Genomic DNA, 57,671 nt, shown 5'->3' on the forward strand with positions numbered 1-57,671 from the left:
TGTTTCTATTAGCTCTGACTGGATGCTCAGCTACATTTACCTACAATAATATAGGCTGGTTATCGGCGTTTTGGATTGATGACTACGTTGATTTATCGAAGCAGCAAAGCAAACAAGCTAAAGACTTAATTAAGAAAAGTCGGGATTGGCATCGTAAGACGCAATTACCTTTGTATCGACAGGATCTGTTGGCATTACAAAAGCTACTTGATGAAGACCCTTCAGAGCAAGCATTATTAACGTATTTTCAAGGCTTTAAAACACATTGGCAATCGTTAGTTATGTATGTAAGAGACGATCTTATTGAACTTGCTATTGGTTTATCCACGGAGCAAAGAGAAGAATTTGTTGCTGCCATTGCAGAGGATATAACAACAGAAAGTGACGAGTATAATGAACAAACCCCAACACAGCGTGAGCAAGATCGCCTTGAACGTCAGTTAGATACTTATAAACAGTGGCTTGGTAAACTGAGTGAACAACAAGTGTCTTTGATCACCCAAGCGAACAGCGAATTTCAAGCAACATTTTTATTAAGGCAAGCTTACAAGCAAACTCGGCTGGATAAACTCAAACAGGTATTTTTTGATAGCCAACTTAGCCGCGATCAGTTTATTAGCCAATTATCAGCTGTCATTACTGAGCGAGAGGTGTTTATGAGTGACGAATTAATTCGCTTAGATGCTGAAAATTCAAAGCGCTATGCGCGTTTACTTGTGAGTTTAAGAGCCACGTTGACAGCAAAACAGCGCCAGCATGCTAATGCTGAGTTCTCCGATATGTTAGAAGATATAGAACAATTAATTAATGATGAATAGGCTGTTAGTTGCTAAGATCTTAATTTTAAAAATTTTTTATAAAAATGAATATATCAAAAACAAATAGAGCTTGTACTCTTTCAATTAACCGTTAGACTGACTTTTTTTCGTTCGAATTAAAGTTAATCAATGGATATCGCAGCCTTAGATAGCGCTCAAGTATTACGTGAAAATTTACTGAAATGGATTTGTTTCTGTTTCGGAATTTTAGCGAGTGTTTTTACCTATTTTAATCTTTTTATTAATGACTTTTACTCATTAGGGATTTTAGAAGGGGTTTTTGCTATTTATTGTTTTTATACTTTTAACTATGCTCGGACACGAAAATTTCAGACTTGGCAGCCGTTATTATTGTGCCTTTGTATTATGCTATTAGTAATCTTGGGCACTTACCTTGCTGTTGTTAAGAGTGGCCTGTTCGTCTGGACTTTTACTTTACCTATATTATTTTATTTATTGTTAGGTTGTAAGTGTGGTTTTTACCTATCGTTGTTATTAGTGTGTGTACAAACGACTGTGTTTATTAGTAAACCCTCCTTAGCACCATTTTCAGAGCTTAACCTGTACCTAAATATGAGTTTTAGCTATGTGATAGTTTGGGTTACTGCGCATATTTTTGAAGCGAGCCGAGCACAATTTTCAGAGCGACTAGAAAACCTTGCCTTGTTAGATCCGCTGACAAACACCGGCAACCGTTTAGCAATGAACCATTACTTTGAAGTTGAGTTGGTAGACAAAATTAATTTATTTATTATGGTGCTAGATCTTGATTACTTTAAAAAAGTAAATGACGAATTTGGTCATGATGTGGGCGATCAAGTTCTGGTTGAAATTGCCACTATATTAAGAGAAACACTTAACAAGGGGCGAGTTTTTCGTACTGGCGGCGAAGAGTTTGCACTGTTCATTCCTGATTCAAATCAACAAGAGTCTTATCAAATTGCTGAAAATATCAGAGTCGGTTTGCAAAGTACGGCTATCAATGTTGGTGCGCGTGAAATAAGTTTAACAGCAAGTATCGGTTTAGCTGCTTATCGTGATGGCGATAGCCTAAAACAAGCGATTAAAGCAGCAGATGAGCAACTTTATTATGCAAAAAAACATGGTCGAAACAATGTTTATTTTGACTCGCAGAAATACTCAGCAAAACTAGAACAGGTTTCTTAACCTAGATACATGTGCTCGAAACCGGGAATGTTACTTTCCCAAAGTGGTGTTTCTTTACCTAAGTGATCACGTATCGCATCAAAAAATAACCGTGTTCTTACAGGTAAATCACGGTGTGGATATACCGCGTACATCGCACTGTATTCTTGTAATTTGATGTCTGTTAATAAGGGCACTAAACGTCCTTGCTTTATTTCATCATTAATAATAAATGCTGGCGCGAGCACATAGGTTGTTCCAGAAAGCGTTTTATCGAGCAGTACCTCGGCATCATTGGCTCTAAACACACTCTTAATTTTTTGCTCTTGCGGTAGACCATATTGATCTACATAACGAATACCCTCAACGCGCAACGAAGTGCTGGAATAACTGGCTGCGGGTAAATCAATTAAGTCCTCTATTTTACTTGGCAATCCATACGTTTGAATAAACTCAGGTGCGGCTAATATTAGTAATCTATTGCGCGCAATTTTACGTGCGATCAGTGATGAGTCTTTTGGCTCACCGACCCGAAAAGCAAGATCAAAGCCTTCAGATACCAGATCAACTAACTTATCATCGAGTCTTAGTTCAACTTCTACTTGCGGGAAGCGTTTTTGAAAATCATTAATTACAGGTTGTAGATAACGCCTGCCGATAATGGTTGATGAAGTGATTTTTAATACACCGCGTGGCTCTTGGTGATAATTCTCGGCTAAACGTACAGTTTCACCTAGTAGTTGCCTCAACTCACTGGCCTTTTTAATCATTTCGGCCCCTGCAGCTGTCAGTGAAAATGAGCGGGTGGTGCGGTTCAGTAAACGTACTCCTAAATCATCTTCGAGACGACTTATTTGTTTTGAGATCACTGAACGATCAATATTACGGGTTTCTGCTGCTTTAGCGAATGAGCCTCGCTCAACGACTTCTAACAACATCAATAAGCGACTTGTGGTATCCATTAATTACTCACCAATATTTAATTGATGCCATATTGGCATTAATGAATTTAAAAATCTATGGTTTTTGTCCACAAAAATGTTCCGTAACATAGAAAAATACACTAAATGGAGCGTCGTCATGAACAAACACTTAATAGCTATTGCAGTTTTAGGGGCATCACTTGCCCTCACCGGTTGTGCAGAAGAGCCTGCTCAACAGAGCAATCAACCACATCTTCAACCAATAGATGTTGCCTCAGTGATCATTAAGCCAGTGCAAAACTGGCACACCTACACTACGCGTTTAGAAGCGCCGGAAGAAGTATCACTTATGCCACGTGTTGCCGGAGTTATTGAGCATATTGCGTTTAATGAGGGCGACGAGGTTAAACAGGGTGACTTACTGTTTAAACTTGACGCTCGCCCATATGCTGCGGTTGTAGCAAGTTTAGAGGCACAAGTAGTCAGTGCTGAAGCCGCTTTATCGCAAGCGCAAAGTGAAGCTAAAAGAGCGGTGCGATTAACCGAGCGAAAAGCGATTTCAACAGAGCAAGCGGAATCACGTACCTCAACGTTACGCCAACGTGAAGCACAACTTGCGGCCTTAAAAGCCCAGCTAATTGCAGCTAATTTAGATTTAGAATTTACAGATATACGTTCACCCATTGATGGTGTGATCTCGCGTGCAAATATTACCAAAGGTAATAATGTGCTTGCAGGGCAAAGTGTACTGACTTCAATCGTATCAAATCAAACTATGTATGCTTACTTTGATGTTGATGAACGTACTTGGAATAGTTCATTTGATGAAGTAACCGCCGCTGCTCATCAGCAAGTAGTCATGCAAAAAGTGGGTCAAAATGGCTTTGCACACACCGGTTATATCGACTTTATTGATAATCAAATCAATGCAGCAACAGGTACTTTGCGAGTGCGTGCACGATTTGATGAAAATACCGCCTTACGCGCCGGTTCATTTGCACGTATTAAGTTAGCGGCCAATGACGTTACAGAGCAAGTTATTGTGCCTGATAGAGCAATTGGCACCGATTTAAAAAATCGCTTTGTGCTCACTGTAGGTGAAGGCAATATTCTCGAATATAAACTGGTTACAACCGGTGAGCGCTATGGCAGTTTTCGCGCTATTACCTCGGGCTTAAAAGCTGGCGATGTGATTGCGGTTAATGGTCCTGCGCGTGTTGGACCTGGCATGCCGATTTCACCTAATACAGTGACCCTAGACACAACTGGTGTTGCTTTTACGTTATCGCCAACGGCGCAGCACACACTTATGGCTAAGAAGTAGGACGAATAATGAAATTTTCTCACTTTTTTATTCAACGACCGATATTTGCAGCCATGCTGTCATTGGTGATTTTAATCGCCGGTGGTATTTCGTTGTTTCAACTGCCGGTCAGTGAGTATCCTGAAGTTGTTCCGCCGACAGTTGTGGTAACTGCGAACTACCCAGGAGCAAATCCAACCGTAATAGCACAAACTGTGGCTACTCCATTGGAGCAAGAGATCAATGGTACTGAAAACATGTTGTATATGTTTTCCCAGGCGACCAGTGATGGGCGTATGACACTGACGGTAACGTTTTCATTGGGAACGGATTTAGATCGTGCGCAAGTACAAGTACAAAATCGGGTTAACAGTGCTTTGCCGCGACTACCACAAGAAGTGCAGCGCTTAGGCGTCGTCGCTGAAAAATCATCACCGGATCTAACCATGGTGGTACACTTATTCTCACCGGAAAAAACACATGATACGGCGTATCTATCTAACTACGCTGACTTATATGTGAAAGACCAAATTGCACGTTTGAGTGGCGTAGGCGATGTAAAATTATTTGGTGGTGGTCAATATTCAATGCGAGTGTGGCTTAACCCCGATGCATTAGCGGCACGAGAATTAACCGCAATGGACGTCGTCAACGCATTGCGTGCGCAAAACCAACAAGTTGCAGCGGGTAGCTTAGGCGCACAACCTGCTTCAACAGACAGTCAATTTCAAATATTGTTAAATGTAAAAGGACGCTTAAACAGTATTGAAGAGTTTCAGCAAGTGATCATTAAAGTGGGTGAACAAGGTCAATTAACACGTCTAAGCGATGTTGCACGTGTCGATTTAGGCCAAAATACTTACTCACTTAGAGCTGAACTTGATAATCAACCAGCACTGGCGATGCCGATATTTCAACGTCCTGGCTCTAATGCGATTGAGCTTTCAGATCAAGTACGCGAAACCATGGCGCGTTTATCGAAAGATTTTCCAGCTGGTGTTGAGTACGACATTGTCTACGACCCTACGGTATTTGTTCGCGGTTCGATTGATGCGGTGATCAAAACGTTACTTGAAGCTATCGCGTTAGTGGTAATTGTAGTGGTGTTATTTTTACAAACCTGGCGTGCTTCGATTATTCCACTTATAGCTGTGCCAGTTTCACTGATTGGTACCTTTGCGGTGATGCAGTGGTTAGGGGTCTCGATCAATACGCTGTCGTTATTTGGTTTAGTACTTGCCATAGGTATTGTGGTCGATGATGCTATCGTGGTGGTCGAAAACGTTGAACGTAACATTGAACAAGGTTTATCACCTCTGGAAGCAACGCGCGTGGCGATGACTGAAGTGACAGGGCCTATAATCGCGATTGCGTTAGTGTTGTGTGCAGTGTTTATTCCTACCGCGTTTATTAGTGGTTTATCAGGTCAATTTTATAAACAGTTTGCGTTAACTATCACTATTTCAACGGTTATCTCAGCATTTAACTCATTAACTTTATCACCGGCGTTGGCGGCACTATTACTTAAAAGCCATGATGCTAAACCGGATGCGCTGACGCGTTTATTAAATCGTTTATTTGGTCGCTGGTTATTTGCACCCTTTAATCGAGTATTTGACCGTGGCGCCAAAGGCTATCAAAAGCTGGTACAAAAACTAATGCGCATGAGCGTGGTAGTGGTGATTGCATACGTGGTTTTATTAGGCGGAACAATTAAGCTATTTGATGCCGTGCCGGGTGGTTTTATTCCTGCACAAGATAAGCAGTATTTAGTTGCGATAGCACAATTACCTGATGCAGCGAGTTTAGACCGTACTCAAGATGTGGTTAGGCAAATGCAAGAAATTGCACTGCAAGTACCTGGTGTTGCAAACACAGTTGCCTTTCCTGGCTTGTCGGTAAATGGTTTTACTAACAGCCCTAATAGTGCCATTGTATTTACACCGCTAGAAGCCTTTAGTGAGCGAAGCGATCCGAGTAAATCGGCGATGGCTATTGCGGCACAGTTAAACCAGCGTTTTAGTGCCATTGATGAAGCATTTGTGGCTGTATTTCCACCGCCGCCAATCCAAGGTTTAGGCACCACGGGTGGGTTTAAACTGCAAATTGAAGATCGCGGTAATAAAGGCTTTGAAACACTATTTAACAGTTTGCAAACGGTGATTACTAAAGCTCAGCAAGATCCTGCGTTAATGGGGCTCTATTCAAGTTTTAGAATTCAAGTACCACAAATGGATATTGATATCGACCGAGAGCAAGCGCTTATTCAAGGTATTCCATTGGATGAAGTATTTAATGCGTTGCAAGTGTATTTGGGCTCAATGTACGTTAATGACTTTAATTTATTTGGCCGTACGTACCAAGTTAATGCCCAAGCTGATGCTGATTTCCGCCTTGATCCAGAACAAATATTGAATCTAAAAGTGCGCAATAACCAAGGGAATATGGTGCCATTGGGCTCGGTATTAACGGCAACGCCTACAACAGGCCCTGATCGAGTGATGCATTACAATGGTTACCCAAGTGCAGAGCTTAATGGTAGTCCAGCGCCTGGTTACAGTTCAGATCAAGCACAGCAGGCAATTGAGCTGATCTTGGCTGATAATTTACCTACGGGTATTGAGTACGAATGGACCGAAGTTACTTTTCAGCAAATTCTAGCGGGTAATACCATGGTCTACGTATTCCCATTAGTGGTGTTATTAGTGTTCATGGTATTGGCTGCGCAGTATGAAAGCTTGCGTCTTCCACTGGCTATTATTCTTATTGTACCAATGACAATATTCTCAGCATTAATGGGTGTATGGTTGGTTGGCGCTGATAATAATATTTTCACCCAAATAGCATTGATTGTATTGGTTGCCTTGGCTTCTAAAAATGCCATTTTAATGGTGGAGTTTGCACGCGATAAAAATAATCATGGGTTGAGTCATTTCGACGCTATTTTAGAAGCTTGTCGGATGCGTTTACGACCTATCTTAATGACGTCAATTGCCTTTACTGCGGGTGTTATTCCCTTAGTATTAGCAACGGGAGCTGGAGCAGAAATGCGCCATGCAATGGGCAACGCAGTGTTCTCGGGTATGATTGGTGTAACCGTGTTTGGTTTATTATTTACCCCTGTATTTTATATTTTGGTAACTAAAACCCGTAAAGTGACTACGCAGGAGCAAATTAATGAGTAAGTATAAGTTAACCGCTCTTGTTGTGGCGGGTTTATTAAGTGGCTGCGCCAGTAAAATTGATGAGCAGCAACAGCAAAATCAGCTACAAGAATTTGTTGCAAAAACACAGATCGCTGCACAGTTACAAGGTCAAGACGAACTTAACTGGTGGCAGCAATTAAATTCAACCCAGTTAAATAATCTAGTGCTCAGTGCGCGCGCTAATAATCATGATTTGCACACTAGTCAGTTGCAGTTACAAAGCGCGCTTGCTCGTTTAGGTGGGCAAAAAGCACAGTATCTTCCCCAAGGTGCAGTGGCAGTTGATGCCACTCGCTCAAGTACTGGTAACGTTAACACGCGTCAATCGGAAGCCAATGTTAACCTTGATTGGCAACTTGATTTATTTGGTAAAATAACTGCGCTTGTTGATGCTGCGAATGCAGGGGCAATGAGTCAAGCGGAACAATTACGTGCTTTGCATATTGAAGTTGTTACCTCTGTGGTAAAAGGGTTTGTCAGTTTTCAAGGTAATAAGCAAAAACAGCAGATCATTAACCTACAAATTGAAGCATTAGAGCAAAGTATTGCGGTTCTGCGGGCTCGCGTTGAGGAAGGGGTCGCTAATGAGCTTGATTTAAATCGAACCTTAGCACAATTGAAGCAGCAGCAAGCTTTGTTGCCAGATATTGAATACGCGCAATTTCGTGATCTAGCAACGCTTGCGACATTAACAGGGCAGTTACCTGCTGATCTAACCTTAGTTGATGAGCAAGCGCTGTTTGAGCATGCATTTACTGTAAGTTTAGCCACTCCAAGTGATGCCATTGCACTGCGTCCTGATATTAGCCAAGCATTATTTGAATTTAGCCAAGCTAATTCATTAAGCGTGGCTGCGAGTAAAGCATTATTACCTGATATCAGTTTAACGGCGTTTGCAGGTGTACTGAGCTTAGATAACAACCAGCTTTCTGACACTACGCAGCAATGGCAAGTTGCCCCACGCATTCAGTGGTCATTATTGAGCTACCCTGCGTTATTGGCGCAACGTGATGCTCAGCAATATCTCAGTGAAGCCGCTTACAGCCAATATCAACAAGTGGTGTTGGAGGCATTAGCGCAGAGTGAACTTTCACTGCAGTTATTAGTCAAACAAACTCAACAACTAGGCTATGCCAAAGCACGTTATGAGTTTGCTAATAATGCCTTTTTACAAGCGCAGGCGATGTACCAAGAAGGGCAAATACCTTACTTAGAGTTGTTAGATGCGCGACAGGATGTTTTAATAGCGCAGGAAAATGCAATTGACTCAACGATTTCATCTTTACTTGCTAAAGTAGACACTTACCAAGTATTTAATGGTCGTTGGAGTTATGCGTTAGTTAATTAAGTTAAGTTGAGTTTTTGATGCCACATACTGATCTTTTATCAACAATCCCCGCGACAATGCGTGCGATTGCGTTACTTGAACCTAATGAACAGATTAATTTATCTGAGCTTGAATTGCCGGTGCCTGATGTTGTAGACAACGAATTGTTGATAAAGGTTGAGTATGTTGCGTTGAATCCGGTTGATGCGTATTTTGCTAAACAAGGTTTTTGTAAATGGCACTATCCTCATACCCTAGGCCTTGATGCTGTAGGTGTGGTGGTAAAAGCCACTAAAGGGGTATTTCCAAGTGTCGGTACTCGGGTTATGTGGCATGGTAATGTTGGCGACCAAGGGGTGTTATCACAATACGCTAAAGTGCCTAACTTTGCTGTATCGCAAATTCCTGATAGCGTTACGTTACAGCAAGCCGCGACATTACCCTGCGCAGGGATGTCGGCATTAATAGCTCTTGATAAACTGCAATTAACCGAAGGTGATTCACTTTTAATTGAAGCTGGTGCGGGGGCCGTCGGTCAGTTCGCCATTCAATTTGCCAAACAACGTGGTGCTACGGTATTTACCACCGCGAGCAAACGCAACCATAAGCTTGTTAAACAATTGGGTGCTGATGTGGTGTTTGATTACAACGATAAAAAGCTTAGCGATAAAATTCGTAAAGAACTTGGTCCACAAGGCTTTGATGCGGTGCTCGATTCGATTGGTGGTGAAACCACGGTGCGTAATGTTGAATTAATGCGTTTTTGTGGCCGTATTGCGTGCTTAAATCCACTGCCTAAGTTTGAGCAGGAGCTGATGTTCAGACGTGCGCCAAATATAGGTATTGTTTCTTTAGGTGGAGCGTGGTTAGCAAACAGTTTATGTGCTCAGCAAAAAATGAGTTTTATGGGCAATTTATTGCTAGACAATTTAGCCAGTGGCAGTATCAAAATACCGCAGATCATTGAGGTTGAATTTAACGCCAGTAGTATTTCACAGGCGCTGAATAAACAAATTGCTGGTGGCTTTACCGGAAAGCAGGTAGTGAAAATTAGCCATGATTAATTATTAACCGTGATTCATAATCTTTAAGCCTCGCAATTGCGGGGCTTTTTGTTATTGTTTAAGGTTATCAACTTAGGGGGAAAGATGGCATTTACAGATTTTTATCGACTCAGCGCCCATGGGGTGATCACTAATGCCAGCGGGGAGGTTTTGCTGCTAAAGGCAAGCTATGGCGAGCTAAGCTGGGGATTACCTGGTGGCGCCTTAGATGTCGGTGAAACTGTACATCAAGCACTCATACGCGAATGCCAAGAAGAGCTCGGCTGTGAAGTGAAAATTGAACACTTAACCGGTATTTATTATCACAAAGCGTTTAATTCTCATGCTTTTATTTTTAGAGTTAGTTTGTTAAAAGATGCTGTGATCACGCTCAGCGATGAACACTTAGCACATCGTTATTATAAATTGTCGGAGCTTTCCAAGGTTCAACAACATCGTGTCGCAGCCTGTTTAAATTATACGGGTACAGTTGATAGTGCTGCATTTTAATTTAGCTTAAACGATCACTATCATTAATAGGAAAACGAGATATGAATACGCAACGTTTAATTCTTCGCCATGGCCAGCTTAGTGATGCGTCGTTTATCTTGAGTTTATTAAATCAGCCGAGTTTTTATCGTTATATTGCTGATAAAAGCATTTATACCAAACAACAAGCCGAAGATTATTTACAAAAAACCTTTATTGATGGCCACCAACAGCAAGGTTTTGGACCTTATATTGTGGCAAATAAACAAGGCGTTGCCATGGGCATGGTGGGCTTATTCCAACGAGAAGCATTAGCAGTGCCTATGAAGCGGCTGCAAAACTATTACACGCGTATCAAGGTAAGTTCAGCTACATTGCCGCGATAGCCGACGCTGACAATACCGCTTCGCATGGGTTATTAAATAAACTCGGGTTTAGGTATATAGGCAAAGCAGTGCTTAATAATGATGGCACTGCTTTAGTGGTGTTTATTCTTGAATAAGAACACTCAGGGTAGTTGCTACCTGTTGATTAATATTCTGCCAGTTTTGCTCTAAGGTTTCGACGAGGCCTTCGTAATCATCACCAGTTAAAGGGTTAACCTCACTAAAATAATGAATTGTTTTTAAAGAGCGGCCATTTTCAAACGACGTGTAATATAGGCGCCACAAACCAGAAATATCGGCATTACCTTGGTTATCACCATTGAAATGATGTAGCTCATATTCTAATTCATAATAACTTTGCTGATCTTTATCTGTTATAACAGGTAATCCTTTGACCACCATCCAGTTATCAAGCGTGGTAAATAATGTTTGATGGGCGCTTGCTGTTAGCATTTGATCTGGCGCTTCACTCCATAAGTGATAATTAGCAGCATTGACCTGATTATTATCCATTTTCATTGCAATACCACGGTTATTTAATGCGCCTCGTAAACTTACTGTATTGATCCGTAATTGAGCTGATGTGTTAGTGCTACTGCGCTGCATTGGTTTAATACTTTGCTCAAACTGGTAGTATTTAACGGGGGCATTAAGTGATTGGCTACATCCTGATAATAACACTACGCCGATAACAGTAAAAAATTGTATACGTAAAAATGTCCGCATTATTGTTTCCTCGGCGTTGGATCGGCAGGCAATGATTTATCAAAAATAAACATATTTGGTTGCTCATTTAAGCCACGCGAGAGTGGCTGTAGTTCTTCACTTAAACGCTTAAACTCTGAGAGCGTTTGTTGTAATTGTTGATGTAATGAGGAACCTTGTTGATAACTGGCCATGGTTTTTTCAAACTGTTTCATAGTGACATCAAATTGCTGCATACTTTTGGTCATTTCAGCAAAATTACGATTAATATCACCGGGTAAATCTTGGGTATCTTGTTTACTTAACAATGTGCGCATTTCATTCGCCAGCGCTTGGTAATCAGCAAACGCGGAATCAATTTGCGCTAAGCTGTCTTCAATTTTTAAGTTTTTTACCTTATTTAATACGTCAGACACTTGATCTGCTAATACGGTAATGCCACTGGAAACACTTGGAAATACTTGATATTGAGACAGTGTTTCTAACTTCGCAGCTGGGGCATCGTGGTAGATATCAAAATCGACATACACAGCACCGGTGAGTAAGTTGCCTGGTTTTAAAGAAGCGCGCATGCCATTTTTGATCCAACCATCAACACTGTTTTGCCAAAATTGTTTGGCTGAGGCATTATCGTGGTAAATGCGGCCATACTCTATTTTTATCAGTACTGGCACAGCGGTATTATCAGTTCTAAAGTGAGCGGGTTTGCCATCGATCATCACATTTGCAGGTGCTTTAACAACAGTACCGACGCGCATGCCACGATATTCAACCGGGGCTCCGGCACGTAAACCTCGAATAGACTGTTCAAACTCAATTAGGTAATAGTCGAAATTATAAAAACGCTCCTCAAGAGCATCTTTGTAGCTGTTACTAAGCGAAAAGCTATGGCCTTCTTGGGCTAAATTACCCGGTGACTGTTGTTTAGGCAAGCCAACCGAGATCCCCCCTTTTAATAACCTGCTTAATGAACCTGTCTTTACATTAATTCCATCGGCAGATAAATCAATTTCAACACCCGTATTAACCCAGAAAATAGAATTTAAAGTGATCAGATTTTGATAAGGTTCGTTGATGAAAATACCGTACTTCATAGCTTGGTTTTTCCAATCAAATATAGCAGTTTCAATTTGACCAATTTTATAATTCTTAAAAAAGATACCGGTGCCGACATCCATAACCTCAGCATCATAACTGAGTAACGTAAAGCGACCGCCTTTGACATCTTTATCAATCAGCGCTGGCTCTTCTTGTAATTTAAAATGCTCTTTTGTTTTGCTACTTTCACCTGGCGAAAACTCTAAATACACACCAGAAAGTAACGTGCTCATACCGCTGATACCCGTTTCATCAATACGCGGTTTTACTACCCATATTTTGGCATCTTCGGTGAGTAAGCCATCATAATGTTTATCAATTTGCGCACGAGCAATCACACTGTTTTTAGTATCAGAGAGACGAACATGATCTATTTGGCCTATTTTCACGCTCCGTACTTTTATTTCAGTCTTGCCTGCCACAATACCTTCAGCTTGAGGCATTGAAATATATATGGTTGCGCCTTTATTAGCTTGATATTGGTAAAGCATCCACACACCAACTAGCAAAGCTATAACCGGGATGATCCAAATCGCAGAAATAATAGGTTCTTTTTTTATATTTGCCGTTTCGCTCATGCTGTTTCTCTAATTTATGGTCTTTTTATCATTGTTTGGCGAATCCCATAATAGCCGAGGATCAAACGCGTGTGCTGCCAACATTTGGCAAATCACCATGATAGTAAAAAATACAGTGCCTAAACCTGGTGTTACCGACATTAAATTCCCAAGTTGCACTAAGGCTACTAGAATTGCGACAACAAATACATCGATCATGGACCATTTACCAATAAACTCAGTTAATTGATAAACTTTAGTATAGCCCTTTGTTTGGCCGTTAGCGGGTTTGCTAACCAAAAAGCATAAAAATGTTAAAATGAGCGCTTTAGCTAATGGTACTACTACACTCGCTAAAAAAATGATTAATGCAATAGGGTATGAGCCTGCTTGCCACAGTGTTATTACCCCACCAATTAATGTTGAGGGGGATTCATCCCCCAAACTAGTGGTGTACATTATTGGCAATAAATTTGCCGGAATATAACAGGCAATTGAAGTTATTAACCATGCCGTTGCTTTTTGTACGCTGTGGGGGTTTCTGATATGGGTTTTGCTATTACAGCGAGAACAGTATTCGCTATCACTAAGTTGATGGCAGACATGACAGGCTCGAATGTTACTATCTATGGCACGATAAGAAAGTTTTGCGGCTGCAATTTCAGCCTGAGGCTGTACTTGATCCCATAATCGAGCACGATTTAAGTGTGCTAATGAGCCAATATAGAAGAGTACAAACGCGGCATAGGCCCAAAAACTAACGCCAAAGCTGACTTCCGCTAGCGACATTATTTTTACCATGCTGACCAATACGCCGATTAAAAATATTTCTGACATTATCCATGGCTCTAGCGCTAAGGTGAATTTGAGTAAGCGTCTGGCAATCGTTTGTGGAAGTACTTTAAGCAAGCCTAAATGCAGTGGGATCAAAATAGTGAGTAATGCCATTGGTAAACCAATAATACTAACATCAATAAAAATGCCTAATAAATCGCTGTCGTAATTAAACAAAATACGAGCAGCATCGGGCAAGGTAATCGTTTGTGTAATACCATTACTACTAAATGAGATAAAGGGATAAAACATACTGCTTAGCAGCATGAGTAAAGCACTGATACTGAGAGCAACAATACGACTGTCGTAATTTATATTTGCTGCACAAAGCTTACTGTGGCAATGTGGACAAACAGCCATTTGTTTTGCAACTATGTGCGGAATATCAATAATAAGGTCACAATTAGGGCAGGCAGTTTGCAAAATTAATAACCACGTAGAAGTATTTAAGATCAAGTTTGCATCAATTAACGGTTAAATACAAATGCGAAATTTGTTTAACTAGGCTAGCCTAATAAGAATGTTGTCATGCAATTTTACAGTTGCTAAAAAGCATCTACTCAATGGGGCTCAATGAAGTATTTAACAGCGTTTATTTTAATTTTATACAGTTCTTATGCATTGAGCTTAACTGCGCCTAAAGCTAGCGATAGGATCACTGTTGCGGTCAGCCCTTCTTTACCTCCTTATGTATTTAGTGATGATGATACCGGCTTGCAACTGCAGATTTTGAAATCTGCGTTTAAAGATCAAGGAATAACTAACCTAGATATCGTTTACATGTCTAATAAGCGTGCAGGGCAGTCCTTAGAACAAATGCAGGTCGATATTGCGATGAATTATGCGGGCGTGACGAGCCCTGCTATTTTTTCCAGTCAAAGTCTATTGGCTTATCAAAATGTAGCGGTGAGCCTGCAGAAAAATCATTTTAAAATTAACACTGTGTATGATTTATCGGGTAAGAGTGTTGTCGCCTTTCAAAATGCCACCGAATTTTTGCCGCCACCATTTAAAACATTAACAACTAAACTGAGTTCGTATGAAGAAGTTGTATACCAAGCGGCGCAGGTGGATCATTTAATGAAAGAGTGGGTTGATGTGGTGGTACTAGAGAAACGGGTGTTTTTACATTATTTACAGCAGTATAAAGAATCGCACCCAATTAAGCCTATTACTATACACCCTATATTTCCTGAGGCACCTCGCCCTGCCTACTTTAATAGTAAAGTGCTACAAGAGATTTTTGATACGGGACTTGCCCATATCATTGCAAATGGGCAGTACAGTAAAATTATGGCCTTTGATGGCAGCGATTATGCTCAGGCTGTAGAACCAAACTCAATCAAATAATGCTACTGTTTGGCGGGTAAGCGCAAGCAACTCACCGGATTGTGACCAAATACAGCCATCTTCTAAACCATAACCATCTTTACAGTGGTGAGTTACTGCTTCAAATCCAAGCCACTCGTCGGCTGCCAACTGCGGTGTTTTCACAAACTCTAAATACCACGACATGCTACTGGCGGGCGCTGGTTGGTTAAACATTTGTAATAAAGTAGGCGGCCATGCATCCGTTAAGGCAATAATATGTGCCTCACTTAGTTCTGCTGGCGACTGTTTTAATTTCATCCAGCCGCCTAAATGCGACGTTTGGGCTGCTGTAAACGGCATTGCACCTTGCTGAGGACAAAGCGCGACATGTTGGAAGAATTCCGGCATGGCACCTGACTGAAATGGTAAAGTGTAACGTTCATTAACCGGTTTTAGGCTCATTGTTTTTGTCACTGGTACCTTAATAGCTGAATCTCGCGATTTTGCAAAACACGCTTGTACGACCACGCTTACTTGGCCGTTCTGCAGCGCTTTAGCCAGTACTTGTGTGCTACTTTTTCCTTCCCGTAAAATTTCGACGGAAAGAGAAAAATCAGCATCTGCTAATAAAGGACCTACAAAATTTGTACTAATAGATAACAAACGACGACTTGGTTCTATTTGTTGACGCATTGCCTGATACAGTAATGAGGCTGATAAACCGCCAAAAGCAGTTCGACCTTGGCACCAGTTAGCAGGAAATTGCATTGTTGCGTAAGTTTGCTCTGAAGGGGGAAGCTGACCGATAAGTGCCGCTTGCTGTAGTAGTTGGTCAAAATGCATAGTGATCCTTTGAGACATTTTTTATTTATTAGTGATTTTATAACACAGAAAAACTCATCAGACCAGATTGTGAAATGGCCCCTAATGATGCAAAAAACGTCAATCCACACATTAATTAGGGTTATTTGCAAAATAAATTACAAAAAAGCACTTTTTTTTCATTTTTACAGTTGAATTAAGTTTGTGGCATCCCTATCTACTAGTCATCGAACGTATTAATGAATTTTGAAGTTGGAGATATTTCATGGGTAAAATTATCGGAATCGACTTAGGTACTACTAACTCTTGTGTTGCAGTACTTGATGGTGGCAAAGCACGTGTTATTGAAAACGCGGAAGGCGATCGTACCACTCCGTCTATTATAGCTTATACGCAAGACGGTGAAACTTTAGTAGGTCAATCTGCTAAACGTCAAGCGGTTACTAACCCGACAAACACATTATTTGCAATTAAGCGTTTAATTGGTCGTCGCTTTGAAGACGAAGAAGTACAACGTGATATCGGCATCATGCCTTTTAAAATTATCAAAGCAGATAATGGTGATGCATGGGTTGAAGCGGGCGGCGAAAAACGCGCTGCACCACAAATTTCAGCTGAAGTTTTGAAAAAAATGAAAAAAACAGCTGAAGACTTCTTAGGTGAAGCAGTAACTGAAGCGGTTATTACAGTACCTGCTTACTTTAATGATTCACAACGTCAAGCTACTAAAGATGCTGGGCGTATTGCAGGTCTTGAAGTTAAACGTATCATCAATGAGCCAACTGCTGCTGCCCTTGCTTATGGCATGGACAAAAACAAAGGCGAAAACGTTGTTGCAGTATATGACTTAGGTGGTGGTACTTTCGATTTATCAATCATTGAAATTGATGAAGTTGAAGGTGAGCACACATTTGAAGTACTAGCTACAAATGGCGACACTCACTTAGGTGGTGAAGATTTCGATAACCGCGTAATCAACTATTTAGTTGCTGAATTCAAAAAAGATCAAGGTTTAGACTTAAAAACTGATCCACTTGCAATGCAACGTGTTAAAGAAGCGGCTGAAAAAGCAAAAATTGAATTATCATCTGCACAATCTACAGAAGTAAATCTTCCGTACGTAACTGCTGATGCAACTGGTCCTAAGCACATGAACGTGAAACTAACACGCGCTAAGCTTGAGTCACTAGTTGAAGATTTAGTAATGAAGTCACTAGAGCCATTAAAACGTGCCCTTGCTGATGCTGATTTATCAGTAAGCGACATTGACGACATCATCCTTGTTGGTGGTCAAACACGTATGCCTTTAGTACAAAAAACAGTTGCTGATTTCTTCGGAAAAGAGCCACGTAAAGACGTTAACCCTGATGAAGCAGTAGCCGTGGGCGCAGCGATTCAAGGTGGTGTACTTGCTGGTGATGTGAAAGATGTACTATTACTAGACGTTTCGCCATTATCTCTAGGTATTGAGACTATGGGCTCTGTAATGACTGCGTTAATTGAGAAAAATACGACTATTCCAACGAAGAAATCGCAAACATTCTCAACTGCTGAAGATAATCAAGCCGCAGTAACTATCCATGTCTTACAAGGTGAGCGTAAACGTGCTAGCGACAACAAATCACTAGGTCAATTTAACCTAGAAGGTATTCGTCCAGCACAACGTGGTACACCACAAATCGAAGTTACTTTTGATGTGGACGCTGATGGTATCTTACATGTATCTGCAAAAGATAAAGACACAGGTAAAGAGCAAAAAATCACCATTCAAGCATCTTCAGGCTTAAGCGATGAAGAAGTTGAAAAAATGGTTCGTGATGCCGAAGCACACGCAGAAGACGATAAAAAGTTTGAAGAGTTAGTAGCTGCACGTAACCAAGCTGATGCACTTGTTCACGGTACACGTAAGCAAATTGAAGAAGCGGGTGATGCACTGCCAAGCGAAGACAAAGACGCAATTGAAGCGGCTGTTGTTGACCTTGAAGCTGCGATTAAGAGTGACAAAAAAGACGAGATTGAAGCAAAAACTCAAGCGCTTGCTGAAAAGTCACAAAAGTTAATGGAAATTGCACAAGCTAAAGCACAACAAGGTGGTGACGCCGGTGCCGAGCAGCAACAATCTGCGAAGAAAGATGACGACGTAGTGGATGCTGAGTTCGAAGAAGTTAAAGACGACAAGTAATTGTTGTTAGCGCTTCGCCTAACTGAAAACACGATGACTGATATCGCAATTTAAGTTAGGATGAACAACTAAGGCGCGCGGGCTAAAGCTTGACGCGCCTTTTGCATGTAAATTAGATGATAAATCGATACGATTTATCGATTTATCCGCAGCAATGCTGCAGTAAGAAAAGAGTAGTGTGATAGATATGTCAAAACGCGATTATTATGAAGTCCTTGGAGTGGCAAAAGACGCCAGCGAAAGAGACGTAAAAAAAGCGTATAAACGCTTAGCGATGAAATATCATCCAGATCGTACCGCAGGCGATAAAGAACTTGAAACTAAATTCAAGGAAGTAAAAGAAGCTTACGAGATCCTCACTGACAGTCAAAAACGTCAAATGTATGATCAATACGGCCATGCTGCGTTTGAACAAGGCGGTGGCGGTGGTGGTCATGGCGGCTTTGGTGGCGGCCATGGTGACTTTGGTGATGTATTTGGTGACGTGTTCGGTGATATTTTTGGAGGCGGTGGTGGCCGTCGTCAATCGCGTCAGCAACGAGGTTCAGACCTACGTTACAACATGGACTTAAGCTTAGAAGAAGCGGTTCGTGGTAAAGAAGTAGAAATTAAAGTACCTACGTGGGTGAGCTGTGAGCCATGTGACGGCAGCGGTGCAAAAGCGGGTTCTAAACCGAAAACATGTACGACTTGTCATGGTGCAGGCCAAGTGCAAATGCGCCAAGGTTTTTTTGCTGTGCAACAAACCTGTCCAACCTGTCAGGGCACTGGTCAGATAATTTCTGATCCATGTAATAGCTGTCATGGTCAAGGCCGTGTGGAAAAAACCAAAACATTATCGGTTAAAATCCCAGCCGGGGTTGATACTGGCGACCGCATTCGTTTATCTGGCGAAGGTGAAGCAGGGGTACATGGTGCACCCGCTGGTGACTTGTATGTGCAGGTATCGGTACGTGAACACCGTATCTTTGAGCGTGATGGTAATAACCTATATTGTGAAGTGCCGATTGGGTTTACAACGGCTGCTCTTGGTGGCGAAATTGAAGTACCGACTTTAGATGGTCGTGCTAAATTGAAGATCCCAGCTGAGAGTCAAACGGGCAAAATGTTCCGTATGCGCGGTAAAGGTGTTAAGTCTGTCCGTAGTGGCGCAGTTGGTGACTTGATCTGTAAAGTGGTAATAGAAACACCCGTTAAGTTAAATGAACGCCAACGCGAGTTATTGCAAGAGCTTGAGCAAAGCATGGGTAAGGATGGTTCTAAAAACCGTCCAAAAGAAAAAGGCTTTTTTGATGGTGTAAAAAAGTTCTTTGATGATTTAACTAAGTAATCACTCATTACTTACAAAATGGCGCTAATTAGCGCCATTTTTTATTGGCTAACAAAAGCTTATTAATCTGACAAAAATAAGCGCTTTGTTGACAACCTCGCAGTAATACATATTCATAATGCTACCTTTACAGAGCGATTAGGCTCGTTAATCACCTGTCACTTAACGGCTATTTTATCTTATCAAATGAAATTTCGGCCCCTATATGGGTAATTAAATGCCATTGCTGCTTTATTTTGCATTACTTATCGATATGATAATTAGTCTCACTTGCATGATTGAATAATCGGCGTAAAATCAGCGCCATTGATGTATTAAATGAAATGAGATGGCATGTTAACGTTAGACGAATTAGTAATTGGCCAACATGGCTCTGTTGTAAGCATCGATCCTAATGCGAGTTTGTTGCGCCAGAAATTACTTGCAATGGGTTTAACGCCAGGCGCTCCTGTCCACGTATTGCGCTTTTCTCCATTTGGCGATCCGATGATTGTCAAAGTTCGCGGTACCGTTCTTAGTCTTCGTAAATCCGAGGCAAAATCAATTAATTTGGAACTCGCAGTATGAATCCAAACATTGCCGTAATAGGTAACCCAAACTGTGGTAAAACTACACTATTCAACGCGTTAACCGGTAGCAAACAGAAAGTAGGTAACTGGTCAGGGGTGACCATCGATAAGAAAATTGGTCAATTTAAAGTGGCTGATCAGACTGTCGACTTGGTTGATTTGCCCGGCACTTATTCTTTAGATGTAAATGCACAAACCCCTTTAGATGAAAAAATTGCGCGTGATTATGCACTCAGTGGTGAATCACAACTGATCATCAATATTCTTGATGCATCAAATCTTGAACGCAATTTATACCTCACCGCTCAGCTGCTTGAGATGAAAGTACCTTTACTCGTCGTGCTAAATATGGTCGATGTGGCAAAACGAAATGGTTTAGTAACGGATCCAAAGGCGCTAGAAAAGCGACTTGGATGCCCTGTGATTGCCTTAAGTGCAAATAATAAAACAGACATTACTGGTTTAAAAGAGTTTATTGCACAAGGGCTTAAACTTAAAAAAGTATCAATGCATATCCCTAGTTATGAGCAAAAAATAACGCAAGCGGCCAACAACATTGCAGCCAGTTTTACTGCCAATAATAAACCGATAGAAAACATCGACACTGATTGGTTGTCATTGCGGTTATTAGAGCAAGATGAAAGCTGTTTTGGCTATGCTGATAAACAAACACTGGCAGTGGCAAAAGCTGAATTTGAACAGTTTGCCGATCACCATGAACTTGATGTGCTTTTTGCCAATGGTCGTTATGAGTTTGCCCATCAACTGGCTGTACTTGCTCAAAATACTAAAGGCATCGCCTCTGAAACCATTAGTGATAAAATAGATGCGGTAGTGATCAATCGTTTTTTAGGGATCCCAATATTTTTAGGGATCATGTATTTAATGTTTACTGTTGCGGTAAATGTAGGCGGCGCATTTATAGACTTTTTCGATATTGCTGTAGGTGCGATTTTAGTCGATGGCTTTGGTGAAATATTAACTTCATTAGGCGCACCTGATTGGCTACGCGCATTGCTTGCGGACGGTATAGGTGGTGGTATTCAGCTTGTTGCCACCTTTATCCCGGTGATTGGCTTTTTATACTTTTGTTTAGCCTTTATTGAAGATTCAGGTTATATGGCGCGTGCTGCTTTTATCATGGATAGATTAATGCGCGCCATTGGTTTACCGGGTAAAGCGTTTGTGCCTTTAATTGTTGGCTTTGGCTGTAACGTGCCATCAGTAATGGCAACTCGTACTTTAGAAACCCATAAAGATCGCTTACTGACTATTGCCATGTCACCATTTATGTCATGTGGCGCGCGCTTAAGTGTGTATGCCTTGTTTGTCGCTGCCTTTTTTACCACTAATGGCCAAAACTTAGTATTTGCACTGTATATTTTAGGTATTGTTATGGCGGTATTAACCGGTTTGGTACTTAAAAATACCTTGTTTAGTCCAACGCTTACCCCGTTTATTCTCGAATTACCTGCGTATCATATGCCAACGGCAAAAGGCGTACTTTACAAAGCATGGGAGCGCTTAAAAAGCTTTTGTATGCGCGCCGGTAAAACTATAATTGTGGTGTTTGTTATCTTAAAAATATTAAGCTCCATAGGTACTGATTTTACTTTTGGCAATGACAACACAGATAAATCGATGCTCAGTGAAATTTCAAAAATTGCAACACCGGTGTTTGCTCCTATCGGGGTAGAGCAAGATAATTGGCCTGCAACTGTCGGTATTTTTACTGGCGTATTTGCTAAAGAGGCAGTAGTTGGCACTTTAGATAGTTTATATTCAAATTTAGATGGCGCAGCGGCTGTGAATGAAGAGCCAGTTAATGTCATCGATAAAGTGGCTGAAGCATTCGCGAGTATTCCTGCAAACTTAATTGACGTATTTGGTAATTTACTCGATCCACTGGGTTTAAATGTCACTAATGTGAGCGATCAAAGTAGTGCGGCCATTGATCAAGAAGTGAATGTATCTACCTTCGCAACCATGGAAAACCTATTTAGCAGTCAACTTGCTGCATTCAGTTACTTAGTTTTTGTATTGCTTTATACACCGTGTGTGGCGGTGATGGGCGCTATGTACCGAGAAGCTGGAATGAAATGGATGCTATTTGTTGCAACTTGGTCAACAGGGCTTGCTTACATCACAGCCTCTGTGGTGTATCAAGTGGGTAACTTTAAGCAATCTCCGATGTTTTCGGCATTTTGGTTACTCGGGTGCGCTGTCGTTATTGCATTGGCAATAAGCTCTATGCGTATTTATGGTAATAAAATGGCTGCAAAGAGTCGTTTAATCCCTGTTGTTAATATTATTTAGCCAGTATATATAGTTTAAAAAAGAGTACCTTGGTACTCTTTTTTTTGTTAATTTTAAAGCAGTTAACAATTCAATGGAGTTAGTCATGACGCCAGCCACACAATTATTAAAAAAACACAAGGCCACTTTTGAGCTGCTCAGTTATGAGCATAACTCAAGTACACATAGCTTTGGTTTAGAAGCTGTTGAAAAGTTAAATCTAGCCGCTGAGCAGGTTTTCAAAACCTTAGTATTTGAAACCAATGAATTGCAGTTAGTAGTGGCAATTACGCCTGTGAGTCAACAAGTTAACTTAAAGCTCTTAGCAAAAGCATGTGGTGTTAAAAAAGTACATATGGCCGCTGCACAAAAGGTAGAAAATAGCACCGGATATATTCTTGGTGGCGTAAGTCCATTAGGGCAAAAAAAACGCTTAGCAACTTACCTTCATAGTAGCGCAAAGCAGTTTGATATTATTTATGTAAGCGCTGGTAAACGCGGCCTTGAAATTGCACTTGATCCCAATACATTAATAAAACTGTGTAATGGCAAATTAGCTGACTTTTAGTGGTGATTTACAGTGTTAGTTAATAGTCGATAAGCTAACAGTTATACCTTGCACAAACTTTAACATATGTTTATTTTCCCTCATTTTTTTCTATTGTTGTTGAGGTTTAATTATTTTAGCGTTTTTTAGTAAAAAAAAAATCAACTAAATACTTTTCAGCGTACAAGTGTTAGCTCTTTTTATTCAATGGCTTAGATAGCCTAAAAATAAATAAATTGAAAAAACTGTTAAAAAATTGCTTAGAGTAATTGATCTAAACCATTTTTTATGACGTAATGTAGGTATTATTGTCTGGTCGGATGAGTTGATTATGAGTTTACGTACAAAATTAAAAAAAGTATTACCAAGTATTTCTATCACTGAACAAGAAGCCCTTGATGCGGGTGATGTGTGGTTAGAAGGCTCTATTTACCAAGGTAAGCCTGACTTCAACGCACTTCGCGCAGTCCCTGCTGCTGTATTGAGCGCAGATGAACAAGCATTTATCGACGGCCCATTACAAGAGCTATTGGGTATGATCGACGATACAGAAATTCAAAATGGCATTCATTTACCTGAATACATTTTAGATTTTCTGAAAAAGGAACGTTTCTTTTCACTGATCATTCCTAAATCATTCGGTGGTTTAGAGTTTAGCCCTTACGCAAACTCAACTATCGTTGGCACAATCGCCACTAAAAGTTCTGCTGTTGCAGTAACCGTTATGGTTCCTAATTCGTTAGGCCCTGGTGAGTTACTACTGCACTTTGGTACTAAAGAGCAGCAAGCACATTATTTACCACGCCTAGCCAATGGCCGTGACATTCCATGTTTTGCACTCACAAGCCCAGAGGCTGGTTCTGATGCCGGTGGTATTCCAGATTTAGGTACTGTGACTAAAGGCATGTACAACGGAGAAGAAGTACTTGGTCTTGAGATCACTTGGGACAAGCGTTATATCACCCTTGCGCCAATTGCCACCGTACTTGGTTTAGCATTTAAAGTAGTTGATCCAAATGGCTTGCTAGGTGGTAAAGAAAACCTCGGTATTACGTGTGCACTTATTCCAAAAGAGCACCCAGGTGTTGAACTTGGTAATCGCCATGATCCAATGGGGATTCGTTTTTACAACGGTACTACGCGTGGCAACAAAGTATTTGTACCAATGGACTTCATTATTGGTGGGCAAAAGAACATCGGCCGAGGCTGGCAAATGTTGGTTAGCTGTTTAGGTGCTGGCCGTGGTATTTCATTACCTGCATTAGGTGTTAGTTCATCTCAGGTAGCATTTAAAGGTGCGTCTGAATATGCTGCGGTACGTGAGCAATTTGGCTTAGCAATCGGTCAGTTTGAAGGTATTCAAGAAAAACTCGCTGATATTGCTGGTAAAACATACCTACAAGAAGCAATGCGTGTACTTACAACCGAAGGTTTAGGTATGGGCTTAAAGCCATCGGTTGTGACTGCAATTGCAAAATATCACATGACTGAAATTGGTCGCGACGTGCTTGACTCAGCAATGGATATTCAAGCTGGTAAAGCAATTCAGAACGGCCCGCAAAATACGTTAGCAAGCGGCTATGTTGCGCAGCCAATTGCCATCACGGTTGAAGGCGCTAATATTCTTACCCGTAACTTGATGATCTTTGGTCAAGGTGTAATGCGTTGTCACCCATATTTACAATCGATGGTTGAATCAATCCACAGCGAAGATAAAAACGCAGATAAAGAATTTAACAGCATTCTACGCAAAACAGTCGGTTATAGCGTAGCAAACAGTTTACGTGCATTCCGTTTAGGCGTATTACCGTTTACTGCCGGTGCTAATTCACCACTTCCAGAAGTACGTGAATATGAAAAAGCAGCTCATAAATTATCAGCTAAATTAGCAGTATATGCAGATTTTTCGTTACTGGTACTCGGCGGAAAACTTAAACAAGCGGAAATGCTATCAGCCCGTTTAGGCGATGTAATGAGCTTCTTATATGCGGCAATGGCATCAATTAAATATTATGAGCAAAAAGTGGCAAGCAGTGAACGCGAGCAAGCAGCGCCATATTTCCACTACGCAACACGTTTTGCATTACAAAGCGCCGAACAAGCATTGCATAAGTTTTTAGACAACTTCCCTGCAAGTGGTACACGTAAGTTTATGCGTTTTATTACTATGAACTATTCGACTAAAATGCCAAAAATTAGCGATGACTTAATTCGCGAATTAGCTACACAGGCGCAACTTGACACGGCATTTAAAAAGCAAATCACACACTTAGTTAAACCTATTGAAGGTGATGGACATTACATTAACGAGCAAGCGTATAAAGCGAAAATGGGCTGTTTAGATTTACTCGCAAAAGTGAAAAAAGCCTTGCGTGCTAAAACAATCAAACCAGGTATTCGTTTTGCACTTATTCTTGATAATGCACTTGTAGCAAATGTAATCACTGAAGAAGAATACGCTAAACTGATTGATTACAACAAAAAACGTGAACGCGCAATTCGTGTTGATGAGTTTGATTTTGATATGAACTTATTAGACGAAAATGCAAAACCGATAAACCCACTGAAAAGTGTTGTTAATCAGTAATATTTTTTAATTCAACAATGTAAGCGCCTGCAGTATAGGCGCTTTTTTTGTGCTAAAAAAACTTAGAATCCATATTTATTCGTTAATAAGACAAGTGTTATTCCGCCGGCACAGTAATATGTTATTCAATTGTAAGTCTATAGGTTGTAAAACTTTATGATTGTATTTGTTGTTAAAAAACGTTAATCTAAGTGCAAATTGTTTTTATTTGACTTGAGGGTCCATGTTTAATCCAACTATTTCTTACATCTCTATGGCAGTTACATTAGCAATGTCGAGTGTAGCTTTTGCAAATGAGCAAGGCACAGAAGAAGCAAATATCGAAAAAATCTCTGTGCTAGGGCAACGGTTAGAATATAATACCAGCGCTACAGGCTTAATGCTTTCAGTGCAACAAACTCCTCAGTCTATCTCTGTAATTGATGCGCAAGCAATTCAAGACTTTGCACTGGATAATGTGGCAGATGTCGTGGGGATGGCTGCGGGGATCAATGTTCAAAAAGCAGAAACCAGCCGTTTTTTCTTTAGCGCACGTGGTAATCCCGTTACCAATTTTCAGTATGATGGCTTACCGGTTTTTTATAATAGCTTTTTTTCAGAGGCAGTATCAGACTCCATTCTTTTTGAGCGTGTGGAAGTAGTTAGAGGCGCGACGGGCTTACTATCTGGAGCGGGTGAACCTTCAGCGGCAATCAATTTGATCCGTAAAAAAGCAGGTTTTGAACAACAAGGTTACGTTACTGCGAAAGTTGGTTCATGGCAAAATGTTAGACTTGAAGGTGATTTTAACACGCCACTCAATAGCGATGGCAGTATTCGTGGCCGTGTAGCTGCGAGTATTGATCAAGGTGAAAGCCATGTTGATTTAGCTGAAAAAGATAATCTTCAACTTTATACAACCGTGGGTTTTGATCTAGGCGCGAATACTGAGATGAACATCGGAATAGAGCATGCGAAACGTAGGCCTAAAGGCTCTACATGGGGTGCATTACCTTTATTTTATGCAGATGGCTCCTCTGCAGATGATCTAGCTATATCAAGTACAACGGCTGCAAACTGGACCTATTGGGATCGCGATAATACCAGTGCCTTTGTTAATTTAGCGCATAGCTTTGCAAATGGATGGCAGTTGAGAGCAGAATACGAACGCCGAGATGATAAAATGGATGGCAAACTATTATACTTAAGTGGGTATCCTGATCGAGACACTGGGCTTGGTATGAGTGGTTCGTCAATGATTTATCAAAGTGATCGTACTTTGGATAGTGCGCGCATATACGCAGATGGTCCTTTTGAGTTGTTTTCTCGAGAGCACCGCTTGATTGTTGGGGCTAACTTAAGTGATCAGCATGTCACTTCTGATTCATTTTATGCTATCAGTGGTGATCCCGTTGGTAACTTTTTACAGTGGGATGGCAGTGTATCTGAACCTACTTATGCAGATACGGCTATTTCCGGAAAAAATAACGAACAGCAGGTTGGGGCGTATATTGCTACACAACTGAGTGTAACGGATAAACTAACCCTTGTTCTAGGTAACCGCTTTAGTCGCTATGATTATGAAAATGAGGTAGACAGTGCTGATAATTACAAACAAACGGGCATTAACACTCCTTATGCGGGACTAGTGTTCTCACCTGTACCTACGGTATCAATTTATACAAGCTACACTGAAATTTTCCAGCCACAAAATGCAAAAGACAAAAATGATCAACGTCTTGACCCTGTTGAAGGCAGTAATTTAGAAGCTGGGGTAAAAAGCACCTGGCTTGACGAGCGACTACTTGTTACTGCTGCCGTATTCAAAGTCGAAAAAGATAATGTAGCAGTACTAGACCCTTCATTCACAGAACCATTGCCTGATGGGAGCTTTCCATATGTCGGGAAAAAAGGTACGCAGAGTAAAGGTTTTGAGGTAGAAGTTTCAGGACAAGTGACAGATTCATTTAATGCTAATTTCAGTTATGCACACACTAAATCTGAAGATGAAAATGGTGATCCTTTTGCAACCCATAACCCAGAGCACTTAGTTAAACTGTCTGGAATGTATGATTATAATGAGGCGTTTAAATTTGGTGTTAATGCACATTGGCAAAATGAAATCTACAATGAAAATGTAGGCCCTAATAATGCTCACCGTGCAGAGCAAGCAAGTTATTGGCTGGTTAATATGATGGCGCGTTACAAGTTTACAGATCAGTTTAGCGGCCAAATGAATATCAATAACGTGTTTGATAAAAAATATTACTCCAGTATTGATTTTTATAACCAAGGCTTCTTTGGCGCGCCACGTAATATTGAGGCTTCAGTAAGGTATCAGTTTTAACGACTATTGATTTTAATAGCTTACCTTGTGGTTTTAGGTAAGCTATTGTTATAATTTTTTATTGAATCTTTCAAGCATGCTGTTAAGGGCGAAAGTTTGTATTTATTGGTTTGTTAAAACGTCACTATAATGATTAAAAACTAATGGAATAATTATATTCCTTTGGAGCGGTTGTGGAACAATAGTGAATTGTTGTTTTGATGGTTAAGTCTGAGAGAACAAGGCGATTAGTGTACCTGAACACTTACATACCACAAAAGCAAAGTTGAACATTAATAATTTATAAAGACTAATATTCTTATTTACCCTTTAGCTGTGAATATGTGTAAAAATTGTAATATTAATCAGATAAGTAATGTATGCAATCTTTAGTGGTTATTACAATGTATTCAATAACATATTAAATTTCACATAGAAAATGGCTTATCCATAAGGTTGTACTTCTGTTAATCAGCTTAAAAAGATCCTGTTCGGAAAACAATTAATAAAATTTGTGTGGTTAAACAAAGCAATAAATATAACTGATTATAGGTTTTGTTGTTAATTTTTGCCGCGATTATAGCACCTGTTATGAGGACTATCTCTGGTGCCGGGAAGGCTAGCGCTAGATGTGAATAATATTCCTGCCCTTTAAGTAAAGTATCAATTAAATCAACCGTTAGTAATGCCGCTACCAAGCCGAAAAACCAGCCGCGACGAGCCTCCATATATCCCTTATAGCCATTAAACTCCGACATATCATCAGGAAACAACATCGTGGCAAGGAAAAAATGCAGTGCGGCGTAACCAGTCACAAATGCATAACGTGCAAAGTTCCATTCGGTAACAGTTGCAAGCGTGTATTCAAACCACCAAAAGCGCTGTACTTCGAGCAATAAAAATACCACCCAACCGATGTGCAGCGAATAAACATGCACGCGTCCAGGGTGTTGCATAAACCTTGCGAGACCAGTCAATAACCGAGTGATAGCAAGGCTTGTCACCATACCCAAAATGACACGTATATGAAAATATGTATCTAGATGTATGCTTGATTCATTCACTGGGATTTAGAATACCCTTGCATTTTCATACAATGATTTACAAGATTTCCTTCTTCATAACCTCTAGCAATACCATCGGCGATACCTGAACTTACTGCATCACTTATTTTTGCGTCATATTTTGGGGCTTTAGCACCAGTGTTTGCTGTAGCAAGTTCAGCCTGATATAAGCATTGTTGGTAAGCCTCTGACGCCTGTGATGGTGTAGAACCTGGTTTAGTAAATACAGGATCAGTCACAGTGCACGCTGTAGCAAAAAATGGAACGGTGAGTAATAAAACTAATTTAAGTTTCATCGGAAATAACTTCCTATACACAAGTTTAGATCTATTGCATTTGAGGCTAGCAGTGGTTTATTAGCTTTTCAATAATTTGCATCAAAAAATTAACATTTAAAGTGGAGTATTTTAATTTTAACTTTCTTAGATAAGTTAAATATTATTGTTTGGGGCCATTATTCAGCGCGAATTGAAATTCGAAGACCAACACTCCTTGCGAGGAAGCAAAACACCCTATGTAAAAAATTTTTGAAAAATTTGCAAGATTCAAATAACCCTTACTAATATTAATATTGCTTTTGAAATTATCTTTAATAGCAGAAGTAATTTAACCAGTTAATCCAGAGTCTAAGGGATAACCTTATCAGTATCTTTTAATATGTGAGTTTTAATCTGATTTTGGTGACGCTAACTGAATATAAAAATTTCAATAATATTAATGGGATAAGGAGCGTTGGATGGCTAAGTTTAAGACCAATATTCGAACCGTTGGCTGTATTAAATTTATGGGGGTGTCGTTGCTTCTAATGTTGGCGATGGGATGTAATGATAATGATAGTGAAAAAAACCAGACGAAGAGTTAAAGAATATTTTTGATGGTGTGTTGACGGCGCAAGAAGCAAGCGCAAATATCCCTGGTTTTGGACAAGTCGATGGCTTGTATCTGTATTCGTTTACAAAAGCGGATGGAACTGAGTCAGTACCAAGTCTTGTGCCTGATGTATGGGCACTTCAACCAGGAGATCTATTACACTACGAGTTAAAAAATGCACTGCCATGTGTACCCGAGCGACCTGAGGGGACTAAAGGGGCAACCATGTCCGAAACCAATGTTCACACACATGGATTAATAGTATCTCCCATGAATGCCCCTGATGGGCGTTATGGAGACAACGTATTTGTTAAATCTAATACTATTGAAAAGCTTGACGGCAGTATTGGCGATTGTGCAGATGAAACGCCAGATCATGGCTCTATGCATTCAAGTCATGATGCGAAGCTGACTACAATCCCTTATAGTATTCAAGTTCCTAAAGACCACCCGTTAGGTTTATATTGTTTCATCCTCATTCGCATGGTGTTTCGCAGCAGCAAGTGGCGCGTGGATTGTCTGGTTTGATAACCATAGGTGATATTTGGGATTATACTTGGCTTCAATGTCAGCTCAGTGGAGAAGGTGATGATAATCCCTGTGTTACCTCCGAGGATGCTGAAGAAGAAGCGCGCCAACGCAGCCGTACTAACGTAGATTTCATCGTTCTTAAAGATTTACAAGTTGAACGAAGCGTTGGTGAGCCATGGCATACAGTACAATGGTATGATCCTGGATATTGCGGTGAGGAAGAATACCCGATGCTAGAAGGTGGCACTTGTAAAGGGCAAAATGATGATAATAACGATGACGGTATAGAACGAAAATGGCTGTTTACTGTTAATGGTGAGTTAGTCCCGACGATCACTATACCTAATGACACTGCACAAATATTCAGAATTGCTAATGTAGGCGCGACAGTTACCTACAACCTTGAGTTGCGTGCTGGTGATGTATTACTACCGTTTCAAATACTAACAAATGATGGCTCAGCTGTGGGACAAGATGCTGACTCAGGTTTTATATCAGATGGTGACTTAGTACTGTTTCCAAGTGCTCGGTTAGAAATTTATCTTGATAGAGGACTTATCTGTGCAACATTAGGAAATGCCTGTGATGGGTCTGATATTTCTGCATCGCTAGAAGTCACTAAATGGGAGTGTCCAGACGGCGATCCTAAATCATGTGCCGATTTGTGGCCGATTGGTAAAATCATGAATATTAATATCGAAGGCTTAGATATGTCTGAACCTCTGCAACCAGCTGGTGCTGAGCTATCAGATGTGATTGCCGATCTTAACCCTGTAGATGAATCTCCTACAGCCTCGTCAGCCATATGTAGCGATGGTAGCTTACCAGGCGCTGTATTAAATGACGGAGAGTTTAGAACCATCGCGTTTTGGAATGGCGAAATAGATAAGGAAGAGTCATTCACTATGATGACGGATATGACCCCGCGTAGCGAGCCACAGGCCTTTGATGTGCCAGAAGAGATGACTCAAGAGTGGTTGACGGCGAATAGATTTGATGAATTTAACCATGATAGGCTCGACCTGTGTATTGCAGCTAATAACGTTGAAACTTGGGTTATTCATAATATTTCGGATGAGTTTCACAATTTTCACGTTCATCAATCTAAGTTCTCTGTGGTTGAGATTAGTAAGCATGGCGATCTGACACGCGATACATCACCTAATGTCTCGCATGACAACTTTCCTATTCCACCGGGAGCTTGGATAAAAATTAAGATCCGTTTCTCAAATGACGTTGTTGGTAAATTTGTCTATCACTGCCATATTCTTGAGCATGAAGATAAAGGCATGATGTCGGTAATTGAAGTCTTACCAAACGGAGATTAAAGCAACTCAATTGAAAAAATACACAAGCGGGCCTGAACGGGCCCGTTTTTATTCTAAATAATCAACTATTTAAATAAATGGTATCAAGTATTATATTCGCTTATTTTGTTTTTCTATTTCTATTATTTGTTTGTCTATTTGATCTGCTTCAAAGGAAAGTTCTGAGTATTTGCGTATATCGCCATTACGTTGGGCATGCATGGCTTGTTCTAGTTTCATAGAAAGCTGCTTGTGTAGCTTTTTAGTTGGGTCTTTCTTAAAGAATGAAAACATATATTACTCGTTTAATAACAGGTGCAAATTGATACGTTTCAATCAATGCATTGGTTTACATTATGTTGAAATAGTAAGCTGGCAAAAAGATAATGATTGCTAACATGTAGTTAAGTAGTGTTCTGCGTTGCCTGTAAGCACTTTAATCTTAAAATGTTTATGTCATACTAGGTGTTTTTATGAATATTGGTGCGTATGTCTTTTTATCTGCCATTAATTGGTCTTCATTATAAAAATATTAAAATCACTGAAACAATTACTGCTTTATGGAGTGGCTGTGGTGAAATAGTGCGTTGTCGTTTAGACGGTAAAGCCTGCGTCATTAAAGCGATTAGTGTGCCCGATTATATAAATCATCCGCGAATTTCGCAAACTGAGTTTGCAATTAACCGAAAGCGTCATTCTTATGAAGTCGAGTTTTATTGGTATCAGCATTATGCGTCGCGATTACCATCTAGAGCAGGTGCTTTAAGGTGTTTTAATGCCATAAAACATGAGCAGTACAAAGTCTTAGTGTTTGCTGATTTTACAGAGAGTGGCTTTGTAAACGCAAAACCAATCCATACACATGTTACAGCCATTATTAAGTGGTTGGCGTATTTTCATGCTTTTCATTTTCAAGTCAAAGCTGATGGCTTATGGCCGCAGGGGAGTTATTGGCATTTAGCCACTCGGCCAGACGAGTATGAAAAAATGGCAGATTGTGCTTTCAAGCAACAAGCACACAGCATCGATCAAACTATTCGGGCATGTCAGTATCAAACGCTTATTCATGGTGATGCAAAACTCGCGAACTTCGCTGTTAATAGTTCGACTATGGAAGTTTTAGGATATGACTTTCAATATGTTGGCGCTGGAGTAGGTGTTATTGACATTATGTACTTTTTGGGTAGTTGTTTAAATGAACAGCAATTACAACAAAGAGCTGATGATTACTTAGCCGATTACTTTAAATATTTTGCCAATGCCATGCACATATTTGATAAAAGTGCATATAGCCATGCTGCTATTAACGAATGGCAAACCTTATGGCCAGTTGTATGGGCTGACTTTTACCGATTTTTAATGGGTTGGAGTCCAGAACACGTAAAAATTAATGCTTATATGCAATATCAAATTACAAAAACAAATTTTGGGGTAACGTAGAATGACGAAACAGATCCGTTGGGGAATGATTGGCTGTGGCGCTGTAACCGAGGTGAAAAGTGGCCCAGCGTATAAAAATACGAAAGGTTTTGTGTTGCAAGGCGTTACTCGACGAGATACCGCACTTGCTGAAGATTACGCAAAACGCCATAACGTACCTATGGTATTTAAAACGGCCGATGAATTGATAGTAAGTTCTGATATTGATGCCGTATATATCGCAACGCCTCCCGATAGCCATATGGAGCTGGCGCTAAAAGTTGCTGCTGTGGGCAAACCATGTTGTATTGAAAAACCACTGGCGCCGACATTGGCTCACAGTGAAGTTATTCTTGAAGCTTTCAGTAGTAAAAATATTCCTTTGTTCGTCGCGTATTATCGACGTTCTTTACCGCGCTTTAATAAAGTGAAAAGCTTGATTGATGCCGGTGAAATCGGCCAAGTGCGACATATTAATTGGCACTTGAGTAAAGCCTCCAGCGAGCAAGATAGATCAGGTGTTTACAATTGGCGTACCGATAAAACTATCGCACCAGGAGGTTATTTTGATGATTTAGCCAGCCATGGTCTCGATTTATTTGGTTACTTATTTGGTGATTATGAACAAGTGAAAGGACTGGCGACAAACCAGCAAAACTTATATGGCGCTTTTGATGCAATCACTGCGTGTTGGCAGCATAAAAACGGTATTACCGGCTCAGGAAGTTGGAACTTTGGTGGTTTTTCTCGTTTTGATGTTGTTACTTTATACGGTGAAAAGGGCGAGATCAGCTTTAGCGTATTTGATGAGCAAGCAATTACGGTTATTAACGAAAGTGGTCAGCAACAACTAAGTATCGAAAATCCGCCTCATGTTCAACAATATCATGTGCAAAATATGGCCTCGTCATTATTTGAAAATATTACACATCCGTCAACAGGTCATTCGGCCACACATACTAGTTGGGTGATGGAGCAAATTTTAAACAATTAAATCAGCGTGCGGGTATTGCTACGTTAAAAGCATCTTGCAATGCGCTTAGCATTAGCGCCTGCTCCGGCGGAGCAAATATTTGTGCGTGGCTCTGAAGAATAATTTGCTGGACTGCCTGTGTTTGCAATGCTTGGTCAAATAGCGTAATTGCTTGTTTGCCTAGCTCCGATTGCGAGCATGCAATATAGCCAAACACTGCTTGATTAGTGTTGTCTACGCTGAGGTAGCGGATATTTTCTATTCTTGGATCAGTACCGTGACGAGAAATAAATACCGCACTGTATTCAATAATGGCATCGAACTTATTTTGAAATAACATTTGGCTAAGGCGATAAGCGCTCGTTGTGCCGCCTAAAACCATAAATGATTCGTTATGCTTGGCAATATAGTCATCTATTTCGTGACCATATGAACGTCCTGAAGCAATGCCGATGGTGAGATCATATTTATTTACCGCATCACTTAAACTAATATTTTCTGGTAGTTCTGGATGATTATACACCACTAAGCGGTTGGCCGGAAAAGCCATAATTGGGTATGTACTAAATAATGCATTTTCAAGGCGTTCAGGTGTTTTGGTTTTATTGTACAAACACACATTTTTCATTGTGTGCAATTGCTGCCATTCCCTTAATCTACTCGCTGGAATAAAGTTTAACGCAATGGCACCATTTAGATGCTTTTCAATATCGAGCATAAATCTAGTGGCTATATTTAGTGGGTCATCATCTATCTGTGACGCAAAGTCGGTCATTATTTGCACCTTTAATGGTTTTTTAGCCATCGCTAATGAAGGCATTACTGCTAAAATACCGATCAACATCCCAACAACAAACTTTGACATAAAACCTTTGTGAGCAAATTTTTCATAGCCATTATTATAGTGTAGTTGCTTTGAAAAATAACAATTATCGAACTAAATGAGATAAAGCACTGAATTAGGAACATAAAATACTATTTTTATTGAACAGATCATGCTTTTTTAAAGTCTGATGGAATTTTTTAAGCTAAAATAAGCGCAATTTATTTTTCTTTTAGGCGCTATTATGACTATTCATGTAATTAACCATCCACTTGTTCAACATAAACTTGGCCTTATGCGAGAGTATGGCATAAGTACTAAGAGTTTCCGTGAGCTTTCGTCTGAAGTGGGTACATTACTAACCTATGAAGCGACTAAAAATTTGCCACTGGAAAAAGTAACAATCACTAGTTGGGATGGTAATCAATTAGATGTTGAGCACATCAAAGGTAAAAAAATTACTGTTGTGCCAATTTTACGTGCTGGCCTTGGCATGATGGATGGTGTTATGCAGTTACTGCCTGCTGCAAAAGTCAGTGTTGTGGGCCTGCAACGTAATGAAGAAACATTAGAACCAATTCCTTACTTTGAAAAGTTAGTAGGCAAAATTGATGAGCGCTTGAGCCTCGTTATTGATCCAATGCTCGCAACTGGGGGCTCGATGATTGCGACTATCGATATGCTGAAAAAAGCGGGTTGTAAAGAAATTAAAGTGATTGTATTGGTTGCCGCACCTGAAGGGGTTGAAAAAACCCTTGCAGCTCATCCTGATGTAGAGATTTTTACCGCATCATTAGACAGCCACTTAAATGAGAAAGGCTATATAATTCCTGGCCTTGGTGATGCTGGCGATAAAATTTTTGGTACTGTCTAACAGTGAATAATTCGACCTTTTCAATTAAAACAATTTTAACTGGGGCGCAAATGTTATTTGTCGCCTTTGGTGCCTTGGTGTTAGTTCCTTTATTAACGGGGCTTGATCCAAATGTGGCACTTTTTACGGCAGGTATTGGTACCTTGCTGTTCCATTTGGTAACTAAAGGCCAGGTGCCGATATTTCTAGCTTCATCATTTGCGTTTATTGCCCCTATTATTGCCTGCGTACAACTTTGGGGTGTGCCTGCCACAATGGGGGGCTTAATGGCTGCCGGCGGGGCTTATATGTTGTTAAGTCTATTAGTTAAATTAAAAGGTGTAGCTACCCTGCATAAAATATTACCACCCGTTGTGGTCGGTCCGGTGATCATGGTAATTGGTTTAGCACTGGCACCTGTTGCAGTTAATATGGCAATGGGAAAAAGCGGCGATGGTTCAATTCAGTTGATTGCGTACGAGCAAGCCATTTGGGTGGCGGCATTTTCGTTGTTAGTCACGCTAATTTTCGCGGTATGGGGTAAAGGTGTATTTAAGCTGATCCCTATTTTAGCTGGAGTCATCGCAGGTTACAGTTTATCGCTATATTTAGGGATCGTGCAATTTGATGCTGTTACTAATGCATCGTGGTTTGCAATGCCAGCGTTTACTTGGCCTGAGTTTAAATGGCAAGCGGTGTTATTTATGGTGCCGGTGGCAATAGCCCCCGCTATTGAACATATTGGCGATATGATGGCGATTAGCCAAGTCACCAATAAAGACTATTTGAAAAAACCGGGCTTACATCGCACCTTGTTTGGTGATGGATTAGCTACTACTGCAGCGTCTATATTCGGCGGGCCACCTAATACCACCTATTCAGAGGTCACCGGCGCAGTGATGCTTACGCGTAACTTTAATCCTAAAGTGATGATGTGGACTGCCATTATCGCCATTATTTTAGCGTTTGTGGCTAAAATGGGCGCTGGTTTGCAAACCATACCGGTACCTGTGATGGGGGGGATCATGATTTTGCTGTTTGGCTCAATTGCTGTGGTGGGTTTAAATTCGTTAGTGAAAAGTGGAGAAGACTTAACGGCTCCACGTAACCTCAGTATTGTGGCACTCATTTTAGTGTGTGGCATTGGTGGTATGCATATCGGTGGCAACGAATTTAGCTTACAAGGCGTGAGCCTATGCGCTATTTTAGGCATAGTGCTTAATTTAGTGTTACCAAAGGCTGATAAGCCAACGTAATATTTTGCACATTCAGCTAATAATTTGCACCAAAATAGCGCATTTAATATGCGCTATTTTTTTAACTAACTAAAAAATATAAAGTTATAAAACTGGTCTAGTAACTGCATTTACCTCATTAACAGTGTCATACTGATCAGGAGCGTTTAATGCAAGAGACAAATATTGTGGATATCACCCCATTTTTAGCAAAACATCAGCTGCCACTCAAATATCAGTATTTGAGTGAACAGTATTTCGTCCCACTCGCTGAAGATATTCTCCACAGCAAACCAACTGATGGTCCAATGCTGGTGGCAATCAATGGTTGCCAAGGCTCCGGTAAAACGACATTAGCTGATTTTTTAGTTACTTGGATCAACTGTAATACAGCGTTTAATAGTATTGCGATGTCGATTGATGATTTTTATCACAGCCACGCGCATCGTCAACAATTAAGTAAAGATGTACATCCGTTATTTGCAACGCGTGGTGTGCCAGGTACCCATGATACAGCACTTATGCAGCAGACTTTTACCGCGTTACTTGCAGGTGAAGTAGGGGTGCCTTTGCCACAGTTTGATAAACAAACCGATGATCCAGTTACGCAAGCGTTATGGCCTACTAATAAACAGCCTGTTGATATCATTTTTTTTGAAGGTTGGTGTGTTGGTAGCATAGCGCAACAACCTTATCAATTACATCAATCAGTTAATCAATTAGAACAATACGAGGATCCTGAAGGTATTTGGCGACGCTGTGTAAACAGTTGTTTAGCGAATGAATACCAAGATATTTTTGCAATGATTGATTATACCGTGATGCTAAAAGCACCGTCATTTGCCGACGTATATGGGTGGCGATTAGAGCAAGAGCAAAAATTATTGTCGCATAAAGGACGAGGCCAAGGAACGTTCGATGAGCAACAATTAGTGCGATTTATTTCTCATTTTGAACGTATTACGCGAGAAAATTTAACTCAGTTACCAGAGCAAGTCGATGCATTACTGAGCCTAGATAAAGTACGTGATATTAGTGCCATGAAGCTTCGCGCTGATGATGTTGCAATGCCACTTATTTTCACTGATTTAGACGGTACGTTACTTGATCATAACGATTACCAATGTACTGAGATTGCTCCGTTTTTAAGCCAATTGAGTCGCGCAGGTATCGCTGTAGTTTTTAATACCAGCAAAACGTTTGCAGAGGTTATCTCACTGCAAAAATCACTTGGGTTAAACCAGCCGTTTATTATTGAAAATGGCGGGGCTGTATATATTCCAAAAAATTATTTTTCATTAAAACCAATTGGCTGCGAAGAGCTGGATGAACACTGGCGTTATGCGCTGTCGCCAACCAATAAACAGTTGTACAGTGAATTACTTGAATACGGTAGCGAGTTTAGTGCTTATTACCGTTTGTTCAGTCAATTATCAGCGCAAGAAGTCAGTCAGATAACAGACTTGAGCCTAGCACAAAGCGAACTTGCCCGTATTCGTGAATATTCAGATCCGCTTTTTTGGCAAGGCACAGAGCAACAGCTACTTGACTTTTTAGAAGCAATAAAACCGCTTGGTTATGAAGTGTTAATAGGCGGGCGTTTTATTCATTTAAATCGCAGTACCAATAAAGGTAAAGCGCAAAACTGGTTAGTAGAGCAATTTAAAAAACATTGTCGTCATGCTTTCACCACTATTGCACTGGGTGATAGCCAAAATGATATGGCGATGTTGGATGCCGCAGATATCGCGATTTTAATTAATAATCCTGCCAGTAAAGCCAAGGCAAAATTATCCCACAAACCATGGCGTGTTAGTGAACACCCAGCCCCACAAGGTTGGCTCGATGAAGTAGCAGATCTAAGTGTTATCAAAGCGCAATTAGCGTCTAAACAGGAGCAATCACATGGCTGATTTTTACCAAAATGGCATCATAACAACATTACATAATATTGCCGACCGTCCGCTGGCTGATCTAGAAGCTGAACTCGTTAGCTTTTCAAAACAACGGCCAATGGGCTTGATTTTACCCTCGCTGTACAGTGAACTTGAAGGCTCTGCATTACAAAATATTGTGCAAGAATTGAAACATGTTCCTTATTTGTCGCAAATTACGATTGGCTTAGACAGGGCCGATGAGAGTCAGTATCGTCATGCATTACAATTTTTTGCAGAGCTTGACCAACATCACCGCGTGCTTTGGAACGAAGGGCCACGTTTGCAAGCACTCGATAAAGAGTTGCAAGCGTTAGGCGTCGCGCCGCGTGAACTCGGCAAAGGCCGTAATGTGTGGTACTGCATGGGTTATAAATTGGCAACGGCAAAAGTTGAGTCAATAGCGCTGCATGATTGTGATATTTTAACTTATGACCGTAGTTTATTAGCGCGATTAATTTATCCAGTTGCTCACCCGCGGTTTAACTATGAATTTTGTAAAGGCTTTTACCCTCGTACTGCTGATGGCAAGATCAATGGCCGTGTATCGCGTTTACTCGTTACTCCTTTATTGCGTTCATTTAAAACCATTTTAGGCAGCACTGACTACCTTGAATATATGGATTCATTTCGTTATCCGCTGGCGGGGGAATTTTCGTTTCGCCGTGATGTGCTCAACGATATTCGTATTCCTAGCGATTGGGGCTTAGAGATTGGCGTACTGTCTGAAATGTACCGAAACTACTCACACAATCGCTTGTGCCAAGTAGATATTGCAGATAACTATGATCATAAACACCAAGCGCTGTCACTGGATAATCAAGCGGCTGGCTTATCAAAAATGTCGATAGATATCACCAAAGCGCTGTTTCGTAAGTTAGCCACGCAAGGAGTGACATTTACCACGGAAACCATTCGGTCACTTAAAGCAACTTATTATCGTATCGCACTGGATTTTATTGAAACTTATCATAACGATGCCATGATGAACGGCTTAAAACTCGATATTCATCAAGAAGAAAAAGCAGTCGAAATGTTTGCGCAAAACATTATGAACGCAGGTGAGCATTTTTTACAGTATCCAATGGAAGCGCCATTTGTGCCTAGCTGGAACCGTGTAGCCTCAGCAATGCCAGATGTGTTTGCGCGTTTAGAAGAAGCAGTAGAGCTTGATAATAAAGAGTTTTCATAATAATACTTAAGCAGAGAACTAATTACAGATAAATAATTTAAAAATTAGTATAAACAACGGGGTAGGGTAATGAGTAAAGCGTTATTTGAACAACGGGTTGAACAGCACCTGACGAGTATATATGAGGGTGTTGACTTATGTATGAGTATTGATGCGCTCGCAAGCATGTTGATCACCACGATGTTAAGAGACGACCCGGTTCGAGACCCTACGCCGCATAAAAACCGCTGGGATCAGCAAGATGTAATTTTGATTGCTTATGGCGATTCAATTATGCGTTATCGCGATGCCGAACAAGCAGTTGCGGTACCGAGTGAACCACCGTTACATACCCTTCATCGGTTTATGAAAAACCAGTGTGCGGGAACGATTAACGCGTTGCATATATTACCTTTTTATCCTTATAGCTCTGATGAGGGCTTTTCGGTAATGAACTATGTACAAGTGAATGAATCTCTTGGTAGTTGGGATGATATTCAAGGAATAGCTCAAGATGTAAAGCTAATGGCTGATTTAGTGATCAACCACTGCTCTAGTCGCAGTCGTTGGTTTGAAAACTTTATTCAGGGCAAAGAGCCGGGGTTAAGCTACTTTAAAACAGCTAGCTTAAATGACGATCTATCTGACGTTGTGCGACCAAGAACATCACCGTTACTTAATACAGTGCAAACGGCACTAGGGGAGCGCCATGTTTGGTGCACATTTAGCCCTGATCAAGTTGATTTAGACTTTGCTAACCCATTAGTGCTTAATGAATTTGTAGGTATTATTCGTCATTACTTGGATAATGGTATAAAGATATTTCGCCTTGATGCTGTGGCTTTTTTATGGAAAGAACTTAATACTTCTTGCATTAATTTACCGCAAACACATGAAGTGATCAGATTACTGCGAACGCTAATAGAGCATGTTGAACCAAGTGCAGTTATAATCACTGAAACAAACATTCCTAATCGTGAAAATTTATCTTACTTTGGTAATGCCAATGAGGCACATTGTATTTATAACTTTTCATTGCCGCCTTTGTTATTACATACCTTGCTCAGTGGTGACAGTAAAGCGCTCAAACATTGGATGATGAGCATGCCGCCAGCGCAAAATGGTACTGCCTACTTTAATTTTATAGCTTCTCACGATGGAATTGGCTTACGTCCTGTCGAAGGGTTGCTTGACGAGGATGAACTAGGGCAAATGGTCAATACGGTTAGTCGCTTTGGCGCAAAGGTGTCAATGCGCACAGCGAATAATGGCACCAGCTCACCCTATGAACTTAATATTGCGTTATTTGATGCCTTACAAGGCACTCATAAAGGCGTGGATAAGTGGGGCTTACAACGTTTTACCTGTGCTCATGCTATTATGTTTGCCCTCGAAGGCATTCCTGGGCTTTATATTCATAGTTTACTTGGTACCACCAATGATTATGAACGCTTTGAAAATAGCCAGCATAACCGCTGTATTAACCGTCATCGTTGGCAAGAGTCGGCACTACTTGAAAAGCTTGCCGATCAATCAAGTCATCATTATCACGTGTTTACTCAAATCAATAATTTACTGGCTATTCGTAAGCAGCAAGATGCTTTTCACCCTAATGCGACGCAATTTACCTTACATTTAACCGGTGCTTTATTTGGTTTTTGGCGTCAAAGTATAGACCGTAGGCAAAGTGTTTTTTGTGTTTATAACATTAGCGATGAGCCTCAGACTCTGCTATTAGCTGATCTGAACTTAATTGATACTGAGCAGTGGTTTGAACTTATTTCTGCTCAGGCAATAGAGCAGGGGCAACAAAGTATTGAACTTGCGCCTTATCAGCCGCTATGGCTATCGAATCGACAATAGTTAGCTATTTTACTGGAAAACGGCAGAGTTACTGTAAAGGGCTGTAAATCCCCTTTACAGTGTTATTTATTAAGGGCTTTGACGAGGTTATCTACTGTAAATGGCCTCGGATCTGAGGCAGTTTTACTAAATTGAGCAAAATCAATGTCGGCTAAATCAGTTTCATTTATGTGCTTTACAAGAGGTATGGTTTCAGTAGTAAGGTTACTGAATATGGATAAAGATGAATGATTTAGGGGAACTCGAGTATTTTCATTATGATGATCAACTATATTAATAAGTGCATAGGCACCTAATAGCACATGACCACCCAATGTTATGTCTAATGCTTCGATACCTTGTGGCACAGAATCCCAATTCATCCCACCAACAACTACCTTATGTGCACTATTGAGCGCTTGTAATGCCCGTTTTGCACCAAATCCTATAGCATCATTTGCGCACCAAATAATATTGATCTCAGGAGCAAACTCCATAAACGCTAACGTTTTTATATAGCTTTCCTGTTCAGACCAATTGGCAACCTCTTTTCCAATAAAGTTAACATCTTCATGTTGCTTAACAAATTCAGTTAGGCCTGCAACACGTTCTACCGATGCAGGCGTTGTATAATCACCCATCAGAGCGAGTATATTAGCAGGTTGAGTTGATGTGGTTGTGTGTTTTATAAGTAACTGTTGTGCAAGAGCTTCCCCTGCAGCATAATTATCCGGTATGACGCTGCCAATAATCTTAACGCCAGCTCGTTTTAATGATATAAATTTTCCGATAGCAGGTCGGCTATATAAAAAATAAATAGGGATATTTCTGGTATTTAATTTTGCTAAGTATTTACTGACAACGCTTTTTTCATCTACCACAACTAAATAGTCAGGCTTGTCTTTAATTGCCTGCCTAATAAGTTCTTTCATTAAGATATGATTACGATTCGCGTATTTTATGTGCAAGTTTATATCTAAGTCATCCGCCGCATTAAGCATAATCTTAGATACTTTGAACCAAAAGTTACCCGTTGTGTTTATTTCATCAGATGAATCTGCAAAACCAGGATTTACAAAGATAATATCTAATTTGGCAAAGCTCAGAGGGCTAACAATTAAACACAGTAAGAGAATCCACCATTGCTTTTTCAATCTTCGCATTAATTCTAAATCCGAAACATGTCACATCAACAAAAGCGAATTCTAACACACAATTAGTTTTCACCACATTCACTGTAAGGTTATATTCATTGCCGCTGCGGTGTATAATGATTTTTCATTTTTTTGAGTTGTAACTGTTGGGATTATTATGAAAGTATTTCTGTGTCTTGTGGCACTGTTGTTTGTTCCGAGCTTATTTGCTAACGATGATTTAGATCTTGAAGCCAACATGAAGAATACAGGACTTGCGTTTAAAAATAGTGTTGAAGCAACACAACTGTCTGAATTTAATACTGCGATCGATGAGTTTATTACATTGGTTAAACGTAGCAAATCCGCGACTTTTCACAAAGCAGCTGAGCAGTCACTGCAAGGTTTAGATAAAGTGATCGCAAAAGCTGAACTTGCAAAAAAATTAGCTAATGAGCAAGGACTCGATGCAGCCAAAGGACCGTTAAAAGCCATTGATGGGCTACGTAAGCAATATCACAAACTGCATGAGCCACCAGGATTTTGGGAGTTGTTGTTCGGTAAATAAGGTTAGATTGTATTTAAGTTTAGTCTTAAAGACTGTACGCCTATATCAAGGTGTACAGTCTATGATAGTTGTTTATTTTCTTCCTTTCTTTTTCATACCTTGCACTGCTTTAAAGCGTGGATTGTCTTTACAGATCACAAAAACGCGTCCTTTGCGTTTAACAATTTGACATCCAGGGCGGTTTTTAGCACTTTTCAATGAACTCAAGACTTTCATGATTATTTGCTCCCTAAGTTTTTAAAGCGGCGATTAAACGCAGCAACTCGACCATCTGTTGCAACAGATTTTTGCTTACCGGTATAAAATGGATGTGAGTCACTTGATACATCAATAGGTACGTAAGGGTATGTCTTGCCATCTAACTCAACGGTTCGATCAGTTTTAATTGTTGAACCAATAATAAAGTAGCTATCGGCGGCCGTGTCATGAAAAGCAACCGTTTGGTAATCAGGGTGAATATTAGGTTTCATAAATAGCCTTTTACTGGAAATTAATGTTATGTGATATTATCACTGTAATTTATAGTAAATAAGAATTCTTTGCAAATACTATTTTTGAGTTGTTGGTAAAGTAGCTAATTTGATGTTTATTCACACAAACAAGTTAAAAAATCAGCAGTTGATTTAAAAAAACTAGCTATTGGGAATTAGCCTGTTATAAATAATAAGTAATCAAGAATAGGAGTCAGATTATTATGAGTGGATCAGCCCAACAACAGCATGGTAGTGAACAAAGTCAGGAAATAGATCAGGGCGTCATGGAGACATTACGTAGTCGTGATCATAGTGTCCTAGCACAACAAATAGACCCATTAAGCTGCACCCATAATGACATTGTTGAATTGCTTGCACAGTATTTGGCATTAAGTGATCAAGACGATGATGAAATTTTTGATGCCTGGTTTGATGGCCTTAGTAAAGCGCAACATACGGTTTTAAAAGTATTTGAAGTATATCGCGGTCAGTTTGAGCATCAAGAGTAACTTTTGCATATTGGATAAAATGGCTCTGAGTTAATCTTTATAAGGCAATTTGCATTTCTTGCTATTATAGCTGGTCCAAATGCTGCACATACTCAGCTTGTTAGTAGGCAAGGTGTAATACCAATCGACTTAAATATTTAACCATTCTAGCGAGCTAAATAAAGCGCTAACTGCGTTATAATTTTTTCAAGTAGAACAACTACATGTCAAAATTTACGCCTTGTTATCACTGTATTTATCTGTCGCTATAAATAGTTAGTAACTTAACACGATTGGTATAAAGTTAAGATAGCTTGAGCTTATTTTAATGCACCTTCGCAGCAGAGCGCGACAAAGAACAAAACCAGTACGGTATCACATAGACCATTTCGACAGCGTAACCCCTTGGACAATAAGCGTGATCTAATGGTGGATAATGCGAAAACAATTACAAGCAGCAACAAGTTTTAACGAAAAGAGCAGGGTGTTGTTTGGTGGTTATCTGAGCCATCGAATAAAAACCAGTGAAAATGACGAATAGCTCTATTTTTGATAGGTAGAAAAGTGCCAGAGGCGGGTTATGTATATAACTCGTCTCTGCCCCAAGATGAGTTAACATAATTGCACTAAAGGGCTGCTTTGAGCTGTGAGTCCAACCAGTCATTGAAAGTGGCTAAATATCGTCGTTAATTGATTAGTAAAACTGCTCTTTGCGCATATATTCATGAAAATGAGCGACGCGCGCATATTGTTTTATTTAACTTTTCTTTAAAGTTTTAGAAAACTTGATGATAGTAATACCTTAGGTTATTTGTTAAAACTATATCATACAGAAAAATGAGCGTGGCGTCGGCAGAAATATGCGCGATGAGCGCACTATTAAATTGTTAGGAGCAAAGGACGTGAGGCGTATCCATTATGAATCGTAAATTGATTCCAATAGTTATTCTTTTTATTTGGCTCTGCCAAGCGGGTTCGAGTAGTTTAAAGAACATCGAATATGCAGAGGTAATCTCTGGACTATCGCGTACCTCTGAGCTTGGCGAATGCAACATAGCTGTCGATATCACGAGATCTTGGCCGTTCTCTTGGACAGCACGTTCAGCGAGAATAAATGTAAAAAATCAGAGTGTGGCTTTAACTTCTTTTACAAGTAAATTTAATGTGCCTGATAGAACATTCCTAAAATCACACAATACCAATTATCACTTTACTTGGAGCCGTCAATTAGAAGACCAGCTTGTTGCGTCTTTTGTCGATGTCGAGATGAAACCAAATGGCAGCGTTCAGTCTGTCAATATCGGTAATTGCCCTAACTATCCAGATAATAACGAATTAATAGGGAATTTAGAGTATTGTAATTCACCAGTGCAGCTAATAAAGTGCACCTAACAAGCGCCTTAACTCCGACAATGTTTAGTTGTCATGGTTTTGGCAAACAACGCAAAAAGCCACGCCAACACATTGCGTGTTAGGCGGGTGTTAGGCAACTAGATGAAATGTAGTGTCTGTGGAAATAAACCTAAACGGAAAATCGAATTTAAAATTAGTCTGTTAGATTGTTTCGGGCTGTTTGTTCTTTGCATTCCTTTCGTTGCAATTTTGTTTGCGATAGTTTATGGAGTAACATCACTGTTTGTCGGCGCCGTTGGTTCAATTTTGGCAGGTGTAAACACAAACCCTGAACTATTAAGGTCTTTAGTATCTGTAGTTATTTTGTATTTTATACTTGCACGCTTCTTTGTGAAGTACATGCCAAAATTGCTCAATATTCTTGGGTATTTCATCAACTATAAGCTGGTTATCTCGGCAGATTGTGAAAAATGCAGCCATAGTTGCATTACACATAGTTACCCAACTGAGCCACATGCGTAACACATTGCCTAACAAGGCCGTTAAACCGTGGACACAAAACAGTGAGCTTGTGCTCCTTCGTCGCCAATTTTAGCCTGCAATTTTGTGCCGTTTACGGCAAGTGTTACCAATGACCGCTCACAGCACAGAGCAGCCCGTTAACTCTAACTCATTTTTGTCCAGAAATGCGCTAGAGTGGCCATCTTCATCGCGCTCAAAGTACTCATTCAGTAAGTTTGGTTACACTACTCTTAAAAATCATCATATTGCGGTTACATTTATGCAAAACTGTGATGTGGCACTATTGTTTTTCCTAAAACCTAAAACCTAAAACCTAAAACCTAAAACTTTTTTTCTTCACTTAACCGACAAATCATATTTAAGCACCAGTGCATCAATATAACGGGCACGAAGGGTATGTTGTTTTTCGTGTTCGGCACCATGACTAAGCGCGCGATTTAATAGTTTTAAAGCAGGGTGTAATTTGCTTCGCTCTGCTTGTGTGAGGTTTGGCTTTGTGCGTAATTCGGTTATATCATCTACAACTAAGCGACCAATATCAACGGCGGCGATTTCTTCAATTAAGCCATTTTGAGTTAGCACACCGTATTTACTGCATAAAAATTGTTGCCATACTTGTTGTAGGTGCTCTTCTAATTCACAACCAAATAGCTCTTCGTTAAATTCAAATCCTTGTTGAGCTAACTTCGTTAAACTTGCACTGTATTGCTGTGCAAAGTAGTTGAAGGCTTGACTGGATGAATCAATTTTTTGCTTGGCTAAGCCTTGTCCCCAGTTAACGCATCCTCTTGGATAGAAGTCGTCGTATTCTTCGCATTCATATAAACCAGAGTAAGAGCTACAACTAAGCTGATTTTTAATACAGTAACTGGGTTTTGGAAATAACCCGTTTTGTTGCCAAATTGCAAGAGTATCTTCATCGATTGCTAAGGCATGACAAAGCTCTTCGCTGTGATAAAAATGGGTTGCTAAAAATCGTGATAAACGCATAAAAGTGCACTCAAGGTTAGAAAATAAATATACTGTTTATTTATACAGTTGTTTATTTTGGACTAAGCACCTCTACAACACAAGTAATTTAATTAATTAGTTATGCAACACTCGGAAAACGCCTGCTTTTATGTTACAACTACGGCAAGTTTTTTTAAGATTAATTTTTTATGCGCACCCTAGAACAAATTAAACAAGCAAGCCTCATCACAGCAATTAAAACGCCTTATTTAGCCAGTGGTGAAATTGACTTAGCCACCTATGATTATTTAGTTGAACAGCAAATCGCCGCCGGTGTTGATGGTATTGTGGTCGGTGGAACCACAGGTGAAGGCCAGTTAATGAACTGGGAAGAGCATTTAATGCTGATTGCGCACAGCGTTAATAAGTATGCAGATAAGTTGGTGATTGTTGGTAACACTGGCAGTAACAATACCCGCGAAGCCGTTAAAGCGACTGAGTATGGCTTTGCCAGCGGTATGGACGCAGCACTACAAATTAACCCTTATTATGGCCGCACATCGATTGCCGGTGTAATTGAACACTTCAAACGAGTGCTGGCAATTGGTCCGGCATTTATTTACAACGTAGCAGGGCGTACAGGACAAGATTTAACCCCTGACATTATTGAGCCGTTGGCACAACATGAAAACTTTATTGGCGTAAAAGAGTGCGGTGGTAATGAGCGCATTAATCACTATGAGCAACAAGGTATTGCCTGTTGGTCTGGTAATGACGATGAAGCACATGATGCTCGCCATACTTATAAAGCGCATGGCGTGATCTCGGTAACCTCTAATTTAATTCCTGGCTTGTATCGTCAATTAATGGACAGCAAAAGCGACGCGCTGAACGCGTCATTACAACCTTTGATCAGTTGGTTGTTCTGTGAGCCAAATCCAATTGCAATTAATACTGCATTGATGATGACAGGTGCTGTCAAGCCTGTATTTAGATTACCTTATGTGCCATTAAATGAGCAGCAGCAAGCGCAAGGGGTTACGTTGATCAATAAACTTGATGATGTTGCTGTTGTAGGTGGCTCTAAAGCCACACCATTAAATTTAGAAAATACAATTATTCTGCCATAATTTAGTTTGGGCTTTAAAAGATCGCCAACCATTGTTGTTATTGCTTAGCAAAGTATGCATTGAAAAGGTCAAACACAAAAATGGCTGTAGAAGAGAAAAGGTAATTCTAGTTGGTTTATATATTTAAAAACTAACTGTTTGCCTTAAATTGCTGTATAATTTGCGACCCTTGATAATGTGGCCGCAGGTTATACAGCATGAATTTTAAATCTTTTAGTTTTGCCCCTGAACTTCTTCAGGCGTTAGATGAACTTAACTATCACACCCTTACGCCCATTCAACGTAATGCTATTCCAGCAGTACGTAAAGGCAAAGATGTTTTAGCCAGTGCCCAAACAGGCACCGGTAAGACAGCTGCTTTTGCTTTACCAATTATTCAAAAATTATCTGAAGTTGAATACACAAAAACTAATGCACCACGTGCCTTAGTGCTAGCACCAACCCGTGAGCTTGCAGAGCAAATTGCCAATAATTTTACTGATTTTGCAAAGTACACCAAGCTTAAAACTGTGAGTTTATTTGGCGGTGTTAGTACGGTAGGTCAAGCTAATGGCTTAAAAGCGGGTGTCGATATCGTAGTCGCAACACCGGGTCGTTTACTGGATCATATTCGTTTAGGTAATCTAAGCCTTGCTGACGTACAACATCTTGTGCTCGATGAAGCTGACCGTATGCTTGATATGGGCTTTATTGGTGATATGCAAACAGTGATCAATGGCTGTGCTGAAGATCGCCAAATTTTGTTGTTCTCTGCAACATTCCCAGCGGCAATTAAACAGTTTGCTAGCAAAGTACTCAAGCAAGCTGAAATTGTCCGTGTTGATCAAACCAACAGCACTGCTGCAACCGTTCATCACGTGGTTTATCCAGTTGAAGAGCGCCGTAAACAAGAGCTGCTTTCTGAATTGATCGGTAAGAAAAACTGGCAGCAAGTGTTAGTGTTCGTTAACATGAAAGAAACGGCTGATGAGCTAGTTAAAGAATTAAACTTAGATGGTATCCCGGCTGCTGTGTGCCATGGTGATAAAACCCAAGGTAACCGTCGTCGTGCATTAAGTGATTTCAAAGCGGGTAAAGTACGTGTGCTTGTGGCTACAGAAGTTGCCGCTCGCGGGATTGATATTGATGACCTACCACGTGTAATTAATATTGACTTACCATGGCTTGCTGAAGATTACGTACACCGTATTGGTCGTACAGGTCGTGCCGGTAAACAAGGTCAAGCAATCTCATTTGTTAGCCGCGAAGAAGAAAATATGTTGTTTGAAATTGAAACCTTAATCGGTCAAAAAATTCAGCGTGAATACTTGCCGGGTTATGAAGTAAGTAACCGTGAAGTACTGATTGATAAAATTGGCAAAAAACCATCGCATTTGCGTCGTAGCCATTCAAATAAACCATCAGGTCAAGCAACTGGTGAAGCGCGAGCTAAAAACCGTTCACGTATCTCAAACGTACGTAAAACCCTCAAAGGTGCCAAACTTTCGTTAAAGAAATAATGGTATAAGTTAAGTCATTAACACCAAAAAGCCTCAATAAATGAGGCTTTTTTGTGAACAGTGAAAAACTACTTAGCTATTTTTCTCAAGCATAGATAACGCTAATGCTTCAGCGGCCTTTATACCGTCAATGCCTGCGGAAAGAATACCACCTGCATAACCCGCACCTTCACCGGCAGGGTATAGGCCTTGGGTATTGATACTTTGCATGCTTTTATCTCGTTTAATGCAAATTGGTGATGAAGTACGGGTTTCAACGCCCGTTAATAAGCCATCGTTTGATGAAAAACCACGAATTTGCTTATTAAATGCAGGAATTGCTTCACGAATGGCATCAATTGCATATTTAGGTAACACATTTGCTAGATCAGTGAGTTTGATACCTGGTGTGTATGAAGGCTTTACATCGCCTAAGTCACTTGAATCTTTACCTTTTAAGAAGTCGCCAATTAACTGTGCTGGTGCATCGTAATTACTACCACCTAGTTCAAAGGCTTGCTCTTCTAGTTTTCGCTGCAGATCAATACCGGCTAATGGATGACCTGGGAAATCTTCTTCAGGAGAAATCCCCACAACAATGGCACTGTTAGCGTTGCGTTCGCTGCGAGAATACTGACTCATGCCATTCGTTACCACGCGACCTTCTTCAGAGGTTGCTGCAACCACAGTACCGCCTGGGCACATACAAAAACTGTAAACAGTACGGCCACTGTGACAATGGTGAACCAGTTTGTAATCTGCAGAGCCAAGGATCGGGTTACCAGCATTATCACCAAAACGGCATTCATCGATCATAGATTGTTTGTGCTCAATTCTAAAACCAACTGAAAACGGTTTTGCTTCAACGTAAATCCCTTTATCGTATACCATTTTAAATGTATCACGTGCGCTGTGACCTACCGCAAGCACAACATGACGGGTATCAAGTTGTTCACCGGAGGATAATTTCAGTCCTGTTACTTGGCCATCATCAAGTAGGATGTCATCAACGCGGGTGCTAAAACGAATTTCACCGCCGAGCGCTTCAATACTTGCACGCATTTTTTCAATCATCGTAACCAGCTTAAAAGTACCAATATGCGGTTTGCTGACATACATAATTTCTTCTGGTGCGCCCGCAGCTACAAATTCAGTGATCACTTTACGACCATAATGCTTTGGATCTTTAACTTGGCTGTAAAGTTTTCCGTCAGAGAATGTTCCTGCGCCGCCTTCACCAAATTGCACGTTTGACTCGGTATTTAGAGTACGTTTTCGCCAAAAACCGAAAGTGTCTTTGGTACGTTCACGTACTTCTTTACCACGTTCTAAAATAATGGGTTTAAACCCCATTTGCGCCAGTATTAAACCAGCAAACAGTCCACAAGGGCCAAAGCCTATCACCACAGGACGTTCTTGAATTGTTGCTGGTGCTTGAGCAACAAATTTATAGCTGGTGTCAGGGGCTGGTTTTACATGTTGGTCTTTAGCAAACTGAATTAATAATTGCGCTTCATTATCAACCTCAATGTCGAGGGTATAAATAAGTAAAATGGCGGTTTTTTTGCGGGCATCGTAACCACGTTTAAAGACATTAAAGCTATGGAGTTGGCTGTTATCAATGCCAAGTTTAGTTATAATTGCTTGCTTTATGGCATCTTCGCCATGATCAAGTGGCAGCTTAATTTCTGTTAAACGTATCATATTTAGTCTCTGTTAGGTGTCTTAGCAGTCGCTGATGCGAGTTGCTCACAATAGCTGACTATTTTACGTTAATTTAAGCCTCGATGGCAGCGATTATTTATTGTATTTTGGCTGTGGTTGGGTATGATCTCCAGCTGTATTAAGATATGTTAGGCAAAAGTTAAAATGGCATTTGTAGTCACTGAAAACTGTATAAAGTGTAAATACACTGACTGTGTAGCAGTGTGTCCAGCAGATGCGTTTTATGAAGGCCCTAATTTTTTGGCGATCAGTCCGATTGATTGTATTGATTGTGGTTTATGTGTTCCAGAATGCCCCGCTGAAGCAATTTATCAAGAAGATGAATTACCTGATTCGCAACAAGAATTCACCGAACTGAATGCCGAACTTGCTCTTATTTGGCCGCGTATCACTGATGTAAAACCAGCCCCTGAAGATGCCGATACCTGGAATGGTGTGGCCGATAAATTAAAGTTAATTGAGACCTAAAATCTCAGCTTTTTGTCTTGGTTAGTTAATTAAAATAACATTTTTGCAATCAAACTATTAACAAATGTACCTGCGTGAATTACAATTGCTACTTAACTTACTCATCCGAGTAACTGAGTATTAAATGGATGTTTATGCAGTATATAAAATTAATAACGTTACCTGTCTGGGTTTTAGCTTTCGCTTTATGTAGTACTTTTGCACACGCTGAGCAACAACAATTTATTTTAGCGCACATTGATCAAGGTATTGATCTTGATGGGCAGTTGAGCGAACCGCACTGGCAACAAGCCACTTTAATCCCTTTACGCTATCAAAATGAACCCAATGAAAAAGGCACACCACCTGTAAAAACAGACGCTTATATCTATGAAGATGGCAACTATTTATATCTTGGTTTTGTTGCTTATGATAATGATCCCAGTCAAATACGTGCAGCACTTCGAGATCGCGATACATTATGGTCGGATGATAATGTCGCATTGATGATTGATACTTTTAACGATGAGCGAACAGGTTATGAGTTTTACGTAAACCCACTCGGTGCACAAGGTGATATGCGCATGACCGATACCGATGGCTGGACTGAAGACGCATCGTGGGATGCGATTTGGGACAGTGCGGGGCAAATAACTGACCAAGGTTATACCGTAGAGATGCGCATCCCGTTCACTGCATTGCGTTTTCCTAAAAATAAAGCCGATATGACTTGGGGGGTTGCGCTGTGGCGTAATTATCCTCGAGATGTTTTATATCAATTATCCAATGTAGGTTTTGACCGCGACGTGAAATGCAGTTTTTGCCAGTTTGATAAAATAACAGGCTTTAATGCCATGGAGCCGAGCAAAAATATTCAATTAACACCGACCTTGACCGCTCTTCGCAATGATGTGAAAGAGGCTGTACCGGGGGATTGGCAAAATGGTGATATTGAGACTGAAGCTGGACTCGATTTACGTTGGGGTATCAGCCAAGATGCGGTTATTAATGCCACAATTAATCCCGATTTCTCGCAAGTAGAGACCGATAGTTTAGAGTTGGATGTCAATACCACATACTCTATTTATTATGCTGAGAAACGCCCGTTCTTTTTAGATGGTGCATCGTATTTCAAAAGCAGTTTATTTGAGCTTTTATATACTCGTACAATTGCCGAGCCTGAAATTGGCGCCAAAATAACCGGTAAAACAGATGCACATAGTTATGCCTTTATGTATGCGGATGATGAAAATACCAGTCTTTTTTTACCGACTAACCAAGGTTCTGGCTTTGCTAATTTAGCTGAAAAATCAAAGTCAGCGGTTGGCCGGTATCAATACGACATTGGCGAGCAGGGCACTATAGGGGTGATGAGTAGCCACCGTGAAGCGAATGACTATCACAATACCGTACTGTCGGTAGATGGTAGTTATTGGTTTAATCAAACAGATAGTGTGTTGTATCAAGTTGCTACCTCAGATACTAAAAACTCCGCCTTTTTAACTGAAAACTATGGCTTGGATAAAAATCAATCTGATCAAGCTTATAAGCTCGAGTTTTCTCGCGAGAAAAGGGATTATAAGCTACTTGCCAGTTACGAAGATATTGGTGAAGATTACCGGACTGACGTTGGCTATCAAGAAAAAGTGGATTATAAAAAAGCGTTACTAGGCGGCGGGCAAACTTGGTACTTAGACGCAAGTGAGATGATAACTGAATATTCTTATAATGTTGATTGGGACAAAACCTGGGCGCAAGATGGTAGCTTGCTTGAAGAAGAGTACGAAGGGTATATTTTTTTAAAAGGCCAATTACAGTCATCCTTAGAGTTTGGTTTGATCCATCGTCATGAGAGCTATAAAGATGATTTTTATAATCAAAACATCGGCTTTATCTATGGTGGTTTTAACCCAAGCAAAGATTTACGTATTACGCTCTATAGTGAGTTTGGTAGTAAAATAGATTACAGTAATGAGCAGTTAGGTGATTTATTTACCCTAGAGCCAGAACTTACCTGGGACATCAATGATCATTGGCAGCTACAGCTTGAGCACAGTTATAGCCGTTTAGATAATCCACAAGGTGAAAATGTATTTACAGCTAATCTAACCGATTTACGAATTTACTATAAATTTAATATGCGCTCGATGCTGAAACTGATTTTACAGTTTGAAGATATCGACCGAAATCAAAATGCTTATTACTATGCTGTAAATCACATCAACCGAGATTATGGCAGTCAGCTTGTTTACTCATATAAAATTAATGCACAAACATTATTTTATTTGGGTTATTCAGATAAAGGCTATCAAGATGACTCATTAAAAAGTATAGAACGCGATCAACGTACTTTCTTTACTAAATTAAGTTATGCATGGCAGCTTTAAATTACATTTTAAAAAAAGCCCTTAGTATTTAACTAAGGGCTTTTTGTCGTTAGATCTATTTAAAGTCATAGTTGAATATTTCAATACATCTAATGTGTTATTTTAATGCTCTTTTATTTTATAGGTTGCTATGGCGTCTCTTACCACAGGTTCAAGACTTTTCAATCCCCACTGTTTACCGGTCTCAATCGCTTTTTCAATTGGTTGGTTAAGCTCTATTGCGTTATAAAGTGCAATCAGTGCCCCAACTCGGTTACCACTTGCACAATGCAGTAATGTTGGGCTCTCAGATGCTTGCGCTAATAATTGCTGCAGTTTTTTTGCATTTTCGATATTGATATCGGCTCTTGATGAAATGGGCAGTGAAAAGTATTGCAGTCCTAAATTGGTCACTAAAGCCTGTTCATCCCAATTATTTTCCCCATCCCCGCGTAAATTAATCACATACTTTATACCTTGCTTTGCAAGCTGCTGAAATTGCTCTTTAGAAGGTTGTCCTGCAGTATAGATGTGTTGTTGTGGGTTCGCATAATTAGTTAATGCAACGGACTTTATATTTACTGATAGGAGTGGCTGCGCATAACTTGTTATGCTGATCAAAGAACATGCTAAAGTGATAATAAAACATACTATTTTCATGATGTTAGATCTCGTTGAAGTTGCTAGTAATGTGACAATTGTATAAGTAGTTACTATTATTAAAGCAGATAGTTTAGTTTTTCAAACACGTTAGAGTCACTCAATAATAATGCCAGCAACAGCTGGCATTATTTATCGGTTATTAAGGTGTGTAATAAATTGGTGAGCCAGGCCCTACTGGCAGACCAAATACAAACACCCACAAATAAAACAGAGCAACCCAACCGACAAAGAAAATCATACTATAAGGCAGCATGGTGGCGACTAAAGTGCCTATTCCCATGTCTTTTTTATATTTAGTGGCAACGGCGAGGATCAAGCCAAAGTAACTCATCATTGGGGTGATCAAGTTGGTGACAGAATCACCAATTCGATAAGCCGCCTGAATGGTCTCTGGCGCATAGCCAATCAACATGAGCATAGGTACAAAGATAGGCGCAGTGATTGCCCATTGTGCAGATGAAGAACCTAAGCTTAGATTAACTAATGCACACATTAATATAAATAACACAAATACTTCAGGACCAGTCAGATTGAGGGCTTGTAACATAGCAGCGCCATTTATAGCTAAAATAGTCCCTAAGTTAGTCCACTTAAAGAAGGCGACAAACTGCGCGGCAAAAAATACTAATACAATGTACATGCCCATTGAGCTCATACTTTTGCTCATTGCGTTGATCACGTCTTTATCATTTTTCATGGTGCCTACTACACGGCCATAAACGAAACCGGGTATACCAAAGGTAATAAAAATAAATACCACAATCCCTTTAGAAAAAGGCGAGTGGGCAAATAAGCCTGTTTCAGGATGGCGCAAAATGCCATCTGCAGGCACGATTGTCCAAGCAAGTAGTAGCGATACTAACAATAAAGAAAATCCAGCCCATTTTAAGCCTGATTTTTCTTTAGCTGTTAAGCCTTCTATATTATTTTGCGCCAGATCAGCACTGGCATCATCGGGGTTGTATTTTCCAAGGCGGGGTTCAACGATTTTTTCAGTCACGAAGGTGCCTAATACGGCAATCAGTAAAACTGAAATCATCATAAAATACCAGTTTGCTTCAGCGCCAACTTGGTAAGTTGGATCAATCATTTGTGCTGCCGGAGTCGTAATACCTGCAAGCAATGGATCAATCGTACCTAACAATAAATTAGCACTGTAACCGCCCGATACACCGGCAAAAGCTGCGGCTAAACCCGCTAATGGATGACGGCCTAAACTATGGAAGATCATTGCAGCTAAAGGAATTAATACAACATAACCAAGTTCAGATGCAGTATTAGATAATATAGCGGCAAATACCACCATAAAGGTAACTAAGCGTTTAGATGCGCCCATTACCATGCCACGCATTGCAGCAGATAGTAGCCCTGAATGTTCGGCAACGCTGACACCTAATAGTGCAACAAGCACAGTGCCTAAAGGGGCAAAACTGGTAAAATTAGTAACAAGACCGGTGACGATACGTTGTAAGCCTTCAGCACTTAATAGACTCACAACTTCGATAACGCCGTCAGGTTCACGACCGGCGGAGCCAATTGGGCGAGGATCAATTGCACTTAATCCAAACCAATCAGCAATACCACTGAAAACAATAATGGCCACACAAAATAGGGCAAACAAGGTGATTGGGTGGGGTAACATATTCCCCAAAAACTCAACCGAGGCTAAAAATCGGTTAAATAATCCCGATTGTTTTTCTTCACTCGATGAGTCGGCAGTGTCGACGGCTTTTGACATAGCAAGGCTCTTAAAATTGAAAAATTTCCGCAATCTATCACTTTTAAGCATGATTATCATTAATAAACGGTGGTTTACCAGATGGGTACGATAAACTGTTAATTAGGCTATAGAATTCCTTTGAATAGTAACGGATAGCGACGTAATCGCTGGCCAATATAGTCATCCGCTAAGATTTGCTGGCAAATATCTTCAATATTATCAGAAGCTTCAAACACCCAGTCGAATCGTTCAATTGCAGTTAAAAATCCTCGCTTTAGGAACCGTTGTTGCCGATACTCCTCAAGGTTACTTTTAATTATGGCAAGCTTACTTTCATCGTCGCGTAATTGTTGCACAACCTTGGCTATAAAATCTGTATGTTGGTTTTGCTTATTCGCTGGGCTAATGCGGTGTTTGATGTTATACACAGTTACACCTCATTGATTATATTTTCCAGCTTTTTAAGGAAGTCATCTTTATGCTTTTCATGTTCATAATCGAGATGATAGGTGTTATGAAAACCAAATCTAAGCAACACGCCACTGCCTTTAAGGTAAATGGTATAACCATCAATATCTGAAAATGCGGTTAATCCTTTATAGTGTTTTCCTTCATTATTTATCTCACCATGTTGGATGATCTGCTCATAGACAGCTAATATTTGTTTTCCTTCGATGTCATTTTTCATCACTACTCCAAAAGTTGCTTTGATAATTAAATTGATACGAAACCTAACTCTATTTAGTTTATACCATGTAATGATAAATGATCGAAAAGTTCACCGATGTCGCAAAATTACAATCAGCTAAGAAAGCGACCATGCTAAGGTGTATTTATTTTAGGGATAAC

At 40.2% G+C, this 57,671-nt stretch carries 50 protein-coding genes (1 of these 50 cut by a window edge); 32 read left to right on the forward strand and 18 right to left on the reverse strand.

Annotated features, from left to right (window positions below; all coding sequences use genetic code 11):
• Both PSR9079_RS01150 and PSR9079_RS01155 read left to right on the forward strand, forming a co-directional pair.
• Positions 1-818, forward strand: the 3' portion of a protein-coding gene (locus tag PSR9079_RS01150) for a DUF6279 family lipoprotein (RefSeq protein ID WP_145236138.1). Its footprint begins 49 nt before the window's first position; 818 of the gene's 867 nt are visible here — the last part of the coding sequence; its start codon lies beyond the left edge, outside the window; the stop codon is at positions 816-818.
• Positions 819-947: 129 nt separating this feature from the next.
• Positions 948-1,985: a GGDEF domain-containing protein gene (locus tag PSR9079_RS01155; RefSeq protein ID WP_149980114.1), complete on the forward strand. Its 1,038-nt coding sequence runs from the start codon at positions 948-950 to the stop codon at positions 1,983-1,985.
• Here the strand turns inward: PSR9079_RS01155 and PSR9079_RS01160 are convergent.
• Positions 1,982-2,926 carry a LysR family transcriptional regulator gene (locus PSR9079_RS01160; protein WP_145236132.1) on the reverse strand — a complete coding sequence of 315 codons (945 nt, stop codon included), beginning with the start codon at positions 2,924-2,926 and terminating at the stop codon, positions 1,982-1,984. The two genes, PSR9079_RS01155 and PSR9079_RS01160, sit on opposite strands and share 4 nt — an antisense overlap.
• 118 nt (positions 2,927-3,044) lie before the next feature.
• Between PSR9079_RS01160 and PSR9079_RS01165 the strand changes: the two genes are divergently transcribed.
• From PSR9079_RS01165 to PSR9079_RS01190, 6 genes are all read left to right on the forward strand, one after another.
• Positions 3,045-4,211, forward strand: coding sequence for an efflux RND transporter periplasmic adaptor subunit (locus tag PSR9079_RS01165; RefSeq protein ID WP_149980115.1), 1,167 nt, complete (start codon positions 3,045-3,047; stop codon positions 4,209-4,211).
• An 8-nt stretch (positions 4,212-4,219) separates the two neighbouring features.
• Complete coding sequence (locus PSR9079_RS01170) at positions 4,220-7,375, forward strand: efflux RND transporter permease subunit (protein WP_149980116.1); 3,156 nt, start codon at positions 4,220-4,222, stop codon at positions 7,373-7,375.
• Positions 7,368-8,744, forward strand: coding sequence for a TolC family protein (locus PSR9079_RS01175; RefSeq protein WP_149980117.1), 1,377 nt, complete (start codon positions 7,368-7,370; stop codon positions 8,742-8,744). The genes PSR9079_RS01170 and PSR9079_RS01175 overlap by 8 nt, the downstream gene beginning before the upstream one ends.
• Positions 8,745-8,761: 17 nt before the next feature.
• The gene (locus PSR9079_RS01180; protein WP_145236115.1) at positions 8,762-9,787 is read left to right on the forward strand and encodes a zinc-binding dehydrogenase; all 1,026 of its coding nucleotides are present in this window, start codon (positions 8,762-8,764) and stop codon (positions 9,785-9,787) included.
• Between the two features lie 84 nt (positions 9,788-9,871).
• On the forward strand, positions 9,872-10,276 hold the full coding sequence (locus tag PSR9079_RS01185) for an NUDIX hydrolase (RefSeq protein WP_149980118.1): 405 nt from the start codon (positions 9,872-9,874) through the stop codon (positions 10,274-10,276).
• A 41-nt stretch (positions 10,277-10,317) separates the two neighbouring features.
• On the forward strand, positions 10,318-10,641 hold the full coding sequence (locus PSR9079_RS01190) for a GNAT family N-acetyltransferase (protein WP_145236108.1): 324 nt from the start codon (positions 10,318-10,320) through the stop codon (positions 10,639-10,641).
• 102 nt (positions 10,642-10,743) lie between these two features.
• Here PSR9079_RS01190 and PSR9079_RS01195 read toward each other — a convergent pair whose 3' ends face one another.
• From PSR9079_RS01195 to PSR9079_RS01205, 3 genes are read right to left on the reverse strand one after another with little or no spacing between them, the layout of a single operon-like run.
• A complete protein-coding gene (locus PSR9079_RS01195; RefSeq protein ID WP_149980119.1) occupies positions 10,744-11,367 on the reverse strand; it encodes a PqiC family protein in 624 nt (207 codons plus the stop codon).
• Positions 11,367-13,022 (reverse strand): intermembrane transport protein PqiB, encoded by a 1,656-nt coding sequence (pqiB, locus tag PSR9079_RS01200; RefSeq protein ID WP_149980120.1) that lies wholly within the window; start codon positions 13,020-13,022, stop codon positions 11,367-11,369. The genes PSR9079_RS01195 and pqiB overlap by 1 nt, the downstream gene beginning before the upstream one ends.
• Before the next feature lie 9 nt (positions 13,023-13,031).
• Positions 13,032-14,258: a paraquat-inducible protein A gene (locus PSR9079_RS01205; RefSeq protein ID WP_149980384.1), complete on the reverse strand. Its 1,227-nt coding sequence runs from the start codon at positions 14,256-14,258 to the stop codon at positions 13,032-13,034.
• A gap of 150 nt (positions 14,259-14,408) precedes the next feature.
• Between PSR9079_RS01205 and PSR9079_RS01210 the strand changes: the two genes are divergently transcribed.
• Positions 14,409-15,185 (forward strand): transporter substrate-binding domain-containing protein, encoded by a 777-nt coding sequence (locus PSR9079_RS01210; protein ID WP_149980121.1) that lies wholly within the window; start codon positions 14,409-14,411, stop codon positions 15,183-15,185.
• Here PSR9079_RS01210 and PSR9079_RS01215 read toward each other — a convergent pair.
• The gene (locus tag PSR9079_RS01215; RefSeq protein WP_149980122.1) at positions 15,174-15,989 is read right to left on the reverse strand and encodes an acyl-CoA thioesterase; all 816 of its coding nucleotides are present in this window, start codon (positions 15,987-15,989) and stop codon (positions 15,174-15,176) included. The two genes, PSR9079_RS01210 and PSR9079_RS01215, sit on opposite strands and share 12 nt — an antisense overlap.
• Before the next feature lie 244 nt (positions 15,990-16,233).
• Here PSR9079_RS01215 and dnaK point away from each other — a divergent pair, with 244 nt between their 5' ends.
• The 7 genes from dnaK to PSR9079_RS01250 all read left to right on the forward strand — a co-directional run bounded on the left by dnaK (position 16,234) and on the right by PSR9079_RS01250 (position 27,804).
• Positions 16,234-18,150 carry a molecular chaperone DnaK gene (gene dnaK, locus PSR9079_RS01220; protein ID WP_149980123.1) on the forward strand — a complete coding sequence of 639 codons (1,917 nt, stop codon included), beginning with the start codon at positions 16,234-16,236 and terminating at the stop codon, positions 18,148-18,150.
• A gap of 187 nt (positions 18,151-18,337) precedes the next feature.
• Entirely contained in the window at positions 18,338-19,480 is a 1,143-nt protein-coding gene (gene dnaJ / locus PSR9079_RS01225; RefSeq protein ID WP_145236090.1) for a molecular chaperone DnaJ, read from the forward strand.
• 333 nt (positions 19,481-19,813) lie between these two features.
• Positions 19,814-20,047, forward strand: a complete 234-nt coding sequence (locus PSR9079_RS01230; RefSeq protein WP_149980124.1) for a FeoA family protein — start codon at positions 19,814-19,816, stop codon at positions 20,045-20,047.
• Complete coding sequence (gene feoB, locus PSR9079_RS01235) at positions 20,044-22,365, forward strand: Fe(2+) transporter permease subunit FeoB (RefSeq protein WP_149980125.1); 2,322 nt, start codon at positions 20,044-20,046, stop codon at positions 22,363-22,365. Before PSR9079_RS01230 ends, feoB begins: the two co-directional genes overlap by 4 nt.
• Before the next feature lie 85 nt (positions 22,366-22,450).
• Positions 22,451-22,912: a Cys-tRNA(Pro) deacylase gene (gene ybaK / locus PSR9079_RS01240; protein WP_145236081.1), complete on the forward strand. Its 462-nt coding sequence runs from the start codon at positions 22,451-22,453 to the stop codon at positions 22,910-22,912.
• 310 nt (positions 22,913-23,222) lie between these two features.
• Positions 23,223-25,478 (forward strand): acyl-CoA dehydrogenase, encoded by a 2,256-nt coding sequence (locus PSR9079_RS01245; protein ID WP_149980126.1) that lies wholly within the window; start codon positions 23,223-23,225, stop codon positions 25,476-25,478.
• 223 nt (positions 25,479-25,701) lie between these two features.
• Entirely contained in the window at positions 25,702-27,804 is a 2,103-nt protein-coding gene (locus PSR9079_RS01250; protein ID WP_149980127.1) for a TonB-dependent siderophore receptor, read from the forward strand.
• 455 nt (positions 27,805-28,259) lie between these two features.
• Here PSR9079_RS01250 and PSR9079_RS01255 read toward each other — a convergent pair whose 3' ends face one another.
• Together PSR9079_RS01255 and PSR9079_RS01260 are read right to left on the reverse strand one after the other, a co-directional pair.
• A complete protein-coding gene (locus PSR9079_RS01255; protein ID WP_149980128.1) occupies positions 28,260-28,847 on the reverse strand; it encodes a hypothetical protein in 588 nt (195 codons plus the stop codon).
• On the reverse strand, positions 28,844-29,143 hold the full coding sequence (locus tag PSR9079_RS01260) for a hypothetical protein (RefSeq protein WP_149980129.1): 300 nt from the start codon (positions 29,141-29,143) through the stop codon (positions 28,844-28,846). The genes PSR9079_RS01255 and PSR9079_RS01260 overlap by 4 nt, the downstream gene beginning before the upstream one ends.
• Positions 29,144-29,729: 586 nt before the next feature.
• Here PSR9079_RS01260 and PSR9079_RS01265 point away from each other — a divergent pair.
• Together PSR9079_RS01265 and PSR9079_RS01270 are read left to right on the forward strand one after the other, a co-directional pair.
• Positions 29,730-30,245, forward strand: a complete 516-nt coding sequence (locus tag PSR9079_RS01265; protein WP_149980130.1) for a cupredoxin domain-containing protein — start codon at positions 29,730-29,732, stop codon at positions 30,243-30,245.
• Positions 30,233-31,576 (forward strand): multicopper oxidase domain-containing protein, encoded by a 1,344-nt coding sequence (locus PSR9079_RS01270; RefSeq protein WP_149980131.1) that lies wholly within the window; start codon positions 30,233-30,235, stop codon positions 31,574-31,576. Before PSR9079_RS01265 ends, PSR9079_RS01270 begins: the two co-directional genes overlap by 13 nt.
• A gap of 90 nt (positions 31,577-31,666) precedes the next feature.
• Here PSR9079_RS01270 and PSR9079_RS01275 read toward each other — a convergent pair whose 3' ends face one another.
• Complete coding sequence (locus PSR9079_RS01275; protein WP_149980132.1) at positions 31,667-31,849, reverse strand: DUF6435 family protein; 183 nt, start codon at positions 31,847-31,849, stop codon at positions 31,667-31,669.
• Between the two features lie 195 nt (positions 31,850-32,044).
• Here PSR9079_RS01275 and PSR9079_RS01280 point away from each other — a divergent pair, with 195 nt between their 5' ends.
• Positions 32,045-32,995 (forward strand): oxidoreductase family protein, encoded by a 951-nt coding sequence (locus PSR9079_RS01280; protein ID WP_149980133.1) that lies wholly within the window; start codon positions 32,045-32,047, stop codon positions 32,993-32,995.
• 1 nt (position 32,996) lies between these two features.
• Positions 32,997-33,968, forward strand: a complete 972-nt coding sequence (locus PSR9079_RS01285) for a Gfo/Idh/MocA family protein (RefSeq protein WP_149980134.1) — start codon at positions 32,997-32,999, stop codon at positions 33,966-33,968.
• A 1-nt stretch (position 33,969) separates the two neighbouring features.
• Here PSR9079_RS01285 and PSR9079_RS01290 read toward each other — a convergent pair whose 3' ends face one another.
• Positions 33,970-34,812, reverse strand: coding sequence for an ABC transporter substrate-binding protein (locus PSR9079_RS01290; RefSeq protein WP_149980135.1), 843 nt, complete (start codon positions 34,810-34,812; stop codon positions 33,970-33,972).
• Positions 34,813-35,014: 202 nt separating this feature from the next.
• Between PSR9079_RS01290 and upp the strand changes: the two genes are divergently transcribed.
• From upp to PSR9079_RS01315, 5 genes are all read left to right on the forward strand, one after another.
• The gene (upp, locus tag PSR9079_RS01295; protein WP_145236059.1) at positions 35,015-35,644 is read left to right on the forward strand and encodes a uracil phosphoribosyltransferase; all 630 of its coding nucleotides are present in this window, start codon (positions 35,015-35,017) and stop codon (positions 35,642-35,644) included.
• Between the two features lie 2 nt (positions 35,645-35,646).
• The gene (locus PSR9079_RS01300) at positions 35,647-36,879 is read left to right on the forward strand and encodes a solute carrier family 23 protein (RefSeq protein WP_149980136.1); all 1,233 of its coding nucleotides are present in this window, start codon (positions 35,647-35,649) and stop codon (positions 36,877-36,879) included.
• Between the two features lie 149 nt (positions 36,880-37,028).
• Positions 37,029-38,771 carry an HAD-IIB family hydrolase gene (locus tag PSR9079_RS01305; protein WP_149980137.1) on the forward strand — a complete coding sequence of 581 codons (1,743 nt, stop codon included), beginning with the start codon at positions 37,029-37,031 and terminating at the stop codon, positions 38,769-38,771.
• Entirely contained in the window at positions 38,764-39,984 is a 1,221-nt protein-coding gene (locus tag PSR9079_RS01310; protein WP_149980138.1) for a glycosyltransferase family protein, read from the forward strand. The genes PSR9079_RS01305 and PSR9079_RS01310 overlap by 8 nt, the downstream gene beginning before the upstream one ends.
• A gap of 69 nt (positions 39,985-40,053) precedes the next feature.
• Entirely contained in the window at positions 40,054-41,826 is a 1,773-nt protein-coding gene (locus PSR9079_RS01315; protein ID WP_145236046.1) for a sugar phosphorylase, read from the forward strand.
• A 62-nt stretch (positions 41,827-41,888) separates the two neighbouring features.
• Here the strand turns inward: PSR9079_RS01315 and PSR9079_RS01320 are convergent, their stop codons facing one another.
• Positions 41,889-42,968, reverse strand: a complete 1,080-nt coding sequence (locus PSR9079_RS01320; RefSeq protein WP_149980139.1) for an ABC transporter substrate-binding protein — start codon at positions 42,966-42,968, stop codon at positions 41,889-41,891.
• A 148-nt stretch (positions 42,969-43,116) separates the two neighbouring features.
• Here PSR9079_RS01320 and PSR9079_RS01325 point away from each other — a divergent pair, with 148 nt between their 5' ends.
• Positions 43,117-43,506, forward strand: a complete 390-nt coding sequence (locus PSR9079_RS01325) for a cytochrome b562 (RefSeq protein WP_149980140.1) — start codon at positions 43,117-43,119, stop codon at positions 43,504-43,506.
• Between the two features lie 72 nt (positions 43,507-43,578).
• On the opposite strand, the gene ykgO is transcribed toward PSR9079_RS01325, so the two are convergent.
• Positions 43,579-43,722 carry a type B 50S ribosomal protein L36 gene (ykgO, locus tag PSR9079_RS01330; RefSeq protein ID WP_149980141.1) on the reverse strand — a complete coding sequence of 48 codons (144 nt, stop codon included), beginning with the start codon at positions 43,720-43,722 and terminating at the stop codon, positions 43,579-43,581.
• Between the two features lie 2 nt (positions 43,723-43,724).
• Positions 43,725-43,976, reverse strand: coding sequence for a type B 50S ribosomal protein L31 (locus PSR9079_RS01335; RefSeq protein ID WP_145236032.1), 252 nt, complete (start codon positions 43,974-43,976; stop codon positions 43,725-43,727).
• A gap of 224 nt (positions 43,977-44,200) precedes the next feature.
• Here PSR9079_RS01335 and PSR9079_RS01340 point away from each other — a divergent pair, with 224 nt between their 5' ends.
• The gene (locus PSR9079_RS01340) at positions 44,201-44,488 is read left to right on the forward strand and encodes a hypothetical protein (RefSeq protein WP_149980142.1); all 288 of its coding nucleotides are present in this window, start codon (positions 44,201-44,203) and stop codon (positions 44,486-44,488) included.
• A gap of 897 nt (positions 44,489-45,385) precedes the next feature.
• Positions 45,386-45,859, forward strand: a complete 474-nt coding sequence (locus tag PSR9079_RS01345) for a hypothetical protein (protein WP_149980143.1) — start codon at positions 45,386-45,388, stop codon at positions 45,857-45,859.
• A gap of 819 nt (positions 45,860-46,678) precedes the next feature.
• On the opposite strand, the gene PSR9079_RS01350 is transcribed toward PSR9079_RS01345, so the two are convergent.
• Positions 46,679-47,332: a DUF6058 family natural product biosynthesis protein gene (locus PSR9079_RS01350; RefSeq protein ID WP_145236013.1), complete on the reverse strand. Its 654-nt coding sequence runs from the start codon at positions 47,330-47,332 to the stop codon at positions 46,679-46,681.
• A gap of 170 nt (positions 47,333-47,502) precedes the next feature.
• On the opposite strand from PSR9079_RS01350, the gene dapA reads away from it, so the two are divergent.
• Positions 47,503-48,423: a 4-hydroxy-tetrahydrodipicolinate synthase gene (gene dapA, locus PSR9079_RS01355; protein ID WP_149980144.1), complete on the forward strand. Its 921-nt coding sequence runs from the start codon at positions 47,503-47,505 to the stop codon at positions 48,421-48,423.
• 197 nt (positions 48,424-48,620) lie between these two features.
• Entirely contained in the window at positions 48,621-49,922 is a 1,302-nt protein-coding gene (locus tag PSR9079_RS01360) for a DEAD/DEAH box helicase (RefSeq protein WP_145236005.1), read from the forward strand.
• Positions 49,923-49,994: 72 nt separating this feature from the next.
• Here PSR9079_RS01360 and PSR9079_RS01365 read toward each other — a convergent pair whose 3' ends face one another.
• A complete protein-coding gene (locus tag PSR9079_RS01365; RefSeq protein ID WP_149980145.1) occupies positions 49,995-51,605 on the reverse strand; it encodes an NAD(P)/FAD-dependent oxidoreductase in 1,611 nt (536 codons plus the stop codon).
• 165 nt (positions 51,606-51,770) lie between these two features.
• On the opposite strand from PSR9079_RS01365, the gene fdxA reads away from it, so the two are divergent.
• Positions 51,771-52,094 carry a ferredoxin FdxA gene (fdxA, locus tag PSR9079_RS01370; RefSeq protein WP_145235999.1) on the forward strand — a complete coding sequence of 108 codons (324 nt, stop codon included), beginning with the start codon at positions 51,771-51,773 and terminating at the stop codon, positions 52,092-52,094.
• Positions 52,095-52,228: 134 nt separating this feature from the next.
• Entirely contained in the window at positions 52,229-54,460 is a 2,232-nt protein-coding gene (locus tag PSR9079_RS01375) for a carbohydrate binding family 9 domain-containing protein (protein ID WP_149980146.1), read from the forward strand.
• 102 nt (positions 54,461-54,562) lie between these two features.
• On the opposite strand, the gene PSR9079_RS01380 is transcribed toward PSR9079_RS01375, so the two are convergent.
• The 4 genes from PSR9079_RS01380 to PSR9079_RS01395 all read right to left on the reverse strand — a co-directional run bounded on the left by PSR9079_RS01380 (position 54,563) and on the right by PSR9079_RS01395 (position 57,510).
• Positions 54,563-55,099 carry a protein tyrosine phosphatase family protein gene (locus PSR9079_RS01380; protein WP_149980147.1) on the reverse strand — a complete coding sequence of 179 codons (537 nt, stop codon included), beginning with the start codon at positions 55,097-55,099 and terminating at the stop codon, positions 54,563-54,565.
• Between the two features lie 142 nt (positions 55,100-55,241).
• A complete protein-coding gene (locus PSR9079_RS01385; protein ID WP_149980148.1) occupies positions 55,242-56,840 on the reverse strand; it encodes an AbgT family transporter in 1,599 nt (532 codons plus the stop codon).
• Positions 56,841-56,947: 107 nt separating this feature from the next.
• On the reverse strand, positions 56,948-57,250 hold the full coding sequence (locus PSR9079_RS01390) for a hypothetical protein (protein ID WP_246175467.1): 303 nt from the start codon (positions 57,248-57,250) through the stop codon (positions 56,948-56,950).
• A gap of 2 nt (positions 57,251-57,252) precedes the next feature.
• On the reverse strand, positions 57,253-57,510 hold the full coding sequence (locus PSR9079_RS01395; protein ID WP_149980149.1) for a DUF3081 family protein: 258 nt from the start codon (positions 57,508-57,510) through the stop codon (positions 57,253-57,255).
• Between the last annotated feature and the right edge of the window lie 161 nt (positions 57,511-57,671).

The sequence above is a fragment of the Pseudoalteromonas rhizosphaerae genome (genome assembly GCF_902498845.1).
Lineage (GTDB): Bacteria > Pseudomonadota > Gammaproteobacteria > Enterobacterales > Alteromonadaceae > Pseudoalteromonas > Pseudoalteromonas rhizosphaerae.

Excerpts from the sequence above, each read along its gene's own strand:
- PSR9079_RS01310 (WP_149980138.1), top strand. The coding sequence starts at position 38,764 with ATGGCTGATTTTTACCAAAATGGCATCATAACAACATTACATAATATT.
- PSR9079_RS01250 (WP_149980127.1), top strand. The coding sequence starts at position 25,702 with ATGTTTAATCCAACTATTTCTTACATCTCTATGGCAGTTACATTAGCA.
- PSR9079_RS01350 (WP_145236013.1), bottom strand. The coding sequence starts at position 47,332 with ATGCGTTTATCACGATTTTTAGCAACCCATTTTTATCACAGCGAAGAG.
- PSR9079_RS01315 (WP_145236046.1), top strand. The coding sequence starts at position 40,054 with ATGAGTAAAGCGTTATTTGAACAACGGGTTGAACAGCACCTGACGAGT.
- dnaK (WP_149980123.1), top strand. The coding sequence starts at position 16,234 with ATGGGTAAAATTATCGGAATCGACTTAGGTACTACTAACTCTTGTGTT.
- PSR9079_RS01165 (WP_149980115.1), top strand. The coding sequence starts at position 3,045 with ATGAACAAACACTTAATAGCTATTGCAGTTTTAGGGGCATCACTTGCC.
- PSR9079_RS01385 (WP_149980148.1), bottom strand. The coding sequence starts at position 56,840 with ATGTCAAAAGCCGTCGACACTGCCGACTCATCGAGTGAAGAAAAACAA.
- PSR9079_RS01170 (WP_149980116.1), top strand. The coding sequence starts at position 4,220 with ATGAAATTTTCTCACTTTTTTATTCAACGACCGATATTTGCAGCCATG.
- PSR9079_RS01230 (WP_149980124.1), top strand. The coding sequence starts at position 19,814 with ATGTTAACGTTAGACGAATTAGTAATTGGCCAACATGGCTCTGTTGTA.
- PSR9079_RS01345 (WP_149980143.1), top strand. The coding sequence starts at position 45,386 with ATGAATCGTAAATTGATTCCAATAGTTATTCTTTTTATTTGGCTCTGC.
- PSR9079_RS01365 (WP_149980145.1), bottom strand. The coding sequence starts at position 51,605 with ATGATACGTTTAACAGAAATTAAGCTGCCACTTGATCATGGCGAAGAT.
- PSR9079_RS01285 (WP_149980134.1), top strand. The coding sequence starts at position 32,997 with ATGACGAAACAGATCCGTTGGGGAATGATTGGCTGTGGCGCTGTAACC.
- PSR9079_RS01215 (WP_149980122.1), bottom strand. The coding sequence starts at position 15,989 with ATGCATTTTGACCAACTACTACAGCAAGCGGCACTTATCGGTCAGCTT.
- PSR9079_RS01185 (WP_149980118.1), top strand. The coding sequence starts at position 9,872 with ATGGCATTTACAGATTTTTATCGACTCAGCGCCCATGGGGTGATCACT.
- PSR9079_RS01190 (WP_145236108.1), top strand. The coding sequence starts at position 10,318 with ATGAATACGCAACGTTTAATTCTTCGCCATGGCCAGCTTAGTGATGCG.
- PSR9079_RS01395 (WP_149980149.1), bottom strand. The coding sequence starts at position 57,510 with ATGAAAAATGACATCGAAGGAAAACAAATATTAGCTGTCTATGAGCAG.
- PSR9079_RS01380 (WP_149980147.1), bottom strand. The coding sequence starts at position 55,099 with ATGAAAATAGTATGTTTTATTATCACTTTAGCATGTTCTTTGATCAGC.
- PSR9079_RS01290 (WP_149980135.1), bottom strand. The coding sequence starts at position 34,812 with ATGTCAAAGTTTGTTGTTGGGATGTTGATCGGTATTTTAGCAGTAATG.
- PSR9079_RS01325 (WP_149980140.1), top strand. The coding sequence starts at position 43,117 with ATGAAAGTATTTCTGTGTCTTGTGGCACTGTTGTTTGTTCCGAGCTTA.
- PSR9079_RS01155 (WP_149980114.1), top strand. The coding sequence starts at position 948 with ATGGATATCGCAGCCTTAGATAGCGCTCAAGTATTACGTGAAAATTTA.
- PSR9079_RS01305 (WP_149980137.1), top strand. The coding sequence starts at position 37,029 with ATGCAAGAGACAAATATTGTGGATATCACCCCATTTTTAGCAAAACAT.
- PSR9079_RS01335 (WP_145236032.1), bottom strand. The coding sequence starts at position 43,976 with ATGAAACCTAATATTCACCCTGATTACCAAACGGTTGCTTTTCATGAC.
- pqiB (WP_149980120.1), bottom strand. The coding sequence starts at position 13,022 with ATGAGCGAAACGGCAAATATAAAAAAAGAACCTATTATTTCTGCGATT.
- PSR9079_RS01245 (WP_149980126.1), top strand. The coding sequence starts at position 23,223 with ATGAGTTTACGTACAAAATTAAAAAAAGTATTACCAAGTATTTCTATC.
- feoB (WP_149980125.1), top strand. The coding sequence starts at position 20,044 with ATGAATCCAAACATTGCCGTAATAGGTAACCCAAACTGTGGTAAAACT.
- upp (WP_145236059.1), top strand. The coding sequence starts at position 35,015 with ATGACTATTCATGTAATTAACCATCCACTTGTTCAACATAAACTTGGC.
- PSR9079_RS01280 (WP_149980133.1), top strand. The coding sequence starts at position 32,045 with ATGTCTTTTTATCTGCCATTAATTGGTCTTCATTATAAAAATATTAAA.
- PSR9079_RS01340 (WP_149980142.1), top strand. The coding sequence starts at position 44,201 with ATGAGTGGATCAGCCCAACAACAGCATGGTAGTGAACAAAGTCAGGAA.
- PSR9079_RS01195 (WP_149980119.1), bottom strand. The coding sequence starts at position 11,367 with ATGCGGACATTTTTACGTATACAATTTTTTACTGTTATCGGCGTAGTG.
- ykgO (WP_149980141.1), bottom strand. The coding sequence starts at position 43,722 with ATGAAAGTCTTGAGTTCATTGAAAAGTGCTAAAAACCGCCCTGGATGT.
- ybaK (WP_145236081.1), top strand. The coding sequence starts at position 22,451 with ATGACGCCAGCCACACAATTATTAAAAAAACACAAGGCCACTTTTGAG.
- PSR9079_RS01320 (WP_149980139.1), bottom strand. The coding sequence starts at position 42,968 with ATGCGAAGATTGAAAAAGCAATGGTGGATTCTCTTACTGTGTTTAATT.
- dapA (WP_149980144.1), top strand. The coding sequence starts at position 47,503 with ATGCGCACCCTAGAACAAATTAAACAAGCAAGCCTCATCACAGCAATT.
- PSR9079_RS01260 (WP_149980129.1), bottom strand. The coding sequence starts at position 29,143 with ATGAAACTTAAATTAGTTTTATTACTCACCGTTCCATTTTTTGCTACA.
- PSR9079_RS01160 (WP_145236132.1), bottom strand. The coding sequence starts at position 2,926 with ATGGATACCACAAGTCGCTTATTGATGTTGTTAGAAGTCGTTGAGCGA.
- PSR9079_RS01275 (WP_149980132.1), bottom strand. The coding sequence starts at position 31,849 with ATGTTTTCATTCTTTAAGAAAGACCCAACTAAAAAGCTACACAAGCAG.
- PSR9079_RS01175 (WP_149980117.1), top strand. The coding sequence starts at position 7,368 with ATGAGTAAGTATAAGTTAACCGCTCTTGTTGTGGCGGGTTTATTAAGT.
- PSR9079_RS01180 (WP_145236115.1), top strand. The coding sequence starts at position 8,762 with ATGCCACATACTGATCTTTTATCAACAATCCCCGCGACAATGCGTGCG.
- dnaJ (WP_145236090.1), top strand. The coding sequence starts at position 18,338 with ATGTCAAAACGCGATTATTATGAAGTCCTTGGAGTGGCAAAAGACGCC.
- PSR9079_RS01210 (WP_149980121.1), top strand. The coding sequence starts at position 14,409 with ATGAAGTATTTAACAGCGTTTATTTTAATTTTATACAGTTCTTATGCA.
- PSR9079_RS01360 (WP_145236005.1), top strand. The coding sequence starts at position 48,621 with ATGAATTTTAAATCTTTTAGTTTTGCCCCTGAACTTCTTCAGGCGTTA.
- PSR9079_RS01375 (WP_149980146.1), top strand. The coding sequence starts at position 52,229 with ATGCAGTATATAAAATTAATAACGTTACCTGTCTGGGTTTTAGCTTTC.
- fdxA (WP_145235999.1), top strand. The coding sequence starts at position 51,771 with ATGGCATTTGTAGTCACTGAAAACTGTATAAAGTGTAAATACACTGAC.